41 protein-coding genes and 2 tRNA genes (1 of these 43 only partly in view) are annotated in these 43992 nt (G+C 63.2%); 21 read left to right on the forward strand and 22 right to left on the reverse strand.

The genetic code is table 11. The features are described from left to right. The 9 genes from ACIQYU_RS23930 to ACIQYU_RS23970 all read left to right on the forward strand — a co-directional run. Positions 1-659, forward strand: partial view of a TonB-dependent copper receptor gene (locus tag ACIQYU_RS23930; protein ID WP_207828832.1) — the final stretch only. It extends 1390 nt beyond the left edge of the window; the window shows 659 of its 2049 coding nt (coding positions 1391-2049); the start codon falls outside the window, past its left edge; its stop codon occupies positions 657-659. Between the two features lie 58 nt (positions 660-717). Then, positions 718-2085, forward strand: coding sequence for a PepSY domain-containing protein (locus tag ACIQYU_RS23935; RefSeq protein WP_207828822.1), 1368 nt, complete (start codon positions 718-720; stop codon positions 2083-2085). A 237-nt stretch (positions 2086-2322) separates the two neighbouring features. Further along, the gene (cycA, locus tag ACIQYU_RS23940; protein ID WP_063911884.1) at positions 2323-3729 is read left to right on the forward strand and encodes a D-serine/D-alanine/glycine transporter; all 1407 of its coding nucleotides are present in this window, start codon (positions 2323-2325) and stop codon (positions 3727-3729) included. A 186-nt stretch (positions 3730-3915) separates the two neighbouring features. Further along, complete coding sequence (gene urtA, locus ACIQYU_RS23945; RefSeq protein WP_207828820.1) at positions 3916-5181, forward strand: urea ABC transporter substrate-binding protein; 1266 nt, start codon at positions 3916-3918, stop codon at positions 5179-5181. A 140-nt stretch (positions 5182-5321) separates the two neighbouring features. Next, a complete protein-coding gene (urtB, locus tag ACIQYU_RS23950; protein ID WP_207828817.1) occupies positions 5322-6809 on the forward strand; it encodes an urea ABC transporter permease subunit UrtB in 1488 nt (495 codons plus the stop codon). Further along, positions 6809-7888, forward strand: a complete 1080-nt coding sequence (gene urtC, locus ACIQYU_RS23955) for an urea ABC transporter permease subunit UrtC (RefSeq protein ID WP_207828815.1) — start codon at positions 6809-6811, stop codon at positions 7886-7888. The genes urtB and urtC overlap by 1 nt, the downstream gene beginning before the upstream one ends. Then, entirely contained in the window at positions 7885-8742 is an 858-nt protein-coding gene (urtD, locus tag ACIQYU_RS23960; RefSeq protein WP_207828813.1) for an urea ABC transporter ATP-binding protein UrtD, read from the forward strand. Before urtC ends, urtD begins: the two co-directional genes overlap by 4 nt. 145 nt (positions 8743-8887) lie before the next feature. Then, positions 8888-9586: an urea ABC transporter ATP-binding subunit UrtE gene (gene urtE, locus ACIQYU_RS23965; RefSeq protein ID WP_207828811.1), complete on the forward strand. Its 699-nt coding sequence runs from the start codon at positions 8888-8890 to the stop codon at positions 9584-9586. A gap of 31 nt (positions 9587-9617) precedes the next feature. Further along, complete coding sequence (locus tag ACIQYU_RS23970) at positions 9618-10133, forward strand: GNAT family N-acetyltransferase (RefSeq protein ID WP_207828795.1); 516 nt, start codon at positions 9618-9620, stop codon at positions 10131-10133. A 126-nt stretch (positions 10134-10259) separates the two neighbouring features. Here ACIQYU_RS23970 and ACIQYU_RS23975 read toward each other — a convergent pair whose 3' ends face one another. Together ACIQYU_RS23975 and cbpA are read right to left on the reverse strand one after the other, a co-directional pair. Further along, the gene (locus tag ACIQYU_RS23975) at positions 10260-10565 is read right to left on the reverse strand and encodes a chaperone modulator CbpM (protein ID WP_063911891.1); all 306 of its coding nucleotides are present in this window, start codon (positions 10563-10565) and stop codon (positions 10260-10262) included. 2 nt (positions 10566-10567) lie between these two features. After that, a complete protein-coding gene (gene cbpA, locus ACIQYU_RS23980) occupies positions 10568-11521 on the reverse strand; it encodes a curved DNA-binding protein (RefSeq protein WP_025340804.1) in 954 nt (317 codons plus the stop codon). 163 nt (positions 11522-11684) lie between these two features. On the opposite strand from cbpA, the gene ACIQYU_RS23985 reads away from it, so the two are divergent. Beyond that, positions 11685-12956, forward strand: a complete 1272-nt coding sequence (locus ACIQYU_RS23985; protein WP_063911892.1) for an Hsp70 family protein — start codon at positions 11685-11687, stop codon at positions 12954-12956. A gap of 134 nt (positions 12957-13090) precedes the next feature. Here the strand turns inward: ACIQYU_RS23985 and ACIQYU_RS23990 are convergent, their stop codons facing one another. The 3 genes from ACIQYU_RS23990 to ACIQYU_RS24000 form a co-directional block, all read right to left on the reverse strand. Then, positions 13091-14098, reverse strand: coding sequence for an AI-2E family transporter (locus tag ACIQYU_RS23990; protein WP_207828786.1), 1008 nt, complete (start codon positions 14096-14098; stop codon positions 13091-13093). Positions 14099-14169: 71 nt separating this feature from the next. Then, complete coding sequence (locus tag ACIQYU_RS23995) at positions 14170-14457, reverse strand: PsiF family protein (RefSeq protein WP_003258250.1); 288 nt, start codon at positions 14455-14457, stop codon at positions 14170-14172. Positions 14458-14521: 64 nt separating this feature from the next. Next, positions 14522-15310, reverse strand: a complete 789-nt coding sequence (locus tag ACIQYU_RS24000; protein ID WP_207828783.1) for a helix-turn-helix transcriptional regulator — start codon at positions 15308-15310, stop codon at positions 14522-14524. A 227-nt stretch (positions 15311-15537) separates the two neighbouring features. Here ACIQYU_RS24000 and ACIQYU_RS24005 point away from each other — a divergent pair, with 227 nt between their 5' ends. Continuing rightward, positions 15538-16410, forward strand: coding sequence for a DMT family transporter (locus ACIQYU_RS24005; RefSeq protein ID WP_207828780.1), 873 nt, complete (start codon positions 15538-15540; stop codon positions 16408-16410). Here ACIQYU_RS24005 and ACIQYU_RS24010 read toward each other — a convergent pair. Next, positions 16407-17297 (reverse strand): triacylglycerol lipase, encoded by an 891-nt coding sequence (locus ACIQYU_RS24010; RefSeq protein ID WP_207828778.1) that lies wholly within the window; start codon positions 17295-17297, stop codon positions 16407-16409. The two genes, ACIQYU_RS24005 and ACIQYU_RS24010, sit on opposite strands and share 4 nt — an antisense overlap. A gap of 122 nt (positions 17298-17419) precedes the next feature. Here ACIQYU_RS24010 and osmE point away from each other — a divergent pair, with 122 nt between their 5' ends. Beyond that, positions 17420-17761, forward strand: coding sequence for an osmotically-inducible lipoprotein OsmE (osmE, locus tag ACIQYU_RS24015; protein ID WP_207828776.1), 342 nt, complete (start codon positions 17420-17422; stop codon positions 17759-17761). A 93-nt stretch (positions 17762-17854) separates the two neighbouring features. Here osmE and ACIQYU_RS24020 read toward each other — a convergent pair whose 3' ends face one another. Beyond that, positions 17855-19921: an AsmA family protein gene (locus ACIQYU_RS24020; RefSeq protein ID WP_233687347.1), complete on the reverse strand. Its 2067-nt coding sequence runs from the start codon at positions 19919-19921 to the stop codon at positions 17855-17857. 341 nt (positions 19922-20262) lie between these two features. Here ACIQYU_RS24020 and ACIQYU_RS24025 point away from each other — a divergent pair, with 341 nt between their 5' ends. The 3 genes from ACIQYU_RS24025 (at position 20263) to ACIQYU_RS24035 (ending at position 22726) form a co-directional block, all read left to right on the forward strand. Continuing rightward, positions 20263-20715, forward strand: a complete 453-nt coding sequence (locus ACIQYU_RS24025; protein WP_233687346.1) for a phage infection protein — start codon at positions 20263-20265, stop codon at positions 20713-20715. Between the two features lie 122 nt (positions 20716-20837). Continuing rightward, positions 20838-21470, forward strand: coding sequence for a TetR family transcriptional regulator (locus tag ACIQYU_RS24030; RefSeq protein ID WP_063911902.1), 633 nt, complete (start codon positions 20838-20840; stop codon positions 21468-21470). A gap of 158 nt (positions 21471-21628) precedes the next feature. After that, the gene (locus ACIQYU_RS24035) at positions 21629-22726 is read left to right on the forward strand and encodes an AGE family epimerase/isomerase (protein ID WP_207828763.1); all 1098 of its coding nucleotides are present in this window, start codon (positions 21629-21631) and stop codon (positions 22724-22726) included. A gap of 98 nt (positions 22727-22824) precedes the next feature. Here ACIQYU_RS24035 and ACIQYU_RS24040 read toward each other — a convergent pair whose 3' ends face one another. Next, on the reverse strand, positions 22825-23592 hold the full coding sequence (locus tag ACIQYU_RS24040; RefSeq protein WP_013974408.1) for an SDR family oxidoreductase: 768 nt from the start codon (positions 23590-23592) through the stop codon (positions 22825-22827). Here ACIQYU_RS24040 and ACIQYU_RS24045 point away from each other — a divergent pair. Further along, entirely contained in the window at positions 23573-23986 is a 414-nt protein-coding gene (locus ACIQYU_RS24045; protein WP_233687345.1) for a hypothetical protein, read from the forward strand. The two genes, ACIQYU_RS24040 and ACIQYU_RS24045, sit on opposite strands and share 20 nt — an antisense overlap. Before the next feature lie 201 nt (positions 23987-24187). Here ACIQYU_RS24045 and ACIQYU_RS24050 read toward each other — a convergent pair whose 3' ends face one another. The 5 genes from ACIQYU_RS24050 to ACIQYU_RS24070 all read right to left on the reverse strand — a co-directional run bounded on the left by ACIQYU_RS24050 (position 24188) and on the right by ACIQYU_RS24070 (position 29283). Further along, positions 24188-24904 carry an ABC transporter ATP-binding protein gene (locus ACIQYU_RS24050; protein WP_016712243.1) on the reverse strand — a complete coding sequence of 239 codons (717 nt, stop codon included), beginning with the start codon at positions 24902-24904 and terminating at the stop codon, positions 24188-24190. Continuing rightward, entirely contained in the window at positions 24901-25776 is an 876-nt protein-coding gene (locus ACIQYU_RS24055) for an ATP-binding cassette domain-containing protein (protein WP_207828759.1), read from the reverse strand. The genes ACIQYU_RS24050 and ACIQYU_RS24055 overlap by 4 nt, the downstream gene beginning before the upstream one ends. Then, entirely contained in the window at positions 25773-27074 is a 1302-nt protein-coding gene (gene livM / locus ACIQYU_RS24060; RefSeq protein WP_063911907.1) for a high-affinity branched-chain amino acid ABC transporter permease LivM, read from the reverse strand. The genes ACIQYU_RS24055 and livM overlap by 4 nt, the downstream gene beginning before the upstream one ends. A gap of 2 nt (positions 27075-27076) precedes the next feature. Beyond that, positions 27077-27991, reverse strand: coding sequence for an ABC transporter permease subunit (locus tag ACIQYU_RS24065; RefSeq protein WP_207828751.1), 915 nt, complete (start codon positions 27989-27991; stop codon positions 27077-27079). 155 nt (positions 27992-28146) lie between these two features. After that, on the reverse strand, positions 28147-29283 hold the full coding sequence (locus ACIQYU_RS24070) for a branched-chain amino acid ABC transporter substrate-binding protein (RefSeq protein WP_063911909.1): 1137 nt from the start codon (positions 29281-29283) through the stop codon (positions 28147-28149). A 467-nt stretch (positions 29284-29750) separates the two neighbouring features. On the opposite strand from ACIQYU_RS24070, the gene pncB reads away from it, so the two are divergent. Together pncB and nadE are read left to right on the forward strand one after the other, a co-directional pair. Further along, positions 29751-30956, forward strand: a complete 1206-nt coding sequence (gene pncB / locus ACIQYU_RS24075) for a nicotinate phosphoribosyltransferase (RefSeq protein WP_233687344.1) — start codon at positions 29751-29753, stop codon at positions 30954-30956. A 3-nt stretch (positions 30957-30959) separates the two neighbouring features. Then, positions 30960-31787 carry an ammonia-dependent NAD(+) synthetase gene (gene nadE, locus ACIQYU_RS24080; RefSeq protein ID WP_233687343.1) on the forward strand — a complete coding sequence of 276 codons (828 nt, stop codon included), beginning with the start codon at positions 30960-30962 and terminating at the stop codon, positions 31785-31787. A 111-nt stretch (positions 31788-31898) separates the two neighbouring features. Here the strand turns inward: nadE and azu are convergent, their stop codons facing one another. After that, positions 31899-32348, reverse strand: a complete 450-nt coding sequence (gene azu / locus ACIQYU_RS24085; RefSeq protein ID WP_233687342.1) for an azurin — start codon at positions 32346-32348, stop codon at positions 31899-31901. Between the two features lie 349 nt (positions 32349-32697). Between azu and ACIQYU_RS24090 the strand changes: the two genes are divergently transcribed. Next, positions 32698-33285 (forward strand): TIGR00730 family Rossman fold protein, encoded by a 588-nt coding sequence (locus ACIQYU_RS24090; RefSeq protein ID WP_207828744.1) that lies wholly within the window; start codon positions 32698-32700, stop codon positions 33283-33285. A 135-nt stretch (positions 33286-33420) separates the two neighbouring features. Here the strand turns inward: ACIQYU_RS24090 and ACIQYU_RS24095 are convergent, their stop codons facing one another. From ACIQYU_RS24095 to rnr, 8 genes are all read right to left on the reverse strand, one after another. Next, positions 33421-35721, reverse strand: a complete 2301-nt coding sequence (locus tag ACIQYU_RS24095) for a YgiQ family radical SAM protein (protein WP_207828736.1) — start codon at positions 35719-35721, stop codon at positions 33421-33423. Between the two features lie 202 nt (positions 35722-35923). Continuing rightward, on the reverse strand, positions 35924-37321 hold the full coding sequence (gene dnaB / locus ACIQYU_RS24100; protein WP_015271992.1) for a replicative DNA helicase: 1398 nt from the start codon (positions 37319-37321) through the stop codon (positions 35924-35926). Positions 37322-37433: 112 nt separating this feature from the next. Next, complete coding sequence (gene rplI / locus ACIQYU_RS24105) at positions 37434-37880, reverse strand: 50S ribosomal protein L9 (RefSeq protein WP_003249568.1); 447 nt, start codon at positions 37878-37880, stop codon at positions 37434-37436. A 20-nt stretch (positions 37881-37900) separates the two neighbouring features. Further along, a complete protein-coding gene (locus tag ACIQYU_RS24110; RefSeq protein ID WP_063911915.1) occupies positions 37901-38764 on the reverse strand; it encodes a hypothetical protein in 864 nt (287 codons plus the stop codon). Positions 38765-38797: 33 nt separating this feature from the next. Continuing rightward, entirely contained in the window at positions 38798-39028 is a 231-nt protein-coding gene (gene rpsR, locus ACIQYU_RS24115; protein WP_003249563.1) for a 30S ribosomal protein S18, read from the reverse strand. 28 nt (positions 39029-39056) lie between these two features. Next, positions 39057-39482: a 30S ribosomal protein S6 gene (gene rpsF, locus ACIQYU_RS24120; protein ID WP_021783885.1), complete on the reverse strand. Its 426-nt coding sequence runs from the start codon at positions 39480-39482 to the stop codon at positions 39057-39059. 305 nt (positions 39483-39787) lie between these two features. After that, on the reverse strand, positions 39788-40534 hold the full coding sequence (gene rlmB, locus ACIQYU_RS24125) for a 23S rRNA (guanosine(2251)-2'-O)-methyltransferase RlmB (RefSeq protein WP_063911916.1): 747 nt from the start codon (positions 40532-40534) through the stop codon (positions 39788-39790). Further along, positions 40531-43107, reverse strand: a complete 2577-nt coding sequence (gene rnr, locus ACIQYU_RS24130) for a ribonuclease R (RefSeq protein WP_207828728.1) — start codon at positions 43105-43107, stop codon at positions 40531-40533. Before rnr ends, rlmB begins: the two co-directional genes overlap by 4 nt. 271 nt (positions 43108-43378) lie before the next feature. Here rnr and ACIQYU_RS24135 point away from each other — a divergent pair. Together ACIQYU_RS24135 and ACIQYU_RS24140 are read left to right on the forward strand one after the other, a co-directional pair. After that, a tRNA-Leu gene (locus tag ACIQYU_RS24135) sits at positions 43379-43465 on the forward strand. A gap of 88 nt (positions 43466-43553) precedes the next feature. Further along, positions 43554-43640: transfer RNA gene (locus ACIQYU_RS24140), tRNA-Leu, on the forward strand. The last annotated feature ends 352 nt before the right edge of the window (positions 43641-43992 follow it).

Below are 43992 nucleotides of genomic sequence, written 5' to 3' on the forward strand. Positions count from 1 at the left end.
CAGGTGGCCCCTCGGGCTCGGTCAATGCCTTCGACAGCATCAAGCCGGAGAAGACCACCCAGCTCGACTTCGGTGTCCAGTACCGCGACGAACGCATGGAAGCCTGGGCGTCCGGCTACGTGGGGCAGATCCGCGACTACATCCTGTTCGATTACCTGGGGATGAGCTCCCGGGCCCGTAACATCGACGCCCGCATCATGGGCGGCGAACTGGGCGCGGCCTACCAGTTGACGGAAAACTGGAAGGCCGACGCCACGCTGGCCTACGCCTGGGGCAAGAACAGCAGCGATGGCACAGCGCTGCCGCAAATGCCGCCCCTGGAAAGCCGCCTGGGCCTGACCTACAGCCGTGATGTGTGGAGCGTCGGCGCACTGTGGCGGCTGGTGGCGGAACAGAACCGCATCGCCGAGAAACAGGGCAACGTGGTCGGCAAGGACTACGACAAGAGCGCAGGCTTCGGCGTGTTCTCGCTCAATGGCGCCTACAAGGTGAGCAACCACCTCAAGCTCAGCGCGGGGGTCGACAACCTGTTCGACAAGACCTACGCCGAGCACTTGAACCTGGCCGGGAACGCCGGGTTCGGCTACCCGGCAACCGATCCACAGCCGGTCAACGAGCCAGGCAGGACCTTCTGGACCAAGGTCGATTTCAGCTTCTGACAACAACAACGGGCGCGGCGCAGGTCGCGCCCATCTGCTGGTCAAACAGGAGGTTCCCATGAGAGGAACACGCATCAATTTCTACAACCTGGCCTGGCGTTGGCACTTCTATGCGGGGCTGTTCGCGGCCCCGTTCATGATCCTGCTGGCGATCACCGGGATCATCTACCTGTTCAAGCCGCAACTCGACCCACTGCTGTATCGCGAGCTGATGGTGGTCGAAGCCGGCCACCACCGACAGGGCGCGGACGCGCTGCTGGCCGAGGTGCGCAAGGCCTACCCCAAGGGCCACGTTGGCCAGTACCTGCCGCCGCTGGACGCCGAACGCAGCGCGCAATTCGTGGTGCATGACGCTGGGCGCGAACTGAACGTCTTCGTCGATCCCTACAGCGGCAAAGTCCTCGGCGAACAGGATGGCAAGCAGAACCTGCAGGCCATCGCCCGCGCCCTGCATGGCGAGCTGATGGTCGGCACGGTCGGCGACCGCCTGGTGGAGTTGGCCGCCGGCTGGGGCATCGTGCTGGTGGTGTCGGGGCTTTACTTGTGGTGGCCACGCGGGCGCAATGGTGCTGGCGTGCTGTGGCCGCGGCTGTCGGCACGCGGCCGACCGTTCTGGCGCGACCTGCATGCGGTCACCGGTTTCTGGGGCTCGGCCTTGTTGCTGCTGATGCTGGTCAGCGGCATGACCTGGACCGGGCTGTGGGGCAAGCAGTACGCCGACTTGTGGAACCGCTTTCCGGCGGCCATGTGGAACGACGTGCCCAAGTCGGACCGGCAGGCGGGTGAACTCAACAGCGCACACCGCCAGACCGTTCCCTGGGCGTTGGAAAACACGCCGATGCCGCAGTCCGCTGCACACGCCGAACATGCCGGGCACCACATGATGTCGAGCGCGCCGGCAGCGCCGCAGGTAAGCCTGCAGCAGGTCGAAGACATCGCTACCGCGCGCCAGGTCGAACCGGGCTACAGCATCACCCTGCCCACCTCGGCCGATGGCGTGTTCACCGTTGCCGTGTTCGCCGACGACCCGCGCAACGACGCCACCCTGCATGTCGACCAGTACACCGGCAAGGTCCTGGCCGATGTGCGCTGGCAGGACTACAGCCCGGTCGCCCGCGCCACCGAGCTGGGCGTGATGCTGCATGAAGGCAAGATGTTCGGGGCGTTCAACCAGATCATCATCCTGCTGGTGTGCCTGATGATCCTGCTGGGCTCGGTGAGCGGGCTGGTGATGTGGTGGAAGCGCAGGCCGGCCGGCGGGCTGGGCGTGCCGCCGCTGCGCCATGACCTGCCGCGCTGGAAGGCGGCGGTGGGGGTGATGCTGGTGCTGGGGTTGATGTTTCCGCTGGTGGGGGTGTCCATGGTGGTGATGTGGCTGGTGGATAGCCTGGTGGTCAGGCGCGGCCGGGTGCTGGCCAGCGCTTGAGCCTTGCTTTGTCTGTGCCGGCCCTTTCGCGGGTAAACCCGCTCCCACAGGTTCTGCGCCAGGCCTGAGGGCAGCGCGGTCCCTGTAGGAGCGGGTTCACCCGCGAAGAGGCCGGCACAGGCATGAGACTGCTACCCAAAAGTCGAGTCGATCTGTCGCGCCCCGAACTGGAACGCGCGTGTTAGCCTAGCCGGCTACCTCTGACAAGACGACCGACCGTTCAACGGAATGCAGCCTATGACGCAAACCTCACCCACAGCGCCAGATGAACAGCATCTGCAACGCAACCTGACCAACCGCCACATCCAGCTGATCGCCATCGGCGGCGCGATCGGTACCGGCCTGTTCATGGGCTCGGGCAAGACCATCAGCCTGGCCGGGCCGTCGATCATCTTCGTCTACATGATCATCGGCTTCATGCTGTTCTTCGTCATGCGCGCCATGGGCGAACTGCTGCTGTCCAACCTCAACTACAAGTCGTTCATCGATTTCTCCGCCGACCTGCTCGGCCCCTGGGCGGGCTACTTCACCGGCTGGACCTACTGGTTCTGCTGGGTGGTCACCGGCATCGCCGACGTGGTCGCGATCGCGGCATACACGCAATTCTGGTTCCCGGAGCTGCCGCAGTGGATACCGGCGCTGACCTTCGTGGCGCTGCTGCTGTCACTGAACCTGGTAACCGTGAAGATGTTCGGTGAACTGGAGTTCTGGTTCGCCCTGGTCAAGATCGTCGCCATTCTCGGTCTGGTCGCTACCGGCGCATACATGGTCATCAGCGGCTTTACCTCGCCCAGTGGGCGCACCGCGCAGCTGGCCAACCTGTGGAACGACGGTGGCATGTTCCCCAATGGCCTGATGGGCTTCTTCGCCGGTTTCCAGATCGCCGTGTTCGCCTTCGTCGGTATCGAGCTGGTGGGTACCACCGCCGCCGAAGCGAAGAACCCGGAACGCACCCTGCCGCGGGCGATCAACTCGATCCCGTTGCGGATCATCATGTTCTACGTACTGGCACTGATCGCAATCATGGCCGTCACACCTTGGCGCGACGTGGTACCGGGCAAGAGCCCGTTCATCGAGCTGTTCGTGCTGGCCGGCCTGCCGGCGGCAGCGAGTATCATCAACTTCGTGGTGCTGACCTCGGCGGCCTCGTCGGCCAACGGCGGCGTGTTCTCCACCAGCCGCATGCTGTACGGCCTGGCGCGGGAAGGTGACGCACCCAAGGCGTTCGAGAAGCTGTCGGGCCGCTCGGTGCCTGCCAATGGCCTGTACTTCTCCTGCACCTGCCTGCTGCTGGGTGCAGTGATGATCTACCTGGTGCCGAACGTGGTCGAGGCATTCACCCTGATCACCACCGTTTCGGCAGTGTTGTTCATGTTTGTCTGGACGCTGATCCTGCTGTCGTACCTGCAGTACCGCAAGCAGCGAGCGGCGCTGCACCAGGCGTCGAAATTCAAGATGCCGGGCGGGCGCTTCATGTGCTACGTGTGCCTGGTGTTCTTTGCCTTCATCCTGGTGTTGCTGAGCCTGGAGGAAGATACCCGCGCGGCATTGCTGGTGACGCCGATCTGGTTTGTGCTGCTGGCGGTGACCTATCAGGGGGTGCGCAGCAAGCGCCATCCGCGCACGGCTGTGCGTAACGGCTGATGGCCTCGGGGGCTGCTTTGCAGCCCCAATCCTGTGCACACAAATCCATCAGGCACCAAACTGGATCCAACCGACGCCCCAACACCTCGCACACCCCCTCTATTGCGCACCTTCCGCCGTTAGGCACACCCCTTGCAACACCCCTCCCCGCTTGCCCAACACATAAAAACTCAGCGGAGAGAGCACATGAAGCGACGCAGTCTGATCAAGGCCTTCACCCTTAGCGCATCAATTGCCGCAATGGGCCTGAGCTGGAGCATCCAGGCCGCCGAGACCATCAAGGTCGGCATCCTGCATTCGCTGTCGGGGACCATGGCCATTTCCGAGACTTCGCTCAAGGACATGGCGCTGATGACCATCGAGCAGATCAACGCCAAGGGCGGCGTCAATGGCAAGCTGCTCGAACCGGTGGTGGTAGACCCGGCCTCCAACTGGCCGCTGTTCGCCGAAAAGAGCCGCCAGCTGCTGACCCAGGACAAAGTGGCAGTGGTGTTCGGCTGCTGGACCTCGGTGTCGCGCAAGTCGGTGCTGCCAGTGTTCGAAGAGCTCAACGGCCTGCTGTTCTACCCGGTGCAGTACGAGGGTGAAGAGATGTCGCCGAACGTGTTCTACACCGGCGCCGCGCCCAACCAGCAGGCCATCCCGGCCGTGGAGTACCTGATGAGCGAGGACGGCGGCAGCGCCAAGCGCTTCTTCCTGCTGGGCACCGACTACGTCTACCCGCGCACCACCAACAAGATCCTGCGCGCCTTCCTGCACAGCAAGGGCGTGGCCGACAAGGACATCGAAGAGGTGTACACGCCGTTCGGCCACAGCGACTACCAGACCATCGTCGCCAACATCAAGAAGTTCTCCGCCGGTGGCAAGACCGCAGTCATCTCCACAGTCAATGGTGACTCCAACGTGCCGTTCTACAAGGAGCTGGCCAACCAGGGCCTGAAGGCCACCGACGTGCCGGTGGTGGCCTTCTCGGTGGGCGAAGAAGAACTGCGCGGCATCGACACCAAGCCGCTGGTGGGCCACCTGGCGGCGTGGAACTACTTCGAGTCGGTGGATAACCCGGTCAACCAGAAATTCGTCGCCGACTGGAAGGCCTACGCCAAGGCCAAAGGCCTGCCGGGTGCCGACAAGGCGGTGACCAACGACCCGATGGAAGCCACCTACGTCGGTATCCACATGTGGGCCCAGGCCGCCGAGAAGGCCAAGTCCACCGATGTCGACAAGGTCCGCGAAGCCTTGGCCGGGCAGACCTTCAAGGCACCGTCGGGCTTTACCCTGACCATGGACAAGACCAACCACCACCTGCACAAGCCGGTGATGATCGGCGAGATCCAGGATGACGGGCAGTTCAGCGTGGTCTGGGAAACCGAGCAACCGCTGCGGGCGCAGCCTTGGAGCCCGTTCATTCCGGGCAACGACAAGCGCCCTGATTACGCCGTGAAAGGTAATTGAGAGCCGTTGGGGCCGCCTTGCGGCCCATTCGCGGGTAAACCCGCTCCCACAGGTTCGATGCAAGGTTAGAAACCTGTGCGATCCCTGTGGGAGCGGGTTTACCCGCGAAGAATCCACCGCTGTATTCCAGGATTGCTCGCATGCTTAGACTCCTGCTAACCCTTCTTCTGCTGATCCCCCTGGCCACCCAGGCCAGCGAGGGCGAATTCTTCCTCACCGCCAAGCCCGCCGAGCAGGCCCAACTGCTCGAAAGCTGGGCGGCGCAACCCGATGCCGCACGCCTGCCGCTGCTGGACAACCTGCGCCAGGGCCGCATCGCCGTCGATGACACGCGCAAGGTACGCCTGAACAACCGCCTGCGCGGCCTGATCGACAATGCCCTGGCCAGCCACCAGTTGCTCAGCGACAACAGCGACATCCGCCTGGCCGCAGCCCAACAGCTGCAGAAGAGCGCGCAACCGGCGCAAATGGCCTTCCTCGACCGGCGCTTCGCCAGCGAACCGGACGCCGCCGTGCACGCCGCCCTCGGCCTGGCCTTGGCCAACCTGCAACTGGGTGCCAGCGAACCGGCAGTACGCCTGGCCGCCGTACGCCTGCTCGGCGAAACCGGTGACCCGCTGGCCCGCACCCGCCTCGAAGCGCTGCTGCAACCCAACGCGGAAACCGACCCGGGCGTGCGCACCGCCGCAGCAACCAGCCTGGCCCAGGTCCAGCGCAAGCTGCTGGTCGGCGAGCTGCTCGGTCAGGCCTTCAGCGGCCTGTCGCTGGGTTCGATCCTGCTGCTGGCAGCCCTTGGCCTGGCCATCACCTTCGGCCTGCTCGGGGTGATCAACATGGCCCACGGCGAAATGCTGATGCTCGGCGCCTACAGCACCTACATGGTCCAGGTACTGCTGCAGCGCTACGCCCCCGGCGCCATCGAGTTCTACCCGCTGATCGCCCTGCCAGTCGCTTTCACTGTCAGTGCCGGGGTCGGCATGGCGCTGGAGCGCACGGTGATCCGCCACCTCTACGGCCGCCCACTGGAAACCTTGCTGGCGACCTGGGGCATCAGCCTGATCCTGATCCAGGCCATTCGCCTGCTGTTCGGCGCGCAGAACGTCGAAGTCAGCAACCCGGCCTGGCTTTCGGGTGGCATCCAGCTGCTACCCAACCTGGTACTGCCATACAACCGCCTGGTGATCATCGGCTTCGCCCTGGCCGTGGTACTGCTTACCTGGCTGCTGCTCAACCGCACACGGCTGGGCCTGAACGTGCGCGCTGTCACCCAGAACCGCAACATGGCCGCCTGCTGCGGCGTATCCACCGGGCGCGTCGACATGCTCGCCTTCGGCCTCGGCTCGGGCATCGCCGGGCTCGGCGGCGTGGCCCTGAGCCAGGTCGGCAACGTCGGCCCGGACCTGGGCCAGAGCTACATCATCGACTCGTTCCTGGTGGTGGTGCTCGGTGGCGTCGGCCAGTTGGCCGGCAGCCTCTGGGCCGCCTTCGGCCTTGGCATCGCCAACAAGCTGCTGGAGCCGCAGATCGGCGCCGTGCTCGGCAAGATCCTCATCCTTGCGTTGATCATTCTGTTCATCCAGAAGCGCCCGCAAGGCCTGTTCGCCCTCAAGGGACGGGTAATCGACTGATGAACCAGCCACTGCTTGTCACCGCTACTCAAAAGGCCGGGCCACGGCTGACGCTGGCCATCGGCGCCGTCGTCGTCCTGCTGCTGGTGGCCCTGCCGCTGCTGTCGCTGCTGCCGGCTGATCATGCCCTGCACGTGTCGGCCTACACCCTGACCCTGGTCGGCAAGATCCTCTGTTACGCCATCGTCGCCCTGGCCCTGGACCTGGTCTGGGGCTACGCCGGGCTGCTGTCGCTGGGCCACGGGCTGTTCTTCGCCCTCGGTGGCTACGCCATGGGCATGTACCTGATGCGCCAGGCCGCCGGTGACGGCCTGCCGGGGTTCATGACCTTCCTGTCGTGGAGCGAGCTGCCGTGGTACTGGGCCGGCACCCAGCATTTCGCCTGGGCCCTGTGCCTGGTAGTGCTGGCGCCCGGGCTGCTGGCGCTGGTGTTCGGCTGGTTCGCCTTCCGCTCGCGGATCAAGGGCGTGTACTTCTCGATCATGACCCAGGCGCTGACCTTCGCCGGCATGCTGCTGTTCTTTCGCAACGAAACCGGCTTTGGCGGCAATAACGGCTTTACCAGCTTCCGCACTTTGCTTGGCTTCGACATTGCCGCGCCGGGTACACGGGCGGTGTTGTTCCTGCTCACCGTGACCCTGCTGCTGGCCAGCCTGTACCTGTGCTGGCGCCTGACCCGCAGCAAGTTCGGCCGCCTGCTCACCGCCGTGCGCGACGCCGAGAACCGCCTGATGTTCTGCGGCTACGACCCACGCGGTTTCAAGCTGCTGGTGTGGGTGCTGAGCGCCGTGCTGTGTGGCCTGGCCGGCGCGCTGTACGTGCCGCAGGTGGGCATCATCAACCCCAGCGAAATGTCGCCGACCAACTCCATCGAAGCCGCCGTATGGGTGGCCCTGGGCGGGCGCGGCACGCTGATCGGCCCGCTGCTCGGTGCCGGCCTGGTCAATGGCATGAAGAGCTGGTTCACCGTAGCCTTCCCGGAGTTCTGGCTGTTCTTCCTCGGTGCGCTGTTCATCCTCGTCACCCTGTACCTGCCCAAGGGCGTGGTCGGTCTGTTGAAGAAAAGGAGCCAGCCATGAGAGGCGTGCCCGCGGTACACCCTGAATTCATGCTCGAACCGGTGTTCGACAACCTTGGCGCCGGCCGCGACGCCATCGGCCTGGGCCAGAGCCGCAAGGCCGGCCTCGACACCCGCCACGGCACGCTGCTGAGCCTGGAAGACATCAGCGTCAGCTTCGATGGGTTCAAGGCGCTGAACGCGCTGAACCTGTACATCGGCGTGGGCGAGCTGCGTTGCATCATCGGCCCAAACGGGGCCGGCAAGACCACGATGATGGATGTGATCACCGGCAAGACCCGGCCCGACAGCGGCACGGCCTATTTCGGTGACACCCTCGACCTGACCCGCATGAGCGAATACCAGATCGCCCAGGCCGGCATTGGCCGCAAGTTCCAGAAGCCCACGGTGTTCGAGGCGCTGACGGTGTTCGAGAACCTGGAGCTGGCACTGAAGACCGACAAATCGGTATGGGCCAGCCTGGCAGCGCGGCTGGGTGGTGAGCAGCGCCAACGCATCGACGAGGTGCTGGGCACCTTGCGCCTGTTGCCGCTGGCCCAGCGCCAGGCAGGCTTGTTGTCGCATGGACAGAAGCAATTCCTGGAGATCGGCATGCTGCTGGTGCAGGAGCCGCAACTGCTGTTGCTGGACGAGCCGGTGGCGGGCATGACCGATGCCGAGACCGAGTTCACCGCCGAACTGTTCAAGGGCCTGGCCGGCAAGCATTCGCTGATGGTGGTGGAGCATGACATGGGGTTTGTCGGCAGCATTGCCGACCATGTGACCGTGCTGCACCAGGGCAGTGTGCTGGCGGAAGGGTCGCTGGAGCAGGTGCAGGCGGATGAGCGGGTGGTCGAGGTGTATCTGGGCCGCTAGACATGGATACCTGTGCCGGCCTCTTCGCGGGTAAACCCGCTCCCACAGGTACGGTACAGGCCTGAAGAGCTGCGCGGTCCTTGTGGGAGCGGGTTTACCCGCGAAAGGGCCGGCACAGGCAAAGCAGATTTCCCAGGAACCACACATGCTGAAAATCGACACCCTGCACCAGTACTACGGCGGTAGCCATATCCTCCGGGGCCTGTCCTTCGAAGCCAAGGTCGGCGAAGTCACCTGCCTGCTGGGCCGCAACGGCGTGGGCAAGACCACCCTGCTGCGCTGCCTGATGGGCCTGGTACCCGCCCGCGATGGCAGCATCGAATGGGAAGGCAAGCCGATCACCAGCCTCAAGCCCCAGCAACGGGTCCAGTCCGGCATCGCCTACGTGCCCCAGGGCCGCGAGATTTTCCCGCGTCTCACTGTCGAGGAAAACCTGCTGATGGGCCTTTCGCGCTTCCCCGCCCGTGAAGCTCGGGAGGTACCGCCCTTCATCTACGAACTGTTCCCCGTGCTGGAACAGATGAAGCAACGCCGTGGCGGTGACCTGTCCGGCGGCCAGCAGCAACAGCTGGCCATCGGCCGCGCCCTGGCCAGCCGACCGCGCCTGCTGATCCTCGACGAGCCCACCGAGGGCATCCAGCCTTCGGTGATCAAGGAGATCGGCGCAGTCATCCGTCGCCTGGCCGAGCGTGGCGACATGGCCATCCTGCTGGTGGAGCAGTTCTACGACTTCGCCGAGGAGCTGGCCGACCAGTACCTGGTGATGGCCCGTGGCGAGATCATCCAGCGCGGCCGTGGCGAAAACATGCAAGCCGAGGGTGTGCGTGGGCTGGTAACCATTTAATCTGCAAACAACGACCCTGCGAGACGCTGTCATGAGTCATGAAATCCGCGATGCCCTGCCTGCCGACGTGCCGGGCATCCTCGACATCTACAACGACGCGGTGCGCAACTCCACGGCGATCTGGAACGAAACCCCGGTGGATTTGGCCAACCGCCTGGCCTGGTTCGCCGCACGCGCACAGCAGGGCTACCCGATCCTGGTGGCGGTGGATGGGAGCGGTGTGCTGGGCTATGCATCGTTTGGCGACTGGCGGCCATTCGAGGGCTTTCGCAACACCGTTGAACACTCGGTGTACATCCGTGGCGACCAGCGTGGCAAGGGGCTGGGGCCGCTGCTGATGGCAGCGCTGGTCGAGCGTGCACGCAAGTGTGGCAAGCATGTGATGGTGGCGGCCATCGAGAGCGGCAATGCAGCGTCGGTGCACCTGCACGAGCGCCTGGGCTTCGTAGTGACCGGGCAGATGCCGCAGGTGGGGGTGAAGTTTGGCCGGTGGCTGGACTTGACCTTCATGCAGCTGGTGCTGAACCCGGGGGCTGAACCAAGCTGAATTTGATTTTGCCTGTACTGGCCTCTTCGCGGGTAAACCCGCTCCCACTGGTACTGCACACATCTCAGGGATCGTGCGATTCCTGTGGGAGCGGGTTCACCCGCGAAGAGGCCGGGCCTGCAAAACTCACATCTGGATAAACCTGCCCAACCGCTGCCTCAGCATGCTGTTCTCACTGCGCAACTGCTGCACTTCCTGCAGCAGTTCCAGCGCCAGCGCCACCCCTTCCCACTCCAGTTCCAGCTCCTGATGCAGCTTCGCCGCGCGTTTGGCCAGTAACGGCGCCTGATCGTCGAACAACCAGTCCTCCGGCGTTCGCCCGGAAGGTTCGACAATGCCGTGCTCGACGATTTCGATCACGCAGTCAGCCGTGATATCGGCCTCCTGACACAGGGTACGCATGTCCAGTTGAACGATCAGGGTGCTGCTCATGATCACTTACTCCATTGTGTCCTCGGGTTGAACGCAGCCTTCTCGGAAAGCTTGGTCCACAGTTCGCGGGCAGACTCGTCGGATGCTGGCGGCATGACCACTTTCAATTGCGCGTAAAGGTTGCCGCGCTCGCCGCTCTTGTTGGCCAGGCCCTTGCCCGGTACGCGCAGGCGCTGGCCGCTCTGGCTGTCGGGGCGGATGGTAAGGTTGATCTTGCCGTCCAGGGTCGGCACGGCCACCTTGGCGCCCAGTGCTGCCTCCCACGGTGCCAGCGGCACGGTGATGATCAGGTCATGACCTTCGACATCGAACAGTGGGTGCGGTGCCATGCGAATGGTCAGGAACAGGTCACCATTGGCCCCGCCACCGCTGCCCGGCGCGCCCTGGCCCTTGAGGCGGATGCGCTCGCCATCGGTCACCCCGGCCGGAATCTTCACGTTCAGGGTCTTGGTAGTGAACCCGGTGCGCTGGCCCATGGCATTGGTCTGCGGCACCTGGAAGCTGATCTGCTTGGACTCCTTGCTCAGGGTCTCTTCAAGGAACACTGCCAGTTCTAGCTCCACGTCCTGCCCTCGCCTGCCGGCGCTGCGTTGCTGCTGCCGGGCGCCACCGAACGGGTTGCCTCCTCGGCCACCAAAGATCGAGCTGAAGAAGTCGGAAAAATCACCGCCCTCGAAGCCACCGCCACCGCCACGGCTTTCCCACCCCGGTGGTGCCTGGAACGGCCGGCCATGCTGGCCACCGTACTTGCGGATTTCGTCGAACTCGGCACGTTTCTGCGCGTCGCCCAGCACTTCGTAGGCCTCGTTGGCCTCCTTGAATTTTTCCTCGGCGTCGCGCTCCTTGCTGACGTCGGGGTGATACTTGCGCGCCAGCTTGCGGTACGCGGCCTTGATCGCCTTGTCATCCGCCGTGGGCTCTACGCCGAGTATCTTGTAATAGTCTTTGAAGTCCATCTATGGATCACCAATGTGAATGTGCGTGTTGCAAAAGAAGATAGGGGTCAAGCATAGCCTTTCAAGACCGCCTTGGGTTTGCGCCATGGCAGACGACTGGTCTTGATTCTGTAGCCAACTGGCATAAACTGCGCGGCCGTTTTGCCTCCGGAAGCCTTTTCCCATGTCTGACGTATCGCCGGCCCGCGCCCTGGGCATCGACTTCGGCACCTCCAACTCCACGGTCGGCTGGCACCGCCCGGGTGTCGAATCGCTGATCGCCCTGGAAGACGGCAAGATCACCCTGCCGTCGGTGGTGTTCTTCAACATCGAGGAGCGTCGCCCGGTATATGGCCGCCTGGCGCTGCACGAGTACCTGGAAGGCTACGAAGGCCGCCTGATGCGCTCGCTGAAAAGCCTGCTGGGTTCCAAGCTGATCAAGCACGACACCAGCGTGCTGGGCAGCGCCCTGCCGTTCAAGGACCTGCTGGGCATGTTCATCGGCGAGCTGAAAAAGCGCGCCGAGGCCGCTGCCGGCCGCGAATTCGACCAGGTGGTACTGGGTCGCCCGGTGTTCTTCGTCGACGAAGACCCGGCTGCCGACCAGGAGGCCGAAGACACCCTGGCCGAAGTGGCGCGCAAGATCGGCTTCAAGGACGTGTCGTTCCAGTACGAGCCGATTGCCGCGGCGTTCGACTACGAGTCGGGCATCAGCCGCGAAGAGCTGGTGCTGATCGTCGACATCGGCGGTGGTACCTCGGACTTCACCCTGATCCGCCTGTCGCCCGAGCGCCACCTGGTGGCCGAGCGCCAGAGCGACATCCTCGCCACCGGCGGCGTGCACATCGGCGGTACCGACTTCGACAAGCAGCTGAGCCTGCAGGGCGTGATGCCGCTGTTCGGCTACGGCAGCCGCATGAAGAGCGGCGCGCTGATGCCGACCAGCTACCACCTCAACCTCGCCACCTGGCACACCATCAACGCCCTGTACTCGCAGAAGTCGCAGCTGGCGCTGGGCAGCATGCGCTATGACATCGAGGACACGCTGGGCATCGACCGCCTGTTCAAGCTGATCGAGGAGCGTGCCGGGCACTGGTTGGCGATGGAAGTGGAGGCCAGCAAGATCGAGCTGACCGAGCAGCAGAGCCGCCACGTCGACCTCGGCCGCATTGAGCGCGAGCTGGGCGTGGACCTGTCCCGGGCGCTGTTCGAGGGAGCTATCGAAGGGTTGCTGGAGCGGGTGCGTGGTAGCGTGAGCGAATTGCTGGCCAAGGCTGGTGTGAGCGAGACCCAGGTCGATACGGTGTTCTTCACCGGTGGTTCCAGCGGGATCCCGGCGCTGCGCAACAGTGTGTCGGCGATGCTGCCGAATGCGCGGCATGTGGAAGGCAATATCTTTGGCAGCATTGGCAGCGGGCTGGCCATCGAGGCACGCAAGCGTTACGGCGCTGCCTGAGCCATCCCTTTTACCTGTACCGGCCTCTTCGCGGGTAAACCCGCTCCCACAGGGCTCGCGCAAGTCTTGAGAGCTGTGGCGTACTTGTGGGAGCGGGTTTACCCGCGAAGAGGCCGGTACAGGCTAATGAAGAATCAGACCAGTTCGGCCCGCTTCAGCTCACTCTTCAGGTAGGCATAGTAGATCGGCCCCGCCACCACCCCCGGCAGCCCGAACGCTGCCTCGAACACCAGCATCGCCAGCAGCAATTCCCACGACTTGGCACTGATCTGCCCGCCCACGATCCGCGCGTTGAGGAAGTACTCGACCTTGTGGATGACGATCAGGTAACCCAGCGCCGCCGCCGCCACCCAGATCGACAGCGACAAGCCGACGATGGTGATCAGGGTGTTCGACATCAGGTTGCCGATCACCGGCAGCAGGCCCAGCAGGAAGGTCAGCACGATCAGCGTCTTGGTCAGCGGCAGGTGCACGTCGAACATCGGCAGCACCAGGGCCAGGAAAATGCCGGTGAAGGTAGTGTTGAGCAGCGAAATCTTGATCTGCGCGAAGACGATGTTGCGAAACGCCTGCACCAGCAGGCTCAGGCGCTCGAACAGCGCCGCCGCCAGTGGCTTGCGCCGGGAGATATCGGGGATGCGCTGCAAGGCGACGATGGCGCCGAGGATCATGCCGATCAACAGGGTGACGAACATGTGCGCCATGCCCTTGCCCACCAGTTGCAGGTCGCTCAGGTGGCTCTTGATCCAGTCACCGATGGCCACCTTGAACTCCGCCGCACTGGCCGGCAGGTAGCCTTCGATGAACGGCGGTAGCTGCCCACGGGCGCGCTCCACCAAGGCCATGAACTTGTCCAGCGAGGCACCGGGGTTTTCTGCCTCGTGCAGCAGGAAGCTGAAGGCCCCGGCAAACAGCAGGGTCAGGGTGCTGACCACCAGCGTGCCGAGCAGCGCCACCGCCAGCCAACGGGCGCGCTGCCCGGCCAGCAGCGGCTGCAGCCGCGGCGTGAGCATGTTGACCAGCTCGAACACCAGCAGGCCGGCCAACAGGCTCGGCAGCAATTTCAGGGGCAGCGCCAGCAACAGGCCGGCAAACACGATGATCCAGCTGGCCAGGGTGACCTGGCGAGGGGTGAAGGTCATACAGCCTCAACGGCAGACAACGGGAAAGACCCGCAGTCTGCCAGCCTTACGCCTGCAGGCATAGGCGCAGGTCATTTCTTCTTCAGACAGTCACTCATGAACGCTTTGCGCTCGTCACCCTTCAGGGCCTTGGTGGTGGCGTCGGCGTTGCAGGTTTTCATCTTCTCTTGCTGGGTTTGCGGCACGTCCTTCTTCAGGCAGGTACTCATGAAGGCTTTGCGCTCATCGCCCTTGAGGGCCTTGGCGGTGGCGTCGGCGTTGCAGGTTTTCATCTTTTCCTGCTGCGCGGTATTGGCGGCGAAGCCTTGGGCGCTGAACAACACCGCCAACACCAGTAAGGGGATTTGCAGCACTTTCATGGAGTGGTCTCCTTGGCTCCGTGCCCGATGCACGGTGGTCGAGCTGAGTGTAGCCAATAAATGCTCAACGCCCTGCCCGTGCCTGGCGGCGGTATTGCTCGGGCGTGCAATGGGCCTGGCGCTGGAACATGGCGATGAACGCCGACGCGCTGCTGTAGCCCAGGTCGAAGGCGATGGCCTGGATCGACTGGCCGGCTTCCAGCGCTTCGATGGCTCGCAGAAAGCGCAGGCGCAGGCGCCATTCACCAAAACTGATGCCCAGTTCGCGCAGAAACTGGCGGGCCAGGGTACGTTCGCTGACATGCACCCGGGCTGCCCAGTCGGCCAGCGGGCGGTTGTCGCCTGGCTCGGCGCCGAGGGCATCGAGCACTTGGCGCAACCCGTCGCTGTGGGCAAACGGCAGGTAGCAGGCCTGGGCGGGTGCCAGCAGCAACTGGTCGAGCAGCACCTGCACCAGGCGCTGGTCGCGCTCACCCTCGGCCACCCGCAGGTCACGCCGGGCGAAGTCGGCGAGGATGGCCTTGAGGATGTCGCTGATCATCAGGCTGCACGGTTGCTGCGGCAGGGCGGCGCAGAGGCTGCGGTCCAGGTAGACCGAGTGGTAGACGATGGCCTGTGGGTTGTAGCAGCCATGCTCGGTGTCGGGCGGCACCCACACGGCGTATTGCGGCGGCGACAGGAAGCGCTGGCCGGCGACCTCCAGCTGCATCACGCCGTGGGCGGTGTAGTTGAGCTGGCCCCAGGCGTGGCGATGCAGGGCGCTGTGCGTGTCGGCACCGAACTCGTCGTGGCGGAAGTACACCGGGGCCGGGAGCTGGGTGAACCGAGGAATGTCGAGGTATTTGCGCGGCATGCTGTCTGCTTGGCGGGGTGAGTTGTCTGGATAGGAGTATAGGCTTGTAAACAGACAATCGATAATACAGGCCTATCGAGGGCCTGCGCCGCAGGCCTTCGCGGGCTCGCCCGCTCCCACAGGATCTGCGCCAGCTTTCAGGCCTGTGATATCCCTGTGGGAGCGGGCAAGCCCGCGAAGGGCTGCAAAGCAGCCCCCATTCCAGGCCCCAGCGAGTAACCTGCTACATGAACTACCTGTTCCCCCTGACCGCCATCCTCATCTGGGCCGGCAACACCGTGGTCACCAAGATGTCCGCCGGTGCCATCCACCCCGCCGAGATCGGCTTCTACCGCTGGCTGCTGGCCGCGCTGCTGTTCACCCCGTTCCTGCTGCCCGCCGTGTGGCGCAATCGCGCGGCCATCCGCCCGCAGCTGGGCAAGGTGTTCGTGCTGGGCGTGCTGGGCATGGCGCTGTACCAGAGCCTGGCCTACTTCGCCGCCGGCATCACCAGCGCCACCAACATGGGCATCATCCTCTCGCTGATGCCGCTGATGTCACTGGCGCTGTCCATCGCCTGGCTGGGCCAGCGCCTGAGCTACGGCGCCCTGCTGGGCGCACTGGTGTCATTTTTCGGCGTACTGGAAGTGGTCAGCGCCGGCCACCCCGCCGTCCTGTTGCAACAAGGCCTGAACAGCGGCGACCTGCTGATGCTGGTGGCCACCCTGGCCTACGCGCTGTACAGCTTCCTGCTGAAGAAATGGCAGCTGCGCCTGCCACCGATGCAGTTGCTGTACCTGCAGGTGCTGATGGCCATCGTCGTGCTGCTGCCGCTGTTCCTGCTGTCGGACAAGACTGGCCTGAACAGCCGCAACATTGGCCTGGTGCTGTACGCCTGCGTGCTGGCCTCGATGATCGCCCCTCTGGTATGGATGAAGGCCGTGCACCGCCTGGGCCCAAGCCGTACCACGCTGTTCTTCAACCTGCTGCCACTGGTCACCGCGCTGATCGCCGCCGTGGTGCTCGACGAGCAGCTGGCCCGCTATCACCTGGTCGGCGGCCTGCTGACCCTGGCCGGCGTGATACTGGCCGAGCGCTGGACCACACCGATCCGCCGTTAGAGCCCTGCCGCCTTGAGCCGGGCGGCATGTTCGATGAACAGCCGCACCGGTTCGGCGCCCTTGCCCACCGCGCCAAGCGACTGGTTGACGATATCCAGGTGGTCGAGCGGGTAGTCGTCGCCGATCACCTGCCCCAGGTGCGAACTGAAGCGCCCGACCATGCCGTCGCAATGGCCCTTTTCCTTGACGAAACTGCGTGCGAACAGGCGGCAGAAGTGGCTGCTGCCATCGATGCGGTTGCGCCCCTGGTCGGTCAGGCCGGGCTGCAAGGTGCCGGACCAGGAGTAATAGCGCACGCCATCGACCTCATACGCCCCTTCCCCGCCCCAGGTGCCTGGCAGCCCCTGTGGATAAGCCTGGTTGAACAGCGCCACCCCGGCGCTGGTCAACGACTGGTGCGAGGCGTGTACATCCACCGGCAGCGGGTCGCGGCGCCAGCCGGTTTCCAGCCACACCAGCAGCACGGCCAAGCCATGCAGCACAGCCTTGAGGATGCGCCCCTGCGGGGAATCGCCCGGTGCCGTACGTGCCAGGTAATCGGCCAGTTCCGAGCCATGGTTGGGCCCTGCCACCGACGTGACCGAAGCCACCCGCCCGGGCCGCCTGGCGGCAGCGTAGCGTGCGTTCAGGGCGCCCTGGCTGTGGCCGATGAGGTTGACCTTTTCCGCGCCGGTGCGCTGGCAGATGTCTTCGATGATCGCCAGCAACTGCTCGCCGCGCACCTCGCTGGAATGCAGCGGCGAAACCTGCACCGGGAACACCTGCGCCCCGCCCTTGCGCAGGGCCGGCACGATGCCGAACCAGTAGGGATAGAGCACTACCCGGACAAAACCGAGCATGCCCGGCACCAGCACCAACGGGTATCGCGTGGCCAATTCCTGCTGCATTGCCCCAGCTCCTTTCCGTGGACGACCGGCCAACACTACAGCGGCCTTGATGACCATCGCAATCGAACTCCGAGAGCGCGCTGCGGTTCAAAACCACACAGACCTTTGCAAGGAGCGAAACCATGTACAAGCAGACCCTGGCAATCCTTCTGGCAAGCGCCACCCTCGCCGCCTGCGGCAGCCGCCCGGAAAACCCGGTTGACTACGTCACCTACCGCGACGAACCGCTGGTCAGGCAAGTGGAAAAAGGCATGACCATGCAGAAGGTCATCGCCATCGGCGGCAGCCCGTCCAGCGTGAGCGACCTGCCCCACGGCGGCACCTGCAACGACTACATCCTCAACCGCGATGGCCACCAGCAGCCCTACTACGTGCGCTTCGACGCCACCGGCCATGTCGATGCCAAGGGCTTCAAGACTTGCAAACAGCGCGAAGAAGACAGCGCCGCCGTCCACGGCGCGTAAGCCTTATATCCTGGCGCAGGAAGAAGAGCACGCGGACGATCTGTCGACCTGTTGCAAGGGCTGTAACCGCAAGGGGCCGCAACGCGGCCCCCGTCATTTCTTGCCTTTCACCACCGTCGGCGCCTTGCCCGCCTTCATCTGCTGCAACAGTGGCGTGCACTGGTTCGGATCATCCCCGCTGCTAGGCGCAATCAGCGCCAGCAACCCCGCCGCTGGCCCGGCCACCACCCCCAGTGCCACCATCCCCGCCCCGCGCAACGCCAGCGGTACCGCTTGCACCCCGGCACTGGGCCTGGCGAACGGCCCGCGCACATACAGCGGCGAGCGCAGCGAGAACAGCCGCAGGCCTTTCGATTCCGGGTTTATTTTCAGGTCCAGCTGCTCAGTGGCGAAATTGGCCGTGCCGTTGATGTAGATGATCGCGTTCTCGGTATCGAAGATGAACAGGCGTGTGGTCGCCAGGCCATCCTTGATGCCCACATCGGCCGCCGCACAGTTGATCTTCACATCCTCATCGCCAAACAGCTTGCCGACCACGTAGTTGCCCACGTTCAACCCGGCAATCTCCATCAGGCTGCGGCTGATGGCGCCATCGTTGATCAGCATGCGCAGGTCACCATTGGCCGTGCCCAGCAAGGCGGCCACCGAGTTGCCCCGACCAGTGATATCGGCATCACCATTCAACTCACCGAAGCTGGTCTGCATCGGCGCAAAGGAGGGGAACAACTGCTTGAGCTTGAAGCCCCGCGCCGTCAGGCGGGCGCGCCCCTGCAACGGTACGTTGCGGCCATCCAGGCGGATCCTGGAAGCCAGATTGCCGCCAGCCACGCCAAAACGCAGGGGCTCCAGACGCAGCAGGCCGTCCTCCAGGATCACGTGGGCCGACAGGTCGTTGAACGGCAATTGCGCGCTGTGCACGATGCGCTTGCCGGCGAAGGTGACGTCGGCGTCCATGGCACGCCAACGTTCGGTGCGGAACTCCTCCACCGGCAGCACCTTGCCTGCCGGCTGCTTGCTGGCACCGCCGCGGGCCTTCTGCTCGGCGTTGGAGTCGGCGCCGATCAGCGGCGCCAGGTCCTTGAACAGCAACTGGTCGGACACCAGGTTGCCGGACAGCTTGGGCCTTGGCTGGCTGGCAACGAAGGCCAGGTCGCCGTGGATATCGCTGTCACCGATCTTGCCGTTGAAGCCCTGGTAGTTGAAGGTCGCCCCTTGCGCCGCCTGCAGGTTGGCGCTGAGGTGACCGTCGGTGGAATAGGCCGGGGTGTCGGGCAAGGTCACGCCGGTCAAAGGGTAGAGGTTGCCCAGGCTGGCCCCGGACAAGCGCAGGCGCAGGTCGAGGGCACCGAGGTTGCGCGGGTCGGTCAGGGTACCGGCGAGCACCACATGGGTGTCGGCGATGCGCACGTCAGCCTGCAGCGGGAACGGCTGGCTGGCGTCCTGCAGGGCCAGCAGGCCACCGATCTTGCCGGTGCCGGACACTGGCTGGCCTTTGTAGCGGCCCTGGGCCTTGAGCCCGAAGGCATAGTCCTGCGCGGCACCGGCCTTCTCGGCGCGGGCCTTGCCGACGATGTCGCTGAACGGGACAGGCTTGCCCAGCGGGTCGATCTGCACCTTCATGCTGGTTTTCAGGGTTTGGTCATCGAAGCTGACACTGCCCTGGTCGAAGCCGATGGCGCCGATGTCCAGCTGCCATTTGGAAGGCTCTGCGTTTTCATCCTTGGGGCCGAAGTCGAAGGCCCAGTTGGCGCGGCCATCGGCCAGGCGGGTAAGGTTGGCTGTAGGCCTGGTCAGCTCGATACGCGGGATGCTGATCTGCTGGAACAGCAGCGGCAACGGCGCCAGGCGGAACGCCACGCGCTCCAGGCCGACCATCTTCGGCTCCTTGAGCCACTCGGGGTTGCCCAGGGTCAGGTCCTCGGCAATGAAGTGCGGCCAGGGCACCCAGGCACGCCAGCCCCCCTCTTCAGGTTCGGTGCGCCAGGACACGGCAAGGTTGCCATTGATCGCGAAGGGCCGCTGCAGGGCCTCGGAGACTTTCTCGTTGAGCAGGGGCTTGACGCGGTTCCAGTCGAAGGTGGCGATCACCATCACCAGGATCGCCAGCAGGGTCAGCAGGCTGGTGAAGGTCCAGACGAGGATTCTGGCGGGACGCGTCATTGCGTGATTCTCCTTGCGGCATGGCACAGAACAGGCACAGCGGTGGCACTCAATATCTCGGACTGATGAAAGCCCGTGGGGTTTTATCGATGGCGCCATGATAACGAAGTTTTTCCTGGCCTTTCGCTCAGCAACTCGTTGCGCCAAGTTGCGCGCGTTACCCGTCAGCAGCACCATCAAAACGCCATCACATGGCCTGTAAAGCGCTGTGTAGAGCAGCTTCCAACCTCTATCAATACGGTCGATTGTTACCATTACCCGTATGAACTTCTCTCTGGCGTTACCCGGCGTAGCATTGGCTCCGTACCCACTTTCCAGCCCCCGAGAGGAGCACCGAAATCATGAAACGCCATCTGCTGACCCTGACCCTGTCCATCCTGGCTGCCAACGCTTTTGCCCTGCCAGCCGACGAGCAACACCTGACCGCCGAATCGCGTTCCAGCGCTGCGGAAATCGCCCAACCGCTGAAAACTGTTGCCGAAGGTGGTTCCGATCGCCTGATCGAACGTACTGGCCGCGTTGCCGAAGGTGGCTCTGATCGCCTGATCGAACGTACTGGCCGCGTTGCCGAAGGTGGCTCCGATCGCCTGATCGAACGTACTGGCCGCGTTGCCGAAGGTGGCTCTGATCGCCTGATCGAACGTACTGGCCGAGTTGCCGAAGGTGGCTCCGATCGCTTGATCGAACGTACTGGTCGCGTTGCCGAAGGTGGTTCTGATCGCCTGATCGAACGTAGTGGCCGAGTTGCCGAAGGTGGCTCCGATCGCCTGGTCGAAATCAGCCGTGTGAGCTGATCACCATGGCCGAAAAGAACAACCTCTGTCACAACGGCTGCTCCCCTCCATGCCCGGTCCATTGACCGGGCTTTGTTTTTTTAACTAGAGTGCCCAGCCTTACCGTCACAGAAGCCCGCACCATGCTGCCGCGCGCCGAACAGAAGCTACAGACCCGCCAGGCCCTGCTCGATGCCGCCTGCCAGCTCATGGAGAGTGGCCGTGGTTTCGGCAGTATCAGCCTGCGCGAAGTGGCAAAGACGGCCGGCATCGTACCCACCGGCTTTTACCGGCATTTTTCCGACATGGACGCCCTGGGCCTGGCCCTGGTGGCCGAAGTCGATACTACCTTCCGCCAGACTATCCGCCTGGTGCGCCACAACGAGTTCGAACTGGGCGGCATCACCGACGCCTCGGTGCGCATCTTCCTCGATGTGGTCGCCGCCCACCGCGCGCAGTTCCTGTTCCTCGCCCGTGAGCAGTACGGCGGCTCGCAGGCCGTACGCCAGGCCATTGCCCGCCTGCGCCAGGACATCAGCGACGACCTGGCCACCGACCTGGCGCGGATGAAGCGCTGGCAGCACCTGGACAGCGCCGCGCTAGCGGTGATGGCCGACCTGGTGGTGAAAACCGTGTTCGCCACCCTGCCCGAGCTTATCGACAGCCCCGAGGCGGGTTATCCACAGGCGCTGACGCCGCAGGAAAAGATCACCCAGCAGCTGCGCTTCATCTTTGTCGGTGCGCGGCATTGGCAGGGGTTGGGCAACCCGGGTTAGTGGGTAGCCTGTACTGGCCTCTTCGCGGGTGAACCCGCTCCCACAGGGACGGCACCGGACCTGAGGGCAGCGCAATACCCGCGAAGAGGCCGGCACAGGCTACCCACAACCCCAGTTCTGCTACCATGGCGCCCTGCCCGACAGCGACGAGCGCCGAAATGTCCGACCCCCGCCCCACCCTGCCCGAACTGGCCCGCTTCAACCAGCACTTCGCCGAACGCATCGTGCCGTTGTGGCAAGGCCCGGGCTGGAACGCCGACATGGCCCTGCCCTACGAGGCCCTGGACGCCCAGCATCAACCGTTGCCGGTGCAGCGCTATCGGGCCATGGCCTGCGCACGCCAGCTCTACCTGTTCAGCAGCCGCATCGGCCAACCCGGCGCAGCCGAGCGCGCCGCCGCCTTGTTCCGCTCGCTGCAGAAGCACTTCCATGACGCCGAGCACGGCGGCTGGTTCTACAGCATCGACGCCCAGGGCAAACCGCTGGACCGGCGCAAGGACCTGTACACGCATGCCTTCATCGTCTTCGCTTGCGCGCACTATTGGGGCAAGGTGCGTGAAAACCTGGTGGAAGCCACGCTGAACGCCGCGCTGGACATCATTGACCAGCAGTTCGCCCGCGACGACGGCCTGTACGAAGCCAGCCTCGGTGAAGACTGGGCCGACCTTGGCAGCGGCCCGCTGCAAAACCCGCAGATGCACCTGGCCGAAGCCTTCCTGCAGGTACTGGCGGTGCGTGACGACGAGCATGCCCGGCAGTCGCTGCTGCAACTGTGCGAGGCGCTGCAGGCGCACTTCATCGAACCGGCCCACGGCCTGATGCTGGAAAAGCCACGCGGCGCTGTGGATAACTGGTTCGAGCCGGGGCACCAGTTCGAGTGGTTCTACCTGCTGCATACCTCGCCACTGCTGCGCGACACGCCGCTGCATGCGTCCATCGACCGGGCTTTCGACTACGCCGAGCAGTACGGGGTGAAGGATGCCGCTGTGCTGGCGATGCTGGATGTGGATGGCAAGGTGCTCGACGCCACCCAGCGGATCTGGGCGCAGGCGGAATACCTACGGGCGCTGGTATTGCGGGCGGGGGGCGAGGCAAAGCTGGCTGGGCAGTTGCAGGCGCTGGACGCGCGGTTCCTGCGTGAGGCGGGCTGGTATGAGTGCCGGGATGGGGAAGGCAGTGTCAGCCGGCATGATATGCCTTCGACTACGCCCTATCATTTGGCAACTTGCCTGGAAGGGCTGCAGCGCCTGGGCTGACGCATTCGCGGGTGAACCCGCTCCCACAGGGATAGCGCCTGCTCTGAAACCGGTGCAGTACCTGTGGGAGCGGGTTTACCCGCGAAGAGGCCCTCGGATCAGCCTTTGACCGACCGGTCGATCGAAAACCCTGCCCAGTCCTGGCTTACCGGCATCAGTTCCAGGCTGTTGATGTTGATATGCGCCGGCTGGTTGAGAATCCAGAAGATGGTCTCGGCAATGTCCTGCGGCTGGATCGGCTCTGCGCCAGCGTAGGTGGCGTCGTATTTGGCCTGGTCACCGCCGAAGCGCACCAGCGAGAACTCGCTTTCGCACAGGCCCGGCTCGATGTTGCTCACCCGCACGCCGGTTCCCCGCAGGTCGCAGCGCAGGCTCAGCGAGAACTGGCCGACGAAAGCCTTGGTGCCGCCGTACACGTTGCTGCCCGGGTATGGGTAGTTGCCCGCCACGGAACCTACGTTGAGGATCGACGCCCCACGGCCATGGGCAATCAGCCGTGGCAGCAGCAGGCGGGTGGTGTACATCAGGCCCTTGATGTTGGTGTCGACCATGGTTTCCCAGTCGTCCAGGCTGCAGTTCTGCGCCGCGTCCACACCCAGCGCCAGGCCGGCGTTGTTGACCAGGCCGCGCAGCTTGTCGAAGCCGGCCGGCAGGTTGGCGATGGCCTGCTCCATGGCTTTGCGGTCACGCACGTCGAGCACCAGGCCGTGTACTTCGGTCTTGGCAGACAGCTCGGCACACAGGGCGTCCAGGCGCTCCTTGCGGCGGCCTGTGAGCACCAGCTTCCAGCCGGCTTCGGCGAAGCGGCGGGCAGTGGCCTCGCCGAAACCGGAAGTCGCGCCAGTGATGAATACGGTGGACGTCATGCTCTGTTCCTCACGGTGGATTATCATCGGCAGTCTTGCAGCATGCCCGCGCCGGGCGCTGGCAGCAACCCGTCCAGGGTGCTGTTCATTTTTTGTTCACCTTCGGCAAACCCTTGCAGCAGAGGGCTCGGCGCCAGCTATGCGCACGTTATCCACAAGGCTTTCCCCACGGATTGGGGGCAACTTGTCCACGGCGCGGAACCCTTTCAGCGCCTTGTGGTCGGTGGATATCTTTTCGGTGATGGCGCAAGGCTTTCAAGCATGCCGCCTGCAGCGGTCTGTGCAAAGTTTTTTCACAGGGTTATCCACAGGTTTTGCGCAATGCCTGGAGTGGCTGCAGGGCTTTGAAAAACTTGGGAAAATCATCCACAAGGGGCCCATGATCAAAAAATGATCATGAAGCCGCAGGGCTTGGTATCAAAGGGCTTGAGCGAGATGCCACCATGTTTTCCACAGGCGGTTCCACATTATCCGTGGAAAAAATGGTCCTGTGGAAACAAGGGTTTGTGGTGGGGCTGTGGAGTAATTGGGGAGAGGTGTTCGAAAGGTTGTCCACATTGGCTTCGGGGGCCGCTTTGCGGCCCCCGAATGCAACTCAATGCCCGCCCAGATACGCGTTACGCACCTCTTCGTTTACCAACAGCTCCTGCCCGGTCCCGGTCATGCGAATCTGCCCGTTGACCATCACATAAGCCCGGTCCGACAGCTTCAGCGCATGGTTGGCGTTCTGCTCCACCAGGAAGATGGTCATCCCGCTCTTGGCCAGCTCACGCAGGGTCGAGAAGATCTGCTTGACCACGATCGGCGCCAGCCCCAGCGATGGCTCGTCCAGCAACAGCAACTTCGGCCGGCTCATCAGCGCCCGGGCAATGGCCAGCATCTGCTGCTCGCCACCGGACATGGTCATGGCCCGCTGGTTACGCCGCTCTTTCAAGCGCGGAAACAGCTCGTACATGCGCTGCATGTCTTCGTCGGCATGCTTGTCGCCGATGGGGATGGTGCCCATCATCAGGTTCTCCTCGACAGTCATGTCAGGGAACACCCGGCGCCCTTCCGGCGACTGGGCGATGCCGTTGGAGGCGATGTAGTGCGACGATTTGCGGGTGATGTCGGTACCGCGGTACACGATATGCCCCGACGCCGCCCGCGGCTGGCCGAAGATCGACATCAGCAGGGTCGACTTGCCGGCACCGTTGGCGCCGATCAGGCTGACCGTCTCGCCCTCGTTGATGTGCATCGAGACCTTTTTCAGCGCCTGGATCGGGCCGTAGAACACGTCCAGGTCCTTCAGTTCGAGAATGGGTGCACTCATACCAGTTCCTCTTCATCGGCACCCAGGTAGGCAGCGATCACCGTCGGGTTGTGGCGGATATCCTGTGGCGCGCCTTCGGCAATCACGTTGCCGTGGTCGAGCACCACGATATGGTCGGAAATGCTCATGACCATGCCCATGTCGTGTTCGATCAGCACCACGGTGATGTCGTGTTCGTCGCGCAGCACGCGGATCATGCGGCTGAGGGCCTCGGTTTCCTGCGGGTTCAGGCCAGCCGCCGGTTCGTCCAGGCAGATGATCTTCGGCCGCGTGCACATGGCCCGGGCGATTTCCAGGCGGCGCTGCTGGCCGTACGACAACTCGCCAGCCAGGCGGTTGGCGCAGTCGACCAGGTCGACCACTTCCAGCCAGTAGAACGCATGGTCCAGCGCATCGCTCTCGGCCTTGCGGTAAGCCTTGGTGTTGAGCACCCCGGCCAGCAGGTTGCGGTTGACCCACATGTGCTGAGCCACCAGCAGGTTTTCCACCACCGACATTTCCTTGAACAGGCGAATGTTCTGGAAGGTGCGTGCCAGGCCGGCGCGGTTGACCAGGTGGGTACCGCCGAACATCTTGTAGTACATGCGGTTGGCAAAGCGCGTCGGCGAGACGAAGTCCGCCGCCTGGAAGCGCTCGCCGAGCAGCTGGATGACATTGGTGTGGCTGCCGCGCACGTTCAGCTCGATACGCCCGCCACTGGCCTTGTAGAAGCCGGTCAGGCAGTTGAACACAGTGGTCTTGCCGGCGCCGTTGGGGCCGATCAGGGCGAAGATCTGGTTGCGCCGGACCTTCAGGCTGACATCGCTGAGCGCCTTGATGCCACCGAACTGCATCATCAGGTTGTCGACCGAGAGAATGATATCGTCGCTCATGGCGCCACTCCTTTACGCGGGGTCACACCGGTACGGCTGATGCGGATCAGCCCACGCGGTCGCCAGATCATCATCAGCACCATCAGCACACCGAACAGCAGCACGCGGTACTCGGAGAAGCTGCGCAGCAGCTCGGGCGCCACGGTCAGCACGAAGGCCGCGATCACCACACCCACGGTCGAGCCCATGCCGCCAAGCACGACAATGGCGAGAATCAGCGCCGACTCGAAGAAGGTGAACGACGACGGGTTGACGAAGCCCTGGTAGGTGGCAAAGAACACACCGGCCAAGCCGGCGGTGGAGGCACCCAGGGTAAACGCCGAAAGCTTGACCAGCACATGGTTCAGGCCCATCGAACGGCAGGCGATCTCGTCCTCGCGCAGCGCTTCCCAGGCGCGGCCGACCGGCATGCGGGTCAAGCGGTGCTTGATGTACAACACAGCCAGCACGACGATGAACAGCACCGCGTAGATGAACACGAACTTGAGGTTGGCGTTGTACTCGAAGCCGAAGAACTCGTGGATCGGTACCCCGCCGTCCTTGGCCCGGCGGCCGAACTCCAGGCCGAAGAAGGTTGGCGACGGTGCCGGCATGCCGTTGGGGCCGCCAGTGAACGACAGCCAGTTGTTCAACACCAGGCGGATGATCTCGCCGAAGCCCAAGGTCACGATCGCCAGGTAGTCACCGTGCATCCGTAGCACCGGGAAGCCGAGGATGCACCCTGCCAGCGCCGCAGCGATAGCCGCCAGTGGCAGTACGCTCCAGAAGCCCAGGCCCAGGTACTGGTAACCCAACGCCAGGCCGTAGGCGCCGATGGCATAGAACGCCACGTAACCCAGGTCGAGCAGGCCGGCCAGGCCGACCACGATGTTCAGGCCCAGGCCCAGCAGCACGTAGATCAGACCGAGGATGACCACGGTCAGCAGGTACTTGTTGGCGAAGATCGGGAAGACGATGGCGATCACCACCAGCGCCGGGATGATGTAGCGCAGGCGCGATACGTAGTCCGGCGCGCGCACATGCACGCCCGAGCCACCGCTTTCGAAGCCCTGGAGCATGCGCGAGCCGGCGGCGGTCTGCAGGTACAGGCTGAGCAGGAAGCGCCCCAGCATCACCCCGCCGACCAGCCAGGCCACTCGCCGCGGCTCGGCGTTGAAGCTGTAGCCGTCGAGCACTACGCCGACCACCGGGCCAAACACGATGAGTGCCAGCAGGCCGGCGACGATGGTTTCCAGCAGGCTGCGTTTAAGGTCGAAACCCTTGGTTTCGGTAACAGAGGCAGTTTTGGCAATGGACATGTTCACACCTTAGCCACGAGCGGGCGACCCAGCAGGCCTTGTGGGCGGAAGATAAGGATCATCACCAACAGCGAGAAGCTGAACACGTCCTTGTAGTCGGAGTTGATCAGGCCAGAGAACAGCGACTCGGAAATGCCCAGGATGATCCCGCCGAGCATGGCGCCAGGCAGGGAGCCGATCCCGCCGAGCACCGCGGCGGTGAACGCCTTGATGCCGATGATGAAGCCGGCGTAGAAGTCGAAGGTGCCGTAGTTCATGGTGATCAGCACACCGGCCAGGGCGGCCATCACCGCACCGATGACGAACACGTAGGAGATCACCCGATCGGTGTTGATGCCCAGGATCGAGGCCATCTTGCGGTCTTGCTGGGTGGCACGGCACATGCGGCCGAGCTTGGTGTACTTGATTACGTAGGTGAGCAGGCCCATGCCGACAAAGGCCGCCACCAGGATGAAGATCTTGGTGTAGGTCAGTTGCACGAAGCCGGTGCCGACTTCGATGCGCATGGCGCCTTCGAGCAGGGTCGGCACGCCTTGCTGGCGGGCGCCCTGGCTGATCTGCGCGTAGTTCTGCAGGATCAGCGAAATACCGATGGCACTGATCAGCGGTGCCAGGCGGGTGGAGTTACGCAGGGGTTTGTAGGCGATGCGTTCGATGGTGAAGCCGTACACGCCGGTGACGACAATGGTGAACAACAGGGTGCCCAGCATCAACAGTGGGAACGACTCGATACCGAAATAAGCCAGCAATGCCAGGCTGATCGCCGCGAGGTACGCGGAGATCATGTACACCTCGCCGTGCGCGAAGTTGATCATGCCGATGATGCCATAGACCATTGTGTAGCCGATGGCGATCAGGCCATAGACCGACCCGAGGGTCAGGCCGTTGACCAGTTGCTGCAGGAAAATACCATCCATAACGCAATCTCACCTGATTGAGATTGCACGAGCGCCGACCACGGCGGGCCCGGGACAGGCGGCCCTCGCAGCGCAGTACTGTGCAGATCTACGGATAAAGACAGGTACCGCGGGGCTTGGGCCCGGGGCAGCTGCGCCCGGGCCGTGGGCCGTTATTATTTTTGTTTTTCCAGCTGGTGATACTTGCCGTCCTTGTCCCACTGGTAGACCACGTAGTCGGACACGGTCAGGTCGCCCTTCTTGTCCCACTTTTTCTCGCCCATGACGGTCTGTACCGGGTTGGCCTTGAGCCACTCGGCAGCCGCTTCGCCCTTGTTCGACTTGGCGCCGTTGAACGCGGCGGCCAGCGCCTGCAGCGAGGCATAGGCGTACAGGGTATAGCCCTCAGGTTCGGTACCGGCCTTGCGGAACTCCTCCACCACCGCCTTGCTGTCTGGCAGCAGGCGCGGGTCGGCGCCGAAGGTCATGTACACGCCATCGACGTACTGCGCACCGCCGGCGGTGGCCACCAGTTCGTCGGTAACGATGCCGTCATCGGACATGAACTTGACGTCCTTCAGGCCCTGCTCGCGCAGCTGGCGTACCAGAGGGCCGGCTTCCGGGTGCAGGCCGCCGAAGTAGACGACGTCGGCACCGGTAGAGCGGATCTTGGTGACCACGGCGCTGAAGTCCTTCTCGCCACGGGTCAGGCCTTCGTACAGCACCGGCTTGACGCCGCGTTTCTCCAGCTGTGCCTTGGTCGCGTCGGCCAGGCCCTGCCCGTAGGTGTCCTTGTCATGCAATACCGCGACTTTCTTGCCCTTGAGCACATCGACGATGTAGTCGCCGGCGACGATGCCCTGCTGGTCGTCACGGCCGCACATGCGGAACATGGCACCCAGGCCGCGCTCGGTGACCTGTGGGTTGGTGGAGCCCGGGGTAATGGCGATGACGCCAGCCTCGTCATACACCTCGGAGGCCGGGATGGTGTTGGAAGAACAGAAGTGGCCGACCACGCCGATCACCTTGTCCTGGTCGACCAGGCGGTTGGCCACGGCCACGGCCTGCTTCGGCTCGCAGGCGTCATCGCCCTTGACCAGGACGATTTTCTCGCCGTTCACGCCACCGGCGGCGTTGATCTTGTCGGCCGCTGCCTGCGCACCTTTCATGTACTGCTCGCCAAACGCTGCGTTAGCCCCGGTCATCGGGCCCGCTACACCGATCTTGACGTCGGCCTGAACATACGAAGAAACACCCAGTGCCGTAGCTACGGCCAGAGCCAGGAAACCTTTCTTGTAAAACGTCTGCGACATGAGGTGGTGCTCCTAGAGTTTTTTTGGTTGGCACTACAACTTCTCAGCCCTGTGCTCTGAGCAAGGGCCGTGCCATACGGTTTGTCTTCCGGGAAAACACACTGAGACAGGCGCCAACAGGCGACCGACGGCCTTTTCTTTATTGAGCGTGCAACCGTCTGCCACGCGGCAGGCGCCACCACACGTACAGACAAGGAGCAACCGCCGAGTGCCATCATTGCAACCCTGGCAAGTGTTTACGTGCAACCGCCCTGTAACAGCGGACGTCACCGAACTGCACACCGCTGGTGCGCGACTGCTACAGGCGGCACCGTTTCAAGGCTAGCTGGTGCACAAAAAAACACCCGGTTTTGGCCGATACGCGGCCCTGTGGGAGCGGGTTCACCCGCGAAGAGGCCAGCCCAGACACAACAAGGCCGAAAAGGCTGGCACAATGTCCGCCATTCGCCGCTTCCGGAGCCCCCTTGATGAGCGAAAGCGCATTCGCCGAGCGCATCGTGCACAACCTGCTCGACACCGACTTCTACAAACTCACCATGATGCAGGGCGTGCTGCACAACTACCCGGACGCCGACGTCGAATGGGAATTCCGCTGCCGCAACGGCGAGGACCTGCGCCCCTATCTTGGCGAAATCCGCAACCAGCTCGAGCGGCTCAGCGACCTCACCCTGGATGACGGCCAACTGGCCTTCCTCGAACGCATCACCTTCCTCAAGCCCGACTTCCTGCGCTTTCTGCGCCTGTTCCGCTTCAACCTGCGCTACGTGCGCCTGGGGATAGAAAACGACCAGCTGTGCCTGCGCCTGAAAGGCCCATGGCTGCATGTGATCCTGTTCGAAGTGCCGCTACTGGCGATCATCAGTGAAGTGCGCAACCGCCAGCTGCACCCGCGCATGCGCCTGGCCGAGGCCCGCGACCAGCTGTACCGCAAGTTCGACTGGCTGCGCGCACATGCCAGCGACGACGAACTGGCCGAACTGCAGGTGGCCGACTTCGGCACCCGCCGGCGCTTTTCCAGCCGCGTGCAGGAAGAAGTGGTGCGCGTGCTGCGCGACGATTTCCCGGGCCGCTTCGTCGGCACCAGCAACGTCGACCTGGCATGGAAACTGGATGTCAAGCCGCTGGGCACCATGGCCCATGAATGGATCATGGCCCACCAGCAACTCGGCCCGCGACTGATCGACAGCCAGATCGCCGCGCTGGACTGCTGGGTGCGCGAGTACCGCGGCCTGCTCGGCATCGCCCTGACCGACTGCATCACCATGGATGCCTTCCTCGGCGATTTCGACCTGTACTTCGCCAAGCTGTTCGACGGCCTGCGCCACGACTCGGGCGAACCGGTGGCCTGGGCGGAAAAGGCCATTGCCCATTACCAGAAACTGGGTATCGACCCGATGACCAAGACCTTGGTGTTTTCCGACGGCCTCAACCTGACCCGCTCGCTGGAAATCTTCCGTGCCCTGCGCGGTCGCATCAACGTCAGCTTTGGCATCGGCACCAACCTGACCTGTGACATCCCGGGCGTGGCCCCGATGAGCATCGTGCTTAAAATGACCGACTGCAACGGCGCGCCGGTGGCGAAGATCTCGGACGAAGCCGCCAAGACCCAGTGCCGCGACGAGAACTTCGTCGCCTACATGCGCCATGTATTCAAAGTCCCCAGCAAGGAGTAACCCATGCAAGCGGTTCAGCAAGAGATTGCCCAGGCGCTGAAGGTACAGCCGCCGTTCGCCGACGCCGCCGCGCTCGAGGCCGAAGTCGCCCGGCGCGTGGCGTTCATCAAGGATTGCCTGGCCAACGCCCGGCTCAAGACCCTGGTGCTGGGCATCAGCGGCGGCGTCGACTCGCTGACCGCCGCCCTGCTCGCCCAACGCGCCATCAACGAGTTGCGCACAGAAACCGGTGACAAGGCCTATACCTTCATCGCGGTGCGCCTGCCCTATCACGTGCAGCACGATGAGCATGACGCCCAGGCCTGCCTGGACGTGATCAAGGCCGATGAAGTGCACACCGTCGATATCGCCCCGGCGGTGAAGGCGCTGGCAGCTGAGGTCGTGGAACTGAAGAATGGCTCGCCGACGCTGGTGGACTTTGTCGTGGGCAACGTCAAGGCACGCACGCGCATGGTCGCCCAGTACACCATCGCCGGTGCCCGCGCGGGCCTGGTGATCGGTACCGACCACGCCGCCGAGGCGGTGATGGGCTTCTTTACCAAGTTTGGTGATGGCGCCTGCGACCTGGCGCCGCTGAGCGGGCTGGTGAAGAACCAGGTGCGGGCGATTGCGCGCAGCTTTGGTGCGCCGGAGTCACTGGTGGAGAAGGTGCCGACTGCGGACCTGGAAGACCTGGCGCCGGGCAAGCCGGACGAAGCGTCCCATGGCGTGACCTACCAGCAGATCGATGCCTTCCTGCATGGGCAGCCGGTTGACCAGGCAGCGTTCGACATCATCGTCGCCACCTACCGCAAGACCCAGCACAAGCGCGAACTGCCGTTCGCCCCTTGATAAGGCTATAGAAGGACCTGTGGGAGCGGGTTCACCCGCGAATACGATGGTGAAGCCACCGACGCATTCGCGGGTGAACCCGCTCCCACAGGGTTCACCGTCAGCCTTTGATTACTTGACGACGACCTTGCCCTTCATCATCGAGATGTGGCCCGGGAAGGTGCAGAAGAAGCTGTAGTCGCCACCGGCTTCCAGCTTGGTAGTGTCGAACTTCACTTCAGTTTCCTTCTCAGGCGCGCCGATCATCTTGGTGTGGGCGATGATCGCGGCGTTGTCAGCCTTGATGTAGTCCTTTTCCAGACCCTGGCTCATGCCTTCGGTGGCAATGCCCTGCATGTCGGCAGTCTTGCTGATCACCAGGTTGTGGCCCATGACGTTCTTCGGCAGGTTGCCGGAGTGGGTCAGTTTGACGGTGAATTCCTTGCAGCTCTTGTCGACGCTGATTTCCTTGGTGTTGTAGGACATCTGGTCGGTGGAGTCGACAGTCACCGAGCACTCGGCTGCGAAGACAGAGGCGCTGGCGAGGGTCAGCAGGGATACCGCTACAGCTTTCGCAAACATCATGAATCTCCTTGGCAGGGTTTTATCAATTGCGAGACTGCCTGAAACCGTTCAGCCCCCTGCTGATATGGGTCAAGGGGGTGTCAAGTGGCCAGCCAGTAGAATTGTTCAATCGATTGTATACAACCAATTCAAGAGCACATCATGCCCTTTTATTGGAGGATGGGACAACCTCTCATTTAGGAGCAATACGAAATGACCCTTGGTAGCCTGATGAACAGCCTGCTGGCGGCCTACGCCCATGGAGCGACTGGCGCCATCTGCGAATTCTCCCGACCGGAGTGAAACCGGCCTTGGAACTGTAGGGCATGGACCTTACCCTGTCAGCCTGAGTGACAGGAGATGAGCAATGCCCGTACGTTCCGTTTGTGTGTTCTGCGGCGCCAGTATCGGCGCCAACCCTGCCTACCGTGAAGCGGCCATCGCGCTGGGCCAGGCGATTGCCCGTCGCGGCCTGACCCTGGTCTATGGTGGTGGCGCGGTCGGCCTGATGGGCACCGTCGCCGACGCGGCCATGGCGGCCGGCGGCGAAGTGATCGGGATCATCCCGGAAAGCCTGATGAATGCCGAAATCGGTCACAAAGGCCTCAGCCGCCTGGAAGTGGTCGACGGCATGCATGCGCGCAAGGCACGCATGGCCGAGCTGAGCGATGCCTTCATCGCCCTGCCCGGTGGGCTGGGTACGCTGGAGGAGTTGTTCGAGGTATGGACCTGGGGGCAATTGGGCTATCACGCCAAGCCGCTGGGACTGCTGGATGTGAACGGCTTCTACGAGAAGCTGGGCGGGTTCCTCGACCATATCGTCGAAGAAGGCTTCGTGCGGCCGCAGCATCGGGCGATGTTGCTGCTGGGGCAGCAGCCGGATGAGCTGCTGGACGGGATGGAAAGCTTTGTAGCGCCAGTGGCGCCGAAGTGGGTCGACAAGAAGCCCGATTGATTTGCAGATTTTGGGGCTGCTCTGCAGCCCTTTCGCGACACAAGGCCGCTCCCACAAAAGCACTGCGTACGCCGATCAATGTGGGAGCGGCCTTGTGTCGCGAAAGGACCGCAAAGCGGTCCCAATATGGATCAGTTAGCGCGGAATGACTGGCTGACGCGGCTTCTTGTTGCCCTTGCCACCCTTGGCCGCTTCCTTGCGCTCCTTGGCCGCCTGCTGGTTGCGCGCAAACGCTTCGGCCTTGGCCTTTTCACGCTTGTCCCACGGCTTGCTGCCATCGCTGCCACGCGGCGGCAGGCCGGTGTGCTGGGTAAGGATCTTCTGGTCCTTGCCCACCTTGTGGCTACCCGCCGGGGTCGAGTTCTTGCGGCGCGCACTCTGGTAGGTATCGGTCTGCGGCTGGTGCAGCGGGATCAGCTGGTGCTTGCCCGGCCCGATCAGGTCGGCGCGGCCCATGCGCTGCAGCGCTTCACGCAGCATCGGCCAGCCCTTCGGGTCGTGGTAACGCAGGAACGCCTTGTGCAGGCGGCGCTGCTCCTCGCTCTTGACGATCTCCACCCCTTCGCTCTTGTAGGTCACCTTGCGCAGCGGGTTCTTGCCCGAGTGGTACATGGCCGTGGCCGAGGCCATCGGCGACGGGTAGAACGCCTGCACCTGGTCGGCACGGAAGCCGTTGCCCTTCAGCCACAGGGCCAGGTTCATCATGTCTTCGTCGGTGGTGCCCGGGTGCGCGGCGATGAAGTACGGGATCAGGTACTGCTCCTTGCCCGCCTCTTTCGAGAACTTCTCGAACATGCGCTTGAAGCGGTCATAGGTGCCGATGCCCGGCTTCATCATCTTGTCCAGCGGGCCACGCTCGGTGTGCTCCGGGGCAATTTTCAGGTAACCGCCGACGTGGTGGGTGACCAGTTCCTTGACGTATTCCGGCGACTCCACCGCCAGGTCGTAGCGCAGGCCCGAGGCGATCAGGATCTTCTTCACACCCGGCAAGGCACGCGCCTTGCGGTACAGTTCGATCAGCGAGCTGTGGTCGGTATTGAGGTTTTCGCAGATGCCCGGGAACACGCACGACGGCTTGCGGCAGTGCTTCTCGATGTCATGGCTCTTGCAGGCGATGCGGTACATGTTGGCAGTCGGGCCGCCAAGGTCGGAGACAACGCCGGTGAAGCCCGGCACCTTGTCACGCATCTCTTCGATTTCGTGCAGGATCGACTCGTGCGAGCGGTTCTGGATGATGCGGCCTTCGTGCTCGGTGATCGAGCAGAAGGTGCAGCCACCAAAGCAGCCACGCATGATGTTCACCGAGAAGCGGATCATCTCGTAGGCCGGGATGCGCTCCTTGCCGTAGGCCGGGTGCGGCACACGGGCGTAGGGCATGCCGAACACGTAGTCCATTTCTTCGGTGGTCATGGGGATGGGTGGCGGGTTGAACCACACATCTACCTCACCGTGCTTCTGCACCAGGGCGCGGGCGTTGCCGGGGTTGGTCTCCAGGTGCAACACACGGTTGGCGTGGGCGTACAGCACCGGGTCGTTACGCACCTTTTCGAACGATGGCAGGCGGATTACCGACTTGTCGCGGGTCATCCGCGGGCTGTCGAGAATCTGTACCACCTTGGCTTCGTTCGGGTCGTCCACCTCGCCCTTGGCCTGCTCGATGGCACAGGCCTGGGTGTCCTGGGTGTTCACGTACGGGTTGATGATCTTGTCCACACGGCCTGGGCGGTCGATGCGGGTGGAGTCGATCTCGTACCAGCCCTGGGGGGTATCGCGGCGCACGAAGGCGGTACCGCGCACGTCAGTGATCGTCTCGATCTTCTCGCCGTTGGACAGGCGCTGGGCCACCTCGACCACCGCGCGCTCGGCGTTGCCGAACAGCAAGATGTCGGCGCTGGCGTCGATCAGGATCGAGTGGCGAACCTTGTCCTGCCAGTAGTCGTAGTGGGCGATGCGGCGCAACGAGGCCTCGATGCCACCCAATACGATCGGTACATGCTTGTAGGCTTCCTTGCAGCGCTGGCTGTACACCAGGCTGGCACGGTCCGGACGCTTGCCGGCCAGACCGCCTGGGGTATAGGCGTCGTCGGAACGGATCTTCTTGTCCGCGGTGTAGCGGTTGATCATCGAGTCCATGTTGCCGGCAGCCACGCCGAAGAACAGGTTCGGTTCGCCGAGCTTCATGAAGTCGTCTTTCGACTGCCAGTTCGGCTGGGCGATGATGCCCACGCGGAAGCCCTGGGCCTCCAGCAGGCGGCCGATGATGGCCATGCCGAACGACGGGTGGTCGACGTAGGCATCACCGGTCACGATGATGATGTCGCAGGAATCCCAGCCGAGCAGATCCATCTCCTCCCTGCTCATCGGCAGGAAAGGTGCTGGCCCGAAGCATTCGGCCCAGTACTTGGGATAGTCGTAGAGTGGTTTGGCTGCTTGCATGTCAGTGACCGGTTCTGGTGTGCAGGGAAATCGCGGGCGCGGAATATAGCACAAATTTTGACCAAATCCGACGGTGGTTGTCGGATTCATGGGTTGCCTGTACCGGCCTCATCGCCGGCAAGCCAGCTCCCACAGGGGCTCCACCGGCCTCAAGGCAGTGATCTCCTGTGCGAGCTGGCTTGCCGGCGATGGGGCCAGTGGCTTATTCGTCGTCGTCGAAGTTGTACATACCCGGCGCAAGGTTCTCGAAGCGGGTGTACTTGCCGATGAACGCCAGGCGCACGAAGCCGATGGGGCCGTTACGCTGCTTACCGATGATGATTTCCGCCACGCCCTTGTGCTCGGTCTCAGGGTGGTACACCTCGTCGCGGTACACGAACATGATCACGTCAGCGTCCTGCTCGATCGCACCGGATTCACGCAAGTCGGAGTTCACCGGGCGCTTGTTCGGCCGCTGTTCCAGCGAGCGGTTCAGCTGCGACAGGGCGATGACCGGGCAGTTGAACTCCTTGGCCAGGGCCTTGAGCGAGCGGGAGATCTCGGAAATTTCGTTGGTCCGGTTGTCACCGGCCGAGCCCGGGATCTGCATCAGCTGCAGGTAGTCGACCATGATCATGGCGATTTCACCGTGCTCACGGGCCAGGCGGCGGGTACGCGCACGCATTTCCGAGGGGCTGATGCCGGCGGTATCGTCGATGAACAGCTTGCGGTCGTTTAGCAGGTTCACCGCCGAGGTCAGGCGTGGCCAGTCGTCGTCGTCCAGCTGGCCGGAACGCACCTTGGTCTGGTCGATACGGCCCAGGGACGAGAGCATACGCATGATCAGCGATTCACCTGGCATCTCGAGAGAGAACACCAGTACCGCCTTGTCGGTACGCAGTACGGCGTTTTCCACCAGGTTCATGGCGAAAGTGGTCTTACCCATCGACGGTCGGCCGGCGACAATGATCAGGTCGGCTGGCTGCAGGCCGCTAGTCTTCTCGTCGAGGTCGGTAAAGCCTGTGGATACGCCGGTGATGTCGCTGTCGGAGTTGAACAGCGTGTCGATGCGGTCGATGGCCATGGTCAACAGTTCGTTGACCCCCACCGGGCCGCCGGTCTTCGGCCGCGCCTCGGCGATCTGGAAGATCTGCCGCTCGGCATCGTCAAGAATCTCTTCGGCGTTACGCCCTTGCGGGTTGAAGGCGTTGTCGGCGATGTCGGTACTGATGCTGATCAGCTGGCGCAGGGTGGCGCGCTCGCGAATGATCGCGGCGTAGGCCTTGATGTTGGCCACCGACGGGGTGTTCTTGGCCAGCTCGGCCAGGTACGCCAACCCACCGACTTGCGAAGAAAGGCCTTCCTTGTCCAGTTGCTCGTGCAGGGTCACCACATCGAATGGCTGGTTGGCGTCGGCCAACTTGTGCACGGCACGGAAGATCAGGCGGTGGTCATGCCGGTAGAAGTCGCCATCCGACACCTGGTCCAGCACCCGCTCCCAGGCGTTGTTGTCCAGCATCAGGCCACCGAGCACGGCCTGTTCGGCCTCGATGGAATGCGGCGGCACCTTCAGGGCTGCGGTTTGCAGGTCAAGCTGTTCGGAGGTGGTGATCTCGTTCATGGCCACGAAAGAATTCAGGAGGACGAAAAAGACAAAGGGCACGGCCTGTATGAACAGGACCGTGCCCGATGTTAACCGGCTGACACCTGACGGGCCAGCCAGTCAGCGCAGCTTAGGCAGCTACGACGACCACGCGTACGGTGGCTTCAACGTCGCTGTGCAGGTGCACGGCTACGTCGTATTCGCCAACCTGACGAATGGTGCCGTTCGGCAGACGAACTTCAGCCTTGGCCACTTCAACGCCGGAGGCGGTCAGGGCGTCAGCGATGTCGTGGGTGCCGATCGAACCGAACAGCTTGCCTTCGTCGCCAGCGGTGGCAGTGATGGTCACTTCCAGCTCGGCCAGTTGGGCAGCGCGGCTTTCAGCCGAAGCTTTCTTGTCAGCAGCTGCTTTTTCCAGCTCGGCGCGACGCTCTTCGAACGCAGCCAGGTTGGCGGCGTTGGCAACGGTGGCCTTGCCGAATGGCAGCAGGAAGTTACGGCCGTAACCAGCCTTAACCTTTACTTTGTCGCCCAGGTTGCCCAGGTTAGCGACTTTTTCCAGCAGGATCAGTTCCATTTGGTAAAACCTCTTAACTTTTAACCTTCACCGTTCGCGGAGTCATTCCCCTTGGGGGACTTGCGACCGCGAAAATCAATCAGGCTGTCGACAATGGCCAGAACCACCAGCAACGGATAAATCAGCTGCATGATCAGCGGCAACGTCACGTACATGCCCACCAGCCAGAAACCGGCCAGTCGCCCCTGCGCCACCAGCCCGTGCATCAAGGCGATGCCGGCCAGCACCAGTACCAGGCTCGAGGCCGATGCCAGGATGATGAACTGCGGGCCGATAAACGGCGCCACCACCATCACTGCCACCAAGACCGCCATGGTCTGTTTCGGCAACTTCAGTTCGCGAAACTCGCGCCCGAAGCCTCCAGGGTTGTACAACGCTGCCTGCCAATAGCGCGCCAGCATCAACGCCAGCACACTGAACAATTGCACCGTCACTGCTGTGGAAGCGACCAGCACGGGGCGGATCAGCTCACCAGAGAGCACCGGTTGCCCCTCGATTTTCGGCATGGCTTCGGCAAACGCCTTGGCCAGCACATCGAAGGTTTGCGCCAGCGCCAGATCAAGCACGAGGCTGAAAGCCACGGCGAACACGGCACTGGCGAGCAACACCCGGCTCCAGGGATGCTCGGCACGCAACATGGCGGCCAGGGCCAGGGCACCCGCAATCACCAGAAAGGTGATGGGATCGCCCATGACCCACACGGCCAGCCCGGCCAGCAGGCCGCCGGCGATGACCGTTGTAGCATCCTTGAACCCACGCCGCAGCAGCACAAGGCTGCCGGCAGCGGCACTCAACCAGAACAGCAGCGGCAGTACCGCGCTGATGACCACCACCAGGGTGGCCTGCACACGACCGCGCATGATGAAACTTGCTAACGCTCGCATGCTAATCCCTTACTGCTTGTCGACGACCCGGTCTCAGCGGCCGTGGCTGTCGGTGTAGGGCAGCAGGGCCAGGAAGCGGGCGCGCTTGATAGCGGTAGCCAGCTGACGCTGATAACGAGCTTTGGTACCGGTGATACGGCTTGGAACGATCTTGCCGGTTTCGGATACGTAAGCTTTCAGGGTGTTGAGATCTTTGAAGTCGATCTCTTTCACGTCTTCAGCAGTGAAGCGGCAGAATTTACGACGACGGAAGAAACGTGCCATTTAATAGGCTCCTCTAAAGGTCCGTGGATTACTCGTCAGCGTTATCGCTGGAGTCGCTGTCATTGCTGTCGTCGCCTTCGGCGGATTCAGCATGCTCAGGACGCTCACGACGCTCACGGCGCTCGCTGCGGTTTTCTTCAGCCTTCAGCATCTCGGACTGGCCGGTAACGGCTTCGTCACGACGGATGACCAGGTTACGGATAACGGCATCGTTGTAGCGGAAGTTGTCTTCCAGCTCGGCCAGGGCCTTGCCGGTGCACTCAACGTTCAGCATCACGTAGTGAGCCTTGTGAACATTGTTGATTGCGTAGGCCAGTTGACGACGGCCCCAGTCTTCCAGGCGGTGGATCTTGCCACCATCTTCTTCGATCAGCTTGGTGTAACGCTCAACCATGCCGCCGACTTGTTCGCTCTGGTCCGGGTGAACCAGGAAGATGATTTCGTAATGACGCATGAATGCTCCTTACGGGTTAGTAGTCTGCCAGTAAATCTGGTCAGACAAGGAGTGAATGACACTGTATGTCTTGCACGGAGGGGAGGCACATGAGCGCCTGCCAGCTCGGCAAGGGGCGCAATTGTAGAGAAGGCGGGGCGCACAAGCAAGGTGATTGGTGAATATTTGAACAGCCTGATACACATTACAGACTGCCGGCCCTTTCGCGGGTAAACCCGCTCCCACAGGTACCCCACAGGGCTCAGGCCTTGTGCGATCCCTGTGGGAGCGGGTTTACCCGCGAAGAGGCCGGTACAGGCTGAAGATCAGCGCTTGGCCTGACGCTGACGCACAGCCTCGAACAGGCACACGCCAGTCGCCACCGACACGTTCAGGCTGCTGACGCTACCGCCCATCGGCAACTTCACCAAAAAATCGCAATGCTCGCGGGTCAGCCGGCGCATGCCCTTGCCTTCCGCGCCCATGATCATCACCAGTGGCCCGGTCAGGTCCTGCTGGTAGATCTCCTGCTCGGCCTCGCCGGCGGTACCCACCACCCACAGGCCACGCTGCTGCAGCTTTTCCAGGGTGCGCGCCAGGTTGGTCACGGCCACCAGCGGGATTACCTCCGCCGCGCCGCAGGCCACCTTGCGCACAACCGGCGTCAGGGTCGCGGACTTGTCCTTGGGCACCACCACTGCCGTGGCACCGGCGGCATCGGCAGTACGCAGGCAGGCGCCAAGGTTGTGCGGGTCGGTCACACCATCCAGCACCAGAATCAGCGGTGGTGTTTCGGTGCGTTCGAGCAACTCCTCGAGCATCAACTCGCCCCACACCTGGCTCGGGCTCACCTCGGCGACCACGCCCTGGTGCACGCCTTCTACCCAGGCATCCAGCTCACGACGCTCGGCCTGGCCAACCGGCACGCGGTTCTCCGCAGCCAGCGCCAGCAACGTTTCGAGGCGTGGCTCGCTGCGCCCTTCCGACAGCCAGATCTGCTTGACCCGCTTCGGATGGTGCTGCAGCAATGCCTGCACGGCGTGCACACCGTAGATCTTTTCCAGCTGACTCATGACTTGCTCTTGCTCTTGCGTGGCGCACCGGACTTCGGCGGGCCTTTACGGTGCTTGGTCGGCTTGCCGGACGACTTGCCGCCCTTGTCCGACTTGCTGCTGGCATGGCCGCCACTGCGCGCCTCGCTCATCAGCGCCTTCTTCATTTCGCGGCTCTTGCGCACCTCGGCGTTACGCTGCACGGCATCTTTCGGGAAGTATGCCTCGGCGGTTTCGCTCTTGCGGCTGCGTGGTTTCGGCGTAGCCTTGGCCTCGACCGGTGCCTGCGCGGGCTGCTCGGCGGCTGGCGCAGCGCCACGCTGTTTGCGGCCAATCGGCGCAGCGAGGGTTTTCTCCGACACTTCGAAGTCGATCTTGCGCTCGTCGAGGTCAACACGCATGACCTTGACTTCGATGGTGTCGCCCAGGCGGAAGCTGCGCCCGGTACGCTCGCCGGACAGGCGGTGATGCACCGGGTCGAAGTGGTAGTAGTCACCCGGCAGCGCACTGACGTGCACCAGGCCTTCTACGTAGATGTCGGTCAGCTCGACGAACAGGCCGAAACCGGTCACCGCAGTGATCACACCCGGGAAGGTCTCGCCCACGCGGTCCTTCATGAACTCGCACTTGAGCCAGTTGACCACGTCACGGGTGGCTTCATCGGCCCGGCGCTCGGTCATCGAGCATTGCTCGCCGAGTTGCTCCAGGGTGTTCTCGTCGTACGGGTAGATGCGCGCCTTGGGGATGCTCATGGCGCCGGCACGCTTGACGTGCGGGGTATCCACCTTGGAACGGATGATGCTGCGGATGGCGCGGTGCACCAGCAGGTCCGGGTAACGGCGGATCGGCGAGGTGAAGTGGGTGTACGCCTCGTAGTTCAGCCCGAAGTGGCCGTTGTTGTCGGTGCTGTACACCGCCTGGCTCAGCGAACGCAGCATCACGGTCTGGATCAGGTGGAAGTCCGGGCGCCCGGCAATGCTCGCCAGCAGTGCCTGGTAATCCTTCGGCGACGGGTCCTTGCCCTTGTGCAGGGTCAGGCCCAGTTCGCCAAGGAAGGCGCGCAGCTTTTCCAGGCGCTCCGGCGGCGGACCGTCGTGCACGCGGTACAGGGCCGGCACGCCGTGCTTCTGCAGGAACTCGGCAGTGGCCACGTTGGCCGCCAGCATGCACTCCTCGATCAGCTTGTGGGCATCGTTGCGCACGGTCGGGCGGATTTCCGCGATCTTGCGCTCGTCACCGAAGATGATGCGGGTTTCCTGGGTTTCGAAGTCGATGGCACCCCGGGCGTGACGGGCATCCAGCAGCACCTTGTACAGGTTGTACAGGTTCTTCAGGTCCGGCACGACTGCCTTGTACTCCTCGCGCAGCGCCTTGCCCTCACGGGTGCGGGAGTGCTCGAGCATGCTGCTGACCTTGTTGTAGGTCAGGCGGGCGTGGGAGTGGATGACGCCTTCGTAGAACTGGTAGTCGACCATCTGGCCGGCTTTGTTCATGGTCATTTCGCAGACCATGGCCAGGCGATCGACATGCGGATTCAGCGAGCACAGGCCGTTGGACAGCTCTTCGGGGAGCATCGGCACCACGCGCTCGGGGAAGTACACCGAGTTGCCGCGCTGCTGGGCCTCGACGTCCAGGGCCGAGCCCAGGCGCACGTAGCTGGACACGTCGGCGATGGCCACATAAAGGCGCCAGCCACCGGAGAACAGACGCAGCTTGCCCAGCGGCTCGCAATAGACGGCGTCGTCGAAGTCGCGGGCATCCTCGCCGTCGATGGTGACGAACGGCAGGTGGCGCAGGTCGACGCGCTTCTCCTTGTCCTTCTCTTCGACTTCGGAGCGGAACTTGCGCGCTTCCTTGATCACGTCCTTGGGCCAGACGTGCGGGATATCGTAGCTGCGCAGGGCAACGTCGATTTCCATGCCCGGCGCCATGTAGTTGCCGATAACCTCGACCACATCGCCCTGCGGCTGGAAGCGCGGGGTCGGCCAGTGGGTGATCTTGATCTCGACGAACTGGCCAATCTTGGCGCCGCCGTTGCGCCCGGCGGTGACCAGCACTTCCTGCTGGATCTTCGGGTTGTCCGGGGTCACGTAGCCGATACCGCCTTCTTCGAAGTAACGGCCGACCACGCTTTCGTGGGCACGGGAGATGATTTCGACCAGCACGCCTTCACGGCGGCCACGGCGGTCGACGCCAGAGACGCGGGCCAGGCCGCGGTCGCCGTCGAACACCAGGCGCATCTGCGACGGGCTGAGGAACAGGTCTTCGCTGCCGTCGTCCGGAATAAGGAAGCCGAAACCGTCGCGGTGACCGGCGACGCGGCCGCAGATCAGGTCCAGCTTGTCTACCGGGGCATAAGTGCCGCGCCGGGTATAGATAAGCTGGCCATCACGCTCCATGGCACGCAGGCGGCGGCGCAGGGCTTCGATCTGGTCTTCGTCGTACAGACCGAACTCGGCCGCCAGCTCCTCGCGTGCGGCCGGTTCGCCACGGTCGGCAAGGCGCTGCAGGATCAGCTCACGGCTGGGAATGGGGTTGTCGTATTTTTCCGCTTCGCGAGCGGCCTCGGGATCGAGGGATTGCCAATCGGCCATCAGAAGGGGTTCACCTTGGGGTATATAGATAGGAATTCTGGCATAGGCGTATTGAAACCGGAAATGTCAGCCTTGGACAGCCCCACCGGCGTCTCCGGCGAGCCGGAATAGGCCTGCGGAATCAACAAGTTGAATTTTTTGAAATTTTTTTCGCTTGGGGGGTTTACAGCCCCCCGGACCGTCCGTATAGTGCGCACCACAACGACGGACAACCCCGAAGTTGTAGTAGAGATGAGCGGCGCTGTAAAGCATCAAGTAATCTCGAATGTGTGCCCAGGTGGCGGAATTGGTAGACGCGCTGGTTTCAGGTATCAGTGGCTTAACGGCCGTGGAAGTTCGAGTCTTCTCCTGGGCACCAAATATTTTCAAGTAACAGATGACCAAGGATCTGTTACTACTGTGTGAAAGCGAACGATAGTCGCCTTCTCCAGATGATGTAAAGCTTTGCCCAGGTGGCGGAATTGGTAGACGCGCTGGTTTCAGGTATCAGTGACTTAACGGTCGTGGAAGTTCGAGTCTTCTCCTGGGCACCATACAAAAACCCACTAGCTTGCTAGTGGGTTTTTTCTTGCCTGCGATTTTTGTCTCTCCCTCCTCGCCTGCCCGGACTGCTCTGGCGTCTATGAGATCGAGCGCCGCCCGCGCGGCGCATCGCGAATAAATTCGCTCCTACATTTGTTGCAACGTGGCCATGCCTGTGAAGCCATGGTTGTCAGCCTTGTTTGCATGGTTCAAGTCATGAGCCAGGGCTGGCAACCATGGCGTAACAGGTTCGGCACGTTGCAACAAATGAGGTGCGCCCCATTTGTTGGACAATCTTTGATTAGGCTGCTGCGGCCTGATTCCTGTATGCCACGGGACTCAGGCCGGCCAGCCCCATCTTGA

It is taken from the genome of Pseudomonas sp. NPDC096925 (assembly GCF_044762545.1).
Lineage (GTDB): Bacteria > Pseudomonadota > Gammaproteobacteria > Pseudomonadales > Pseudomonadaceae > Aquipseudomonas.

Excerpts from the sequence above, each read along its gene's own strand:
- ACIQYU_RS23935 (WP_207828822.1), top strand. The coding sequence starts at position 718 with ATGAGAGGAACACGCATCAATTTCTACAACCTGGCCTGGCGTTGGCAC.
- cycA (WP_063911884.1), top strand. The coding sequence starts at position 2,323 with ATGACGCAAACCTCACCCACAGCGCCAGATGAACAGCATCTGCAACGC.
- urtA (WP_207828820.1), top strand. The coding sequence starts at position 3,916 with ATGAAGCGACGCAGTCTGATCAAGGCCTTCACCCTTAGCGCATCAATT.
- urtB (WP_207828817.1), top strand. The coding sequence starts at position 5,322 with ATGCTTAGACTCCTGCTAACCCTTCTTCTGCTGATCCCCCTGGCCACC.
- urtC (WP_207828815.1), top strand. The coding sequence starts at position 6,809 with ATGAACCAGCCACTGCTTGTCACCGCTACTCAAAAGGCCGGGCCACGG.
- urtD (WP_207828813.1), top strand. The coding sequence starts at position 7,885 with ATGAGAGGCGTGCCCGCGGTACACCCTGAATTCATGCTCGAACCGGTG.
- urtE (WP_207828811.1), top strand. The coding sequence starts at position 8,888 with ATGCTGAAAATCGACACCCTGCACCAGTACTACGGCGGTAGCCATATC.
- ACIQYU_RS23970 (WP_207828795.1), top strand. The coding sequence starts at position 9,618 with ATGAGTCATGAAATCCGCGATGCCCTGCCTGCCGACGTGCCGGGCATC.
- ACIQYU_RS23975 (WP_063911891.1), bottom strand. The coding sequence starts at position 10,565 with ATGAGCAGCACCCTGATCGTTCAACTGGACATGCGTACCCTGTGTCAG.
- cbpA (WP_025340804.1), bottom strand. The coding sequence starts at position 11,521 with ATGGACTTCAAAGACTATTACAAGATACTCGGCGTAGAGCCCACGGCG.
- ACIQYU_RS23985 (WP_063911892.1), top strand. The coding sequence starts at position 11,685 with ATGTCTGACGTATCGCCGGCCCGCGCCCTGGGCATCGACTTCGGCACC.
- ACIQYU_RS23990 (WP_207828786.1), bottom strand. The coding sequence starts at position 14,098 with ATGACCTTCACCCCTCGCCAGGTCACCCTGGCCAGCTGGATCATCGTG.
- ACIQYU_RS23995 (WP_003258250.1), bottom strand. The coding sequence starts at position 14,457 with ATGAAAGTGCTGCAAATCCCCTTACTGGTGTTGGCGGTGTTGTTCAGC.
- ACIQYU_RS24000 (WP_207828783.1), bottom strand. The coding sequence starts at position 15,310 with ATGCCGCGCAAATACCTCGACATTCCTCGGTTCACCCAGCTCCCGGCC.
- ACIQYU_RS24005 (WP_207828780.1), top strand. The coding sequence starts at position 15,538 with ATGAACTACCTGTTCCCCCTGACCGCCATCCTCATCTGGGCCGGCAAC.
- ACIQYU_RS24010 (WP_207828778.1), bottom strand. The coding sequence starts at position 17,297 with ATGCAGCAGGAATTGGCCACGCGATACCCGTTGGTGCTGGTGCCGGGC.
- osmE (WP_207828776.1), top strand. The coding sequence starts at position 17,420 with ATGTACAAGCAGACCCTGGCAATCCTTCTGGCAAGCGCCACCCTCGCC.
- ACIQYU_RS24020 (WP_233687347.1), bottom strand. The coding sequence starts at position 19,921 with ATGACGCGTCCCGCCAGAATCCTCGTCTGGACCTTCACCAGCCTGCTG.
- ACIQYU_RS24025 (WP_233687346.1), top strand. The coding sequence starts at position 20,263 with ATGAAACGCCATCTGCTGACCCTGACCCTGTCCATCCTGGCTGCCAAC.
- ACIQYU_RS24030 (WP_063911902.1), top strand. The coding sequence starts at position 20,838 with ATGCTGCCGCGCGCCGAACAGAAGCTACAGACCCGCCAGGCCCTGCTC.
- ACIQYU_RS24035 (WP_207828763.1), top strand. The coding sequence starts at position 21,629 with ATGTCCGACCCCCGCCCCACCCTGCCCGAACTGGCCCGCTTCAACCAG.
- ACIQYU_RS24045 (WP_233687345.1), top strand. The coding sequence starts at position 23,573 with ATGAATACGGTGGACGTCATGCTCTGTTCCTCACGGTGGATTATCATC.
- ACIQYU_RS24040 (WP_013974408.1), bottom strand. The coding sequence starts at position 23,592 with ATGACGTCCACCGTATTCATCACTGGCGCGACTTCCGGTTTCGGCGAG.
- ACIQYU_RS24050 (WP_016712243.1), bottom strand. The coding sequence starts at position 24,904 with ATGAGTGCACCCATTCTCGAACTGAAGGACCTGGACGTGTTCTACGGC.
- ACIQYU_RS24055 (WP_207828759.1), bottom strand. The coding sequence starts at position 25,776 with ATGAGCGACGATATCATTCTCTCGGTCGACAACCTGATGATGCAGTTC.
- livM (WP_063911907.1), bottom strand. The coding sequence starts at position 27,074 with ATGTCCATTGCCAAAACTGCCTCTGTTACCGAAACCAAGGGTTTCGAC.
- ACIQYU_RS24065 (WP_207828751.1), bottom strand. The coding sequence starts at position 27,991 with ATGGATGGTATTTTCCTGCAGCAACTGGTCAACGGCCTGACCCTCGGG.
- ACIQYU_RS24070 (WP_063911909.1), bottom strand. The coding sequence starts at position 29,283 with ATGTCGCAGACGTTTTACAAGAAAGGTTTCCTGGCTCTGGCCGTAGCT.
- pncB (WP_233687344.1), top strand. The coding sequence starts at position 29,751 with ATGAGCGAAAGCGCATTCGCCGAGCGCATCGTGCACAACCTGCTCGAC.
- nadE (WP_233687343.1), top strand. The coding sequence starts at position 30,960 with ATGCAAGCGGTTCAGCAAGAGATTGCCCAGGCGCTGAAGGTACAGCCG.
- azu (WP_233687342.1), bottom strand. The coding sequence starts at position 32,348 with ATGTTTGCGAAAGCTGTAGCGGTATCCCTGCTGACCCTCGCCAGCGCC.
- ACIQYU_RS24090 (WP_207828744.1), top strand. The coding sequence starts at position 32,698 with ATGCCCGTACGTTCCGTTTGTGTGTTCTGCGGCGCCAGTATCGGCGCC.
- ACIQYU_RS24095 (WP_207828736.1), bottom strand. The coding sequence starts at position 35,721 with ATGCAAGCAGCCAAACCACTCTACGACTATCCCAAGTACTGGGCCGAA.
- dnaB (WP_015271992.1), bottom strand. The coding sequence starts at position 37,321 with ATGAACGAGATCACCACCTCCGAACAGCTTGACCTGCAAACCGCAGCC.
- rplI (WP_003249568.1), bottom strand. The coding sequence starts at position 37,880 with ATGGAACTGATCCTGCTGGAAAAAGTCGCTAACCTGGGCAACCTGGGC.
- ACIQYU_RS24110 (WP_063911915.1), bottom strand. The coding sequence starts at position 38,764 with ATGCGAGCGTTAGCAAGTTTCATCATGCGCGGTCGTGTGCAGGCCACC.
- rpsR (WP_003249563.1), bottom strand. The coding sequence starts at position 39,028 with ATGGCACGTTTCTTCCGTCGTCGTAAATTCTGCCGCTTCACTGCTGAA.
- rpsF (WP_021783885.1), bottom strand. The coding sequence starts at position 39,482 with ATGCGTCATTACGAAATCATCTTCCTGGTTCACCCGGACCAGAGCGAA.
- rlmB (WP_063911916.1), bottom strand. The coding sequence starts at position 40,534 with ATGAGTCAGCTGGAAAAGATCTACGGTGTGCACGCCGTGCAGGCATTG.
- rnr (WP_207828728.1), bottom strand. The coding sequence starts at position 43,107 with ATGGCCGATTGGCAATCCCTCGATCCCGAGGCCGCTCGCGAAGCGGAA.